The organism is Sphingobium wenxiniae, assembly GCF_007830065.1.
In the GTDB taxonomy this organism is placed as follows: Bacteria; Pseudomonadota; Alphaproteobacteria; order Sphingomonadales; family Sphingomonadaceae; genus Sphingobium; species Sphingobium wenxiniae.
Window position 1 is genome coordinate 1 of record NZ_VLKK01000007.1, and the last position, 52,549, is coordinate 52,549.

The window sequence follows — 52,549 nt, forward strand, 5'->3', positions numbered from 1 at the left end:
ATCACCCGCGCTGGATCGCGCGGATCGGCAATACAAGCCGCCAGGCGCTGGCAAATCCCCATCGCGCGCTCGGCCTGTGCAAGCAGTAGAACACCGCCATCCGAGGTAAGCCGGCCACCGTCGAACGCAGCTGTGATTTTCTTGCGGCCGACTGCTGGGAATCCAAATGAGCTTGCGATATCATCGTTCATGGCGGGTGTGGCCCGTGGCATTTTCTGCCCTGCGGCAGGTTCGGCTTAGACACCCAGTTCCTAATTCAGATCAGAGGCTTACGCCACTCCCGCCAACCCTTCAGGACACTTTTGGTGAATAAGGCGGGTTAATCGCTTTGAAGCGCGTGAGGGGACGGATTAATGCAGGGCAAATCATATTCTTTCAGTTGCCTTATTTGCGGCAACAAAGATAAATATACGCCGGTGCAAGAAACCATTCTTGGCGATCAGAAGGGAGAAATGATCGCAGTCGAATGTGGGGAATGCGCTCATACCCAACTGTTCCCGCCTCAATATGATGTCGCCTTTTATGAGAGCGACGGGCAGGTCAACAATGTTGTCAAGCATTATGGCACGCCACAGAAAACTCTGTTCGATCACAGCTTCATAGAGGCAAGGCGCAGGCGTGAGCGCTTCGGAGATCGCGGTATCCGGCTTTCCGAAAATATGAAGCTTCTGGACATTGGCGGCGGCTATGGCTTTTTCGGAGGGGAAATGGCGCGGTCATTTCCCAATGCCGAAATTACGGTCTTGGAACCCAGCCAGACACGCACGGAGATCGGGGCGGTGCAGATGGCGGAGAACGGGATCAGGCCGCCGCAATTCCAGGTGGGCGTTCTGGATCAGGACTTTGCGGATCGGAATCGCGGAGTCTTCGACATCGTGACCATGTGGCATGTTCTCGAACATGTCCCCGATCCGGTCGGCCTGCTGAATCTGGCCATGCAGATCGTCAAACCGGATGGGGCGCTCTGCGTTGAAGTCCCCAACCTGCATGACGATACGATAATGTTATCCGAGGCGTTCAGGAACCGGTCGTTCATGGAGGAGCATGTTTCCTACTTCTCGCCGGCCACGCTCAGATCGATCGCTCTGCGGGCAGATCGGGATGCCGCCGTGGAACTTTATGGATATCAGAGATACGGGATATTCAATTACTTCCATTGGATACACTTCAACAAGCCGCAGGGCGCTTCCCCGGATCTTTTCGAAGGGCAGGATCGCTTCTGGCTCGAGGCGCACTGGCGGACGGAAAAGGAACACCGCTTGACCAGCGATGCGCTGTTCATGGTGATGCGGCATCCCGCCTGAGTTGCAATGCGGCTTTGAAATGGTGGGCGATGACGGGCTCGAACCGCCGACATTCTCGGTGTAAACGAGACGCTCTACCAACTGAGCTAATCGCCCCCGTGGGGATTTCCCCGCGCTTCTAGGGCTTTTTGGCCATCGGTCAAGAGCATGTTCACGGAACAGAGCGGCAACGAACGGACAGGAACGGACCTGAGAGTCCCGAACTATTCCCGAACTTTTCCCGAAGCCTTTTTGACGACGATCGCCAAGGCGGCGCTGCGGTGATGTCGGGGCGGCCTAGATGATCCCTGTCGGCTGGCGGCGATATGACGTGGCGGGTATCGGAAAAAACGCAACATCCGCAACATTGACGGAAAACCGTCATTTTAAGCGCAACAAACGGCGCAACATCAACGCAATCAGGTTACATTTTGAAAACGCAACATTTGATATTCGAAAAGGCTAGGATTTCTGCGGGTGTTGCGTTTTTGAAGGCTGGGGGTGACATTTCATTATCCCTCAAATGCAACATGAATTATGACCGTAATTCAACGCGCTAGGCGCAATCCAAAAGGGCACATTTCGGATATTGCGCTTTCCCGGCCCCTCCCTCATGTTCTCGTCAGCTACGGAGGCATTTTTGCTCGATGCGGGAACCGCTGAGCCGTCGCCCATTCACAAGCGCTTTCGAACGATAAGAGTGGGTCTGTAGCTGCATCAAAATGCATCAGCGCAAGGAGCGCGCAGACTGCCCTCCGGCCTAGAAGCTGGGCGGCTTTGGCGGGGTGGTCGATGGTGCATCAAAACCGACATAAAAAGCGCGCGGGCGAGGCGGGGGGAAAAGCGCGCGGCGCGGGGTCGCCGCGCCGGGCCTCCCGCGCGGGCCGCGCTTTCGCGTGGGTCCAGGCACGGTGATGGCATTGAGGCGCGATAGGGGCGGCCGCGCGCTTCGCAAGGCGCGAAAGAATGTTGCTCGCTGCCTGCATGCCCGCCGACGCAGTCCGTCGATTTCGGATTGACCGACTCACCGAATGTTCATCATATGTTCTCCATATTGGAGGAACAGATGGAACGGATTGACGACATTCGCGACGCGGTCGCGAAGGCGCTGGAAGCGCGTGGCATGGATAACCGGCAATTCCTTCGCGACATTCGCGAAGGGCGGCGGGACGATGGCCCTTATATGATCGGCGCGCTGGCGTGGGATCAGCAGATCAAGGCGCCAGCTCAATGAGCCGGTCCCGTCACAAGGGCGCAAGCCCCCTTCCCCGCCAGTTGGACAGCTGGTCCGTCGACCATCCCGTTGCCCATGCCATCCGCACCGGCGACAGGTGGTTCGGCGCATGGCAGCGGCAGACCTGCATTCCAGAAGCTAAGCTGTCCCGGTTGACCGGCATCCCTGTCCGACGCTTCGCCGCAATCGAATATGGCGGCCCTTTGTCCCGCGCCGAACTGCGTGGAGTATCAGCGCGGCCGACCTGATCGCGTCGATGCCGAACCCGGAACTGGTAGTGGATTAATTTCTGTATATGCAAAAACCGCTTGCCATCTATAGTTTTCGCATATACACAAACTTACATGGAAATCGAGTTCGACCCCGCGAAGGACGCCAGCAACCGCGACAAGCATGGCATTTCCCTTTCGCGGGCCGTCGACCTCGAACAGGTCGTTGTTGTCGAGGATGACCGCTATGACGAACGGCGCTTTCGCCTTTATGGCCTGATCGACGGCCAATGGCATTGCGCCGCCGTCACCCTGCGCGGCAGCGCTGTCCGCGTCATCAGTCTTCGGCGCGCCCATGATAAGGAGGTAAAGCGACATGTCTAAGGAAAAGCCGGTCGTTTTTGACGAAGAAAACCCGGAATGGACCGAGGCGGATTTCGCCCGCGCCCGTCCGATCAGCGATTTTCCCGAACTGGCTGCGGCCTTTCCCAAATCGAAGGGTGGTCGGCCGCGCGGATCGAACAAGGAACAGGTTGCCATTCGACTGGACAAGGACGTTCTGGAACGCCTGCGCGCGGGCGGACCGGGATGGCAATCGCGGATCAATGAGGTGCTGCGGAAGGCGCTGGCATTGTGATGCAGGAAATCGCGCCTTTCGACGCGGCGGAACATCTGACCGAAGCGGAGGATCAGGCCGAACTGCTGGCCGATGCTGTCGCAACCGGCGATGCCCAGATCATCGCCAAGGCGATCGGCATGGTCGCTCGCGCGCATGGCATGGTCGAGCTGGCGAAGGAAACTGGCATCAACCCTCAGCAGCTTTATCGCGCCCTTGGGCCGGAAGGAACCCGACGCTGGCGACCATGCTGAAGGTGCTGCCAGCGCTGGGCCTGCGAATGCGGATAGAACAGCGACCTGAGCCGCCGCCCGCGCTTGCGCCATGCGGAAGGCTGCAATGAATGAGCGCCGCGATCAACGATCACTCTTGCCAACATCCAATGTCGCGCCTAACCGTGCAAAAAACAGGTCGCAAAACATGTATTCTGGGGGTGAGATACTGTGTTACTGCGACTTGTGGCAACCGCTGTCATTGAACGGCTGCATTACTTCAAAATCAGGACTCGCATCATTGGCGACACGCTGGAGCTTCTTCTGCCTTCGCGCGGCTTTTTGGGGCGACCGGACGAAACGAGCGAATATCTGGCGGGCCATAGCGATGGCGGCGCGCGGGAGTTGCTGAACCTGATACGGGCGGTTCCTGAACTGCAACAGGCGATCATCCTCCAATTGAAAGAAAATGTCCCTGTCTGGGGGGGGGCGAAAGAATATTTCAAAGCCGGGAATCAATCTCCCTTTGAGGGGCAAGAAATCAATATTGATAACGGACGAGCCAGCGCATGATGGCGCGCCGGTGTCGGAAGGCCAGGCCCAGACTTACAAGGTTTCCGGCGATGAACCATCCGGCGGCTGTCATCAGCTGTCCTTCATCTGTGCCGCCGCCGGAGCTGGCGCCTGGCTGAGGTCCAATAACCTCGCGCGGGCCAATCCGTTCCCCCACATGCCAGGTCGACGAATGAATGCGCGACGGAACCATGCCGCGCGTAACGTGTTGCTAGCGGATCGACATACAGGGGAGAAGGCGGGGTGACCCCTCTTGAACGCGCAGCACGTGTTTTCGCTACGGCATATCTGGTCAAAAGCCAAAGCTGGCTTGAGGCCGACCCCTATGTGGTTGGGTGGGTGAACGCGTATTGGAGGGATTTCCTGCCGCATGTGCGCGAAGTCCTGATAGCCGTCCGCGATCCCGGCCAGGAGCTGATCGCCAGGGTTCGGGGCGATGCGGTTTTCGCGCCGGAATCCGATGAGATCGAGGCCGCCCATGCCAGCATGATCGACGCCATGCTGGAAGAGGCGGCCTGAGCGTGATGCGGACAGCGGCCTGAGCCGCCGCCCGCGTTTCGCCTATGCGATGGCGAAATTGCTCACGATCAATTCGCCCGCTTGCTGGCTCCTGCCGCTGATCGAATAGGTCGTTGCAGTTTCCGCCATGCGAAAGCGCCCGAACGTCGCGCGCGCGCCGGGAGTGTCGTTGATCGACAGCAGGAACTTGCCCTTGATCGGCCCCAGCTGGGCGGCCAGCTGCTCGAAATCGCCGCGGCTAAAGACGTCCTGTCCATAGTCGCGCTCACAACCCCAATAAGGCGGATCGAGATAGAACAGCGCGCCGTCGCCGTCATAGCGCCGGATGAACTCGTCATAGCCCAGCTGCTCGATGACGACGCCCGCAAGCCGTTCATGAATATCCGCCAGCATCGGTTCCAGCTTCGTGACGTTGAAGCGGCTCCCCATCCCGCGCGATACACCGAAATTGCGGCCTTCCACCTTGCCGCCAAAAGCAAGTCGCTGAAGATAGAGGAAGCGCGCGGCCCTTTGCAGATCCGTCAGCCGCTCGGGCGGCAATGCCTTCAGCCGTTCGAATTCAGCCCTGCTCGCCACGCGAAAGCGCAGCATGTCGATGAAATAGGGATAATGCTCCTGAAGGACGCGGAAGAAGGTCGCCACGTCGCCCGAAACATCATTGATCGCTTCGGCGGCGGGTCGGCGGCTGCGGCGCAGGAAAATGCCGCCCATGCCCACGAAAGGTTCGGCATAGCTGTCGTGGGGCACGCGATCGATGATCGCGCAGATCCGGCGCGCCAGATTGCGCTTGCCGCCGATGTAACCGGCGGCGGGGGAAACGGGACGGACTGCGGTTAGGGTCATATTTACCATTTGCCTTCAAACGAACGCCCGCCCTGGACAGGGGCGGGACGGGCCAGGGTGGCCATTGGTCGTGGCGAGTGTAGGTCTCGTCGGTGATCCGCGTGACAGCGCGGCTCCCCCCCGCTTCCCGGCTTAGCGCCGGTCTGCGATGGATCAGGCGGGCGCTTTTGCCCGTTCCTTGAACCGGACGGCTTCGACGCCCAGCTTTTCGTTCACTTCCAGACAGACGGCCTGCAACGGCTCGATTTCCAGTTCGAAGAAGCTGTCGAGCGCCTTGGCCGGATCGCCGAAGCCGCCCGCATTGGCCGGGATGATTCCCAGAAGTTGGGGCGGCACGCGATGCGCGGCCAGCACATCGTCGCGCGTCGTGTTCTTGATCCCCAGAAATTCGTCCTTCGCGCCGACCTCGGCGATCGGAACGACCTTGATGCCGCCTTCCTTGCCTTCGGGCTGGTGCACGAACAGATTGCGGAAATTCCCCGGCCCCTTGGATTTCTTCATGGCTTCGCGGATCGCGTCGACATCGCCTTCCGTGAATTGACCCGTCGCATGGAGGATGAAGCCCGCATGGCTGCCGTTCAGATAATAGCGGCGGCGGAACAGGGTCGCGCTTTCATTGAGCAGCGCCGATTGCAGGGCGGACAGATATTCGGGCAGGCCATAAATCTCCTGATTGACGTCAGGGGCGGCCACATGGACGATGGTGTCGCGCGGATATTCGACTTCATTCTTGTATCCTGGCACCCACCAATAGCTGCCAGCCTCGATCCCGCGCCGCACATATTTCGCCAGTTCATGATTAAGGCGCAGCGGATCGCCAAGCCGGTTGCGCGTGATTTTCAGATAGAAATTGCCGAACACCAGATAGTCCTGCACCGCCGCCATGAAGTCGCGGCGCGACAGGTAGGGCGTGGGATCAAGGCTGGCCGCCAGCATGTTGCGCTTCAACATGATCGCGCTCGAATGGTGCGGGCTGACGCGATAGGCCCGCGCGAGGCCGTCCAATGACAGCGGCGGCTCATACCAGCGCTGATTGTGCCAGCATTCGATCATGTCGAGCAGCGTGGCCCGATCCAGCACGGGTTCCGGATCGCCAAAGGTGAAGGCGGAAACCTGCGCGCGGCGATCGTCAGCCAGATTGTCGTTCGCGCCGATCTTTTCCTGCGCCGCCATGGCGGTGGATGGGCGGCGGTTGCGTGCGCGCTTGGTCATAGAATCTCCATCGTGCCCTTGGGCTTTTCCTTGCCGTCCAGCGGCTCGTTCATGAGGATGTGCATCGTCGCCCATGCCAGATCGGCATGGCCGTCATTGCCGCCGCGACCGGCCTTGAACGTGATGTTCCGCCCGCTGGTGGTCAGGGTTTTCTTGATCGATACGAATGCGGAAACGATGTCGAGCATCCCCGCGTCAAAGGCGATGCGGCCCCGGCGGACGACATTTTGCGCCTTCATGATCATCTGGGCTTTGACGTCGAGCGAATATTCGATCTTCACCACGGAGCAGCCAGGGATCGCCCCCGGCTTGGCGAGCAGCTGATAGACGCCCGCACCGACGCCCTGCGCGTCGATACCCAGATAGGTGCAATTATAGCGGGACAGCACCCGCTTGATGAATTCGGCCTGTTCTTCGAAATCGAGGCCGCGCAGCTGGTGGCGCTCCAATATGCGGAACGGCCCGCCTTCGACCAGCGGCGGCGCGGCGATGACGAGCGCGGCATTGTCGCCGTCCTCGCTTTCCTGTGGATCGTAACCGGCCCAGACGGAACGCATCCCGTAAGGCCGCAGCGCCTCGATGTTGAAATCCGTCCATTCGACCAGGCTGTCACAGCCGCAGGCGATCATGTCGTTGAACTTGAAGGCCGACAGGCTGTCGTCCACGAATTCGCACAGGAACAGGTTGGCGAATTCGTCGGGCGCATATTCGTCCTGCAATTCCTCGATATCGAAGAGATCGCAGCCGCCTTCCTCCGCGTCGCGGATGGTGACGATGTGCCGCCACGTCCTGTCGTCGCACAGCAGGCCCAGCTTCAGCGCCGCATGGGAAACGTCGATTTTGAGCTGATCAGCCTTCTTTCGCCGCCTGTTCTTCCGTTCGCCGGTCCAATAGGGATAGGCTTGGTGGGCAACGCTGGAAGGCGTTGAAAAATATGTTTTCCGCCACTTCTTGTGGGTCGCCATGCCGGAGGCGACCTTGTTGAGCACTTCGAAGCCGTGGACCCAGAAGAATTCGTCGAAATAGAAATTGCCGTGATAGCTTTGGGCCGTCTTCGAATTGGTCCCAAGGAAGATCAGTTCCGCCGCCGCTTCCTCCGGCGGGCGGAGGTCGGACGTGATCAGCATCGGATCGCCGGTCAGCGCCACGCCGACCAGTTTGCCAAAGGCCACGATATAGGAGCGGAACTGATGCGCCTGCGCCTTTGAGGCCGACAGGAATATCTGGTTCCGGCCCGTTTCGATCGCGTCGATCAGGGCTTCAAACGCGAAATAATAGGTCGCGCCGATCTGGCGCGATTTCAGGATCATGCGGGTGCGCTGATCCTTCGCCTGCCACCAGCGATGCTGGTAATCATACAGGCCATCGAGGAAGATGCGCTTGAGTTCCGCCGCCTGGTCGGCGGTGAAATGGTTCTTCTTCGGCTTTTTGCGCGGTCCCGCGTTCCGGTTATTGACCTTCTCGTTTAGGTCGCCCGCATGGCCACCGGGAGCGTCATAGCGGCGGACGCGGGCAAGGCTTTCGATCTGCCGCGACAACGCATCCATTTCGACCAGATCGCCCGGAGTTTTCTTTTCCTTGGCGATCAGCGTCATCAGCCGGATTTCGAGGCTATCCTCGATCTTGCGGATCGACGGCGCGTCATCCCAGCGGTCGCGCTGTTTCCACGCTTCGATCGTCGCGCGCGGGATCGGACCGCCCTTGTCATTGACGACGCCGTGCAGCGCGAATTCCTCCGCGATCTGCGTGACGCCCCAGCCCCGCCAATAGAGGCTGCGCGCATGGCGGCGCGGATCGAACTGCCACATGACAGACGGTGCGCCGGGTTGCGGAGGGACAGGCGTGGACATCGCGGCGGACCATGCCGCGCCGATCCCGCCCGCTGCATCGCGCCGCTTGTGTAAGGTCGCGCTCTACACAAGGGCGGACTTGAGACGCCGCCGCCTTCGGTCCCTTTCTGCACCGTCATTCGCGCCCCGCGCGCCGTCACGCAGGAACAGGAACCGGACCGATCATGGCAAAGACCAAATATTTCCGCATCGCCGTCGAAGGCGCGACCGTTGACGGGCGCGTGATCCAGCGCGAATGGCTGGAACAGATGGCCGCCAGCTATGATCCGGCGACCTACACGGCCCGCATCAATTGCGAGCATATCCCCGGCCTCAGCCCGGATCGCCCGTTCAACGCCTATGGCTCCGTCCTGTCGCTCAAGACGGAGGAAGTCGAACTCATCATCAACGGCGAAAAGAAGAGGCTGCTCGGCCTCTATGCCGCACTCGACGCCAACGACAATCTGGTCGCCATCAACAAGGCCGGTCAGAAGCTGTTCACCAGCTGCGAAATCCATCCTGACTTCGCGGGCGAGGGGACCGCCTATCTGGTCGGCCTGGCCGTCACCGACAATCCGGCTTCTCTGGGCACCGAACCGCTGAAATTCGCCGCCATGGCGCGGCCCAATGTCTTCACCCCGGCCCATGAAACGGCGCTGGAAATCGAACCGGCGACCGATGGCGCGACAATCGCGGAAGCGACGAAGAGCGGCATCATCGCGGCCTTTGCCGCCCTGTTCAAACCGCAGGAAAAGCCGAAGGAAGAGCCGCCGCAGACGCCGCCCACGCCCGCCAATGACAACCGTTTCGACATCGCGCAGTTCGCGGTCGTCATGGGCGAACAGATCGCGGCGGCGGTGAAGCCCGGTCACGATCGCATGGAGGCTCTCTCAGGCCGCTTCGACGCGCTGGAAGCAAAGCTCAAGACCAGAGAACAGCACAGCGGGTTCAACCGCCAGCCCGCGACTGGCGGCAACGGCAGCATTCAGACGGACTGCTGACCGGCGTCGTTCCTAAAAATCCCCTTTCTTCTGCCAGGAGCATATCGATGCGTCGTGAAACCCGCCTTGCCTTCAAGGCCTATCTGAGCCAGCTGGCTCGTCTCAATGGCGTCGAAAAGGCCACAGAGAGCTTTTCGGTCGCGCCTGCGGTCCAGCAGAGGATGGTCGAACTCATCCAGGCATCGAGCGCCTTCCTGCAAAAGATCGCGTTCGAAACCGTCGTGAATCAGGAAGGCGACAAAGTGGGCGTGGGCGTAACCCGGCCGCTTGCGGGGCGCGTCAATACGCGTGGCGGAACGCGCCGCACGCCCACCGACCCGACCGACACCAGCGATGGCGGCCGCTATCGGTGCGAGCAGACCTTCTACGATCACGCAATCAGCTGGGAACGGCTCGATGCTTGGCGGCACAAGCCGGAATTCCAGCAACTGGTTCGCGACGTCATCATCAAACGGCAGGGGCTTGACCGTATTTCGATCGGTTTTCACGGCACGTCCGTCGCCGCCGCGACCGATCTGGTCGCCAATCCTCGCTTGCAGGACGTCAACAAGGGCTGGCTGCACAAAATCCGCACCTACGCGCCGGAGCGCGTGCTGGATGATGGTGCTCTGACGGCGGCCGGGAAGGCGATCTATGTCGCGGATGTCGCTGACGCGACCAAGCGCGACTATGTCAATCTGGATGCGCTGGTGAAGGATGCCAGCACGCTGCTCGATGACTGGCATCAGGACGCCGACGATCTGGTGGTGATGATCAGCCGCGACCTCGTCCACGACAAATATATGCCGATCATCAACAAGGCGGGCGATACGCCGACCGAACAGATCGCCCGCGATGCCATCCTGCGCGCCGCCAATCAGGTCGGTGGTTTTGCCGCCGAACGCGTCCCGGACTTCCCGGCCAACAGCCTTCTGATCACCAGTTACAAGAATCTGGCGGTCTATGAGCAGGAGGAATCGCGCCGCCGTTACCTCAAGGACGAACCGGAACTTACCCAGATCGCCAACTATGAAAGCGTCAATGAGGCCTTTGTGGTCGAGGATTACGGCAAGGCTGTTCTGGTCGAAAACATTGTGATGGGGCCGAAACCGGCCTGACCCGCAGCCATCCCGCTTCATCTGACAGGACACGCACATGAGCCTTGCTCGCCGACACCGGGACCGCATCCTTGCCGCCCAATCCGCTGCGTCCGCTCCCGATGGTGGAGCGGGCCACGTCCCCGCTGCCGACCTTCCCCCGGCAGCGGGGGCGACCAACGCCATGGCGGCCGATCGCGCCGCCGCTGAAATTGCCCTTCGCCTCACCCATGATCTGCGCCGCCTCAAGGAAATCAAATCGATCGACAAGAAGGTCGAAGCGAAGCGGCTGATGCTGCCAGAATATATCAGTTGGGTGAAAGGCCTGTTCGAAGCGGACAAGGGCGTCGGAACAGGCACCGCTGCGGAAGTCGCGCCGACCGTCATGGTCTGGCTTATCGACATCGGCGAATTCGACGACGCGCTCGATCTAGGCGAATTTCTGCTTCGGCACGATGTCGCGATGCCCTCGCGCTATAATCGCGATGTCGCGACCGTGCTGGTCGAGGAAATCGCGGACGCCGCGATCAAGGTGCAGAATGCGGGCGAAACATTCCCCCTCGCCATCCTTTTCCGCGTCGATGGCCTGACCGACACCGCCGACATGCATGATGAAGCCCGCGCCAAGCTGATGAAGGCCATGGGCGTCGAACTGCTGCGTCATGCGGAGGATGTCGAGGCGCAGGAAGCGCCCACGGCTTTGAACCATGCTCTGACGGCCCTGCGCGAAGCGCAGCGCCTCAACGATCGCGTGGGCGTCAAGGACAGGATCAAACGGGCCGAAAAGCTGCTGGCGGCCTGCGCCGCCGCCGCGCCCGCAACGGAACAGGGCGGCGATAGCGCCGCCTGACAGGCTCGCCCCCGGCGCTCGTGGGCGGATCGCGCGAGACGGGAGGCCTTCGGGCCGAAGGGCCGTCCTCTGACCCGATCCCCACCCACGTAAACCGGGGGCCGATATCGGAGGAATCATGTTCGCCATCGTCGCTTTCTTCATCCTCAAGGCCGCGCTGCTGCTGGTCGTCATGGCGGCGGGTGGCCTGTTCGCGGCCTATGGCGTGGCGCTCCGCATCTTCATGGGGATGGAAGCGCGCCGCTCGACCATTCGCCGCTATGGCTGGCTGTGCTGGGTGCTGGTCGCCATGGGCGCCATCATCTTTGCCTATGCCAGCGCGGCGCTGATCCGGCTGATCCTCGCATGAGCTTCGTCGCGCGCCCCACGCTCGCCGCCGAAGAAGCGCCGCCCGCAGCGGAAGCCGCTGTCATCAATGACGGCTTCTTTCCCGACATCGATCCCGTTGCGGTGCGCGATGCCGCGCGCATCCCCTCCAGCATCACGCCTGCGCGCCTGCGCGCCGCGATCCTTGGCGCGATCATGCGGGCGGAAATCGACCTGCGCGCCTTTGCCTCGGCCGCGATCGCCAGCGGGCATGAGACGCTGGACGCTGTTCCCGCGCCGGAACTGGACGGGCAGAGCGTGCAGGTCATCCGCTATCAGCGCGCCATCGAGCTATTCGCCAAGGCCGAACTGATCGACCGCCATCGCGATTTCGACCTGACCGCCGCTGGCGTCAACCAGGCCGACGAACTGGAACAGTCGATCGGCGACCTGCGCCGCGATGCCCAGCACGCCATCCGCGACATGCTGGACCGCACCCGCACAACCGTGGACCTGATCTGATGGCCGCCGCCATGCGCCTGATCGCGAAGCAGGGCGACACCATCGACCTGCTGCTGTTCCGCGACGCGGGGCTGGGACCGGCGCATGTCAGCCGCGTGCTGGAAGCCAATCCCGGCCTTTCCCGGCACGATCCCATCCTGCCGCTGGGGACGCTCATCACCGTTCCCGCCACCGATAACGCGGCCGCCGCGCGGACGCTGCCCCTCATCCAGCTTTGGGACTAGACATGGATATTCGCACCTTCCTGCAGAACGCCCCCGAAGTCGTCGGTTCGCTGTCGCCGTCGCTGATCGGATCGGCGGTCGCGCAGGCATGGAAACCCGGCCTGTCATGGCGGCACCGCTTCCTCCAATGGATCGTGGGATCAACCGTCAGCTTCTATGCGACCCGCGCGATCATCGCCTTCACCGGCTGGAATGATTTCGTCGCGCAGTCGATCGCGTTCGGGATTGCCCTTCTCGCCTTCGACGCCACGCCCCGCATCGCCCGCGCGGTCATCGACACGCTGACCAGCGTGCCGGGCCGCGTCGCCGACCGCTTCCTGCCCAACAAGGATTGATCGCCATGCAGCTTTCGCCCCATTTCAGCCTGGCCGAATTCACCGCGTCCGCGACCGCAACCGCCCAGCGGATCGACAACACGCCCGGTGCCCGCTCGATCGCCGCCATGCAGCTGCTCTGCGGCAAGGTGCTGGAACCGCTGCGCGCTCATTTCGGCAGGCCGATCCGCATCACCTCGGGCTTTCGGTCGATCAAACTCTGTCTGGCGGTGGGGTCATCGTCGACAAGCCAGCACGCGCAGGGCGAAGCGGCCGATCTGGAAATCAGCGGCATCGACAATGTCACCGTCGCGACATTCATCCGCGACCGCCTGCCGTTCGACCAGCTGATTCTTGAAAACTATGTTCGCGGCCAACCCAATAGCGGCTGGATTCACGTCAGCTATCGGGAAGGCCGGTTGCGAAAGGACGTGCTGACCTATTCCCGCCGAACCTATTTCAAGGGGCTGCTGCCATGACGCTGGGCCTGTCGCATGTCGCCATGGCGGGGGCGCTCGCCGCCTGCGCGGCGGGGATCGGCGGTTATTTCCATGGCGTGAGCATGGGCGTCTCGCAGGAGCAAGCGGCGCAGAAGCGCGCTGACGATGCGCGCGAGGCTGAACGCCAGAAGCTGCAGGGCCAGATCGATGCGTCGAACGAACGCTTTCAGGCGGGCGAATATGCCCGCCAGTCCGCTGTCAGGGAAATCTATCATGAAAGCCAGAAGGTCATTGAGCGTCCGGTCTATCGCAACGTCTGCGTTGATGCTGACGGCGTCGGCCTGCTCGACCGCGCCGCCGCCACCGCCAACCGCGACGATATCTGGGGGATTGCTGGCGACACCCGCCCGATTGCCGAGCGTCCAGCGGACTGACGCGGGGGATATGACCGGCGCGCAATGCCATGGCAGCCTGACCAGCCTCTATGATGTGGCGGGCCAGATCCGCGCGACCCTGATCGAATTGCAGGGGCAGGTCCGCCTGTCGAACGGGTCGCGCTGATGCACAAGCTCGCCAGCCTCCGCAAATGGCTGACGCTCTGCCTGCCCGACTATGGCAAGCATCCCGACCTGATGACCGTCTATGCGGAAGCGGTGCGCGTGTTGTCGCGGCAGTCGCGCAGCCTGTCCTTCCAATATGCCTATACCGCCAAGGTCGGGCTGTGGGATTTCGCGGGCGACCCGGATCATGTCATGGTCGCGGTGCTGGCGTGGATCGAAAAGGAACAGCCATCGCTGCTGAGCCAGAGCGACAATAGCCCGTTCAGCTTCGAACCGGACCTGCTCGACGGCGACAAGTCGGATCTGCTGTTGTCGATCGACCTCACTGAAAATGTGCTGGTGATGCCGCGCGCGGACGGCAGCGGCTATGATCTTTCCCATCCGCCGGAACCCGACCTGACCGATCATTTCAGCGGTGTCAGCGCGACATTCATTCAGGGCTTCGGCAATGTCGAGCGCCTGGCCGAAAGCGCCGATCCCGGCGCGGTGCTGACAGACGCCGTTCCGCCCAATGCCTGATCGCGCCGCATGACCGACGATCTGGCCGAAGTCGAACGGATCGCGGGCGCGCTGCTGCAAAGCCTGTCATCGGGCCAGCGCCGCACGCTGATGCGGCGCATGGCGCGGGAACTGGCGAAGGGCCAGCGCGAGCGGATCGCGGCGCAGCGGCAACCGGACGGATCGGCCTTCGCGCCCCGCAAGGAAAAGTCGCCGCCGGTCATGGGACGCGGCGCGGCCTGTTTCCTTTATCCATCGGGCGGCGGCGGCGCGCCGCGCCGGGTCATCATGAAAAGTTTCGCCTGGACGACCGGGCGCATGATGACCGGCTTCGATATCGAGGCGGGCGGCATCCGCTCGTTCGAATTCGACAAGGTCGTGAAATGGCTGCCCGTGCCGGAAGAATATCGCAATGCCGGGGCGGGCAAGCTGCGCCGCCGGGGTGGCGTGCGCCGCCGCGCGATGTTCCGCCGCCTCGCCAGCGGGCGGTTCCTGCGGACGGGCATCAACGATCAGGGCTTCTGGGTCGGCTTTTCCGGCAAGGTGTCGGAGATCGCCACCGTCCACCAGCGCGGCCTGCGCGACAAGCCATCCGTCCGCGCCGCCGCCATTCCTTATCCGCGCCGCGAACTGCTGGGCGACACCGCCGCCGATCGTGAACACATGCTCGACATGCTGTATCTGCATCTGGCGGACGATCTGGGCTGATAGGGCGCTTCTAAACAGGGGCATGATTTTGCAGGCTTGACGCACCAGCCATCGTCCGCCAAATTGATGGGAGCTTCGCAGCATTACCCGACCATGAGTCACGCGCGGTGCTACCTGATGGACAAAGCTGAGCGCTGCTCGCTTATGCCCGTTATTACCCAAAATTGTTGAATTGGCGCAGGATGTGTCCTGCATACTCAAGGAGTAAAAAAATGCGTGAAGGATGGTATGTGCTGCGTGAATCCGATGAGGATGAAGCCCCTGAATTCTGGAGTGGCGCCAACGAATGGGATTCGGATATTTCGCGCGCTGACCGCTTCGATAGCTATGATGCGGCATCCGAGGGAACCGAATGGTTTGGCGGCGAGAATGTCTCGATCGTGGAATTTGATCGCGACGGCGCTGAGGTTGAGCGTTCCAGGCCGCCCTTCAGCGAGAACTAACGACCTGCGCCCTTGTGTAGGGCCGCCCTCTACACAAGGGCGCGATGGCATGGCCCGCCCGCCCGTGCAGACCATCGCGCGCCATGGCCCTTACTTCCTCCGTCGCGCTCGACCTGTCGAAACTGCCGCCTCCCGCGTTCGTGGAAACGCTGGACTATGAAGCGATCCTGTCCGCGCTGATCGCGGCGGCGCGGGAGGAATGGCCCGATTTCACGCCGCGCGAAAGCGATCCGGCGACAAAAATACTGCAGGTCTTCGCCTATCGCGAAATGTTGTTGCGCCAGCGGCTCAACGATGTGGGCCGATCGATCATGCTGGCCTTCGGCCGCGATAGCGATCTGGATCATCTGGCCGCATTTTATGGCGTGGAGCGTCAGCTGATCCGCGCGGCGACCGATAGCGAACCTGCGATTTGGGAAGATGACGACTCGCTGCGCGCGCGCATCCAGCTTGCGCCCGAGCAGCTGCCCTATGCGGGCCTCACCGGCGCTGGCTATCGCTCGCGCGTCCGCCGGTTGACCCCGGCGATCAAGGACGTCGCCAGCATCAAGCGCGATGGCGGGCAGATCGACATCGTCCTGCTGGCGCGGGACGGCGACGGCACGGTTTCGCCTGACATCGTCCACCTTGTCACGCAGTCCTTTCAGGATGACGACGCGGTGCAGCTGACGGACATCGTCACGGTGCGCGCGGCGGATATCCTGCCTTATGACGTGGCGCTGACGCTGTGGGTCCGGCCCGGCCCCGACCAGTCGCTGCTGCGCGCGGCGGCGCAGCAGGCGGTGCGCGGATATGCGGCCCTGCGCCATCGCGTCGGCGCTGTCGTCTTTGCCCAGATGATCAGTTCGGCGGCGTCCGTGGGCGGCGTCGAGCATGTGACGATCGCGGGCGGCGACATCGATCCCGGTCCCTATGGCGCGCCCTGGCTGCGCGACCTGTCCATCGCGATCGAGACGGTCGGCGCATGACGGCCGCCCACGCCTTGCTGTTGCCATCGGGCAGCACGTTGCTGGAAAGGGCGCTGGCGCGCGGCGCGGCCGATCCCTTCACGCGCCTGCGGGCGGAAACGATCCCCGAATATGGGAATCCTGATCTGTGCCCCGCATGGATGCTGGGCCATCTGGCATGGCAGCTTTCGGTGGACATCTGGCAGGAAGGCTGGAGCGAAACCCGCAAGCGCGAGGTCTGCCGCAAGGCGTTCCAGCTGCACCGCCTGAAAACCACCGTCGCGGGCATCCGCGCTCATCTGGCGCTGGTCGACGCCGAGTTGCTGAGCGTCACGCGGCCCCCGGCCAAAAGCTGGCTGCACGGCGCGCTGACGGAAAAGGAGCTGGCGTCATGGCGCGCCCGCCTGCCCCAGATCAGGATTTATCCGTTCCGCACGCCGTCGATCGCGGATCGGCGCGCCTTCCTGACGCGCGGGCGCAGCTGGTGGGGCACGGACTGGCTGCGGGATTCGCGCGGCGTCCTGCTGCTGGGCGAGCGCGCGGCCTGGCATGATCAGGGCCATGAAATCCCGGTCCGCATCGAGCGGCTGACCGATGGCATCGTCTCCCGCATCTTCCTGCGGCGCACCATGCGGCGCGGGCGCTTTTATGGCGCATTCTGGTTGCAGGCCTCCGCCGCCGCCGATCAGGTCGTTACGCTGCGCCTGGACGATAGCGCCTCCGATTTCGCCGTGCCGCCGGGAATCGAGCCGATCGACGTCCGCCCGCAGCGCGTGGCGATCAACCGGATCGCGCCGCGCCCGCTGGCTTTCGCGCGCCGCTTCGGCGGTTTCCTGATGCAGTCCAACGGGCCGATGATGCAGTTCGATTGCATCTATCTTCATCAGGCCGATCGCGCCGCGACCATGCGGAAGGTGCGTAGCTGGTATGGCGTTTCGCGGCTGGGCATGTCGCCCTTCAGCGCGGAACTGAAAGTCCGCGTTCCCATGCGCCGTCCGCGCCAGCGCGCGGGCCGCTGGCTGGGGCAGGGCCATGTCATGGCGGCCGACCTTGCCCCGCTGCATCGCGCGCTGGAAGCCGTCCGCGTGTCCAAGGCGCTGCGCGACACGATCCTGATCGACACGGCCACGCGCGAGATCGCGCGCTTCGGCACCGGGCTGCGGTTCGGGGAATTCACCTTCGGAGAAAATAGGGAGATCGTCTAATGGAGCGTCGGGTCAATTTTCACGATCGCATGGACCTGAGCCATGCCGATCTGAACAATGTGCAGGCTTTCGCGCAGTCGTCCATGGATGACATCGTCGCGGACGGCCTGACCGCCGACCGCAAATATGCGGGCTTCGACGCGGTCGCCACCGGCGTGGCCGAACTGACGGTGCAACCGGGCCGCCTCTATGTCCAGGGCCGCGTCTACAAGCGCGACACGGTCTTCACCAAGGACTTCACCACGTCGCTGCCCATCGCCACGCGCAAGATCGTCAGCCTGGTCATCTATGGCGACGAAGCGCAGACGGACGTGCGGCCGCGCGAATTCCTGCTCGATGTCGAAACCGGATCGTCGGAATCGCGCACGGTCGCGATGGAAACCGCCCGCCTTTGCACGATCAACGTCGCATCGGGTCAGGAAAATGCGGACCCGCTGCCGCCCATCCTTGATGCCGGCGTGGTCGAAGTGGCGCGCATCGTCCTGATCCCGACCGGCATCCAGTCCGTCACCATGATGACGGCCAACCGGCTCGACAGCGTGCAGGCGGTCGCCGCCCGCACCGGCGCGCTCGAAACCTTCCGCGATCGCGTCGACCCGCAGGTCGCATCGCTGGCGTCGGATATCGCCGCGCTGACCAAGGGGCAGGCCACGGTGGTCGGCCTCGACATGTATGGCCGGATGCTGGGCCGCATCGCCGTCATGGAAAAGAAGCTGGACATTCCCGGCAACGCGCTCGATTCCGCCGCCGACTTCTTCCTTGATGCGTCGGGTTCGGACCTGGCCTTCGCGGGATCGTCGGTCAAGCTGCAGGAAGGGCTGCGCTTCGCCGATGACGCCGCCAATGTCGCGCCCCTGCAGGTGTTCGATCCGCTCAACCCGAAGGCCAAGATCGTGGGCGGGATGCTGTTCCCGGCCTACAGCCGCGCCAGGCGCATGAGCGTCGGCCCCGCCACCGGCGAAGTGCAACTCAGCGCCTACACCTACGCCACGCATGAGATGGTGCAGAAAACCGTCAGCCGCACCCGCATCCGCTATGGCGGAAGCTGGACAGTTTCGACCAGCGCGGCATGGTGGAAATCGGGCCTGTATAACGCCACCGCTTCGATTTTCGGACTGATCGGCGAAGCGCTGGTCCCGACGGCCTTTTCCCGCGCCGTCCTGTATCACCACCATGTGCGAGTGCCCTATTTCTGGGAAGACAGCTATGAGGAAACCTATTGGGAGGATGTCACCACCGCGCATAGCGTGAATGGAACGCAGGTGGCGGAAACCTTCCTTCAGGCCAATGACATGTGGCTGGACGCGGTGGGCCTGCGCTTCACCCGGCTCGCGGCGGACGGGGCGGTGACGATCGCGATCTGCGAGACGGATCGCGGCGCGCCGCTGCTGGACAAGGTCATTGCCCGCGCCACGGTCGAGCGCGCGGCGCTCAAGCTGGGGGAGGATACCGTCATTCCCTTGCAGCCGACCTTCCTGACCGGCGGCGTCCGCTATGCCATCGTCATCCTGACGGCGGCGGACCATTGGGTCGGCACGGTCCAGGGCAGCGTCTATCCGCAGGGCACGATGTTCTATGTGCTGGACGGGGCCTATCAGCAGGGCGACGGGACGAAGGATATCGCTTTCTCGCTCCACGCGGCGGAATTCGCGGCATCGCGCACCGTCATCGAACTGGCCCCGATCCAGCTGATCGGCGGCGTGGTCGATATCGACGTGCTCGCGCCCACGGTCGTTCCGGGCGCCGCGCAGCTGACCTATGAAGTGCAGATCGGTTCGATCTGGCATCCGCTGGCCAGCGCGCAGGAACTGGCGTTGGGGGCTGGCGGCGCGATCCCGCCGCTGTTGCCCTTCCGCGCGGTGTTCAGCGGGACCACGGACGTGATGCCCGCGGTCAGCCTGACCGGATCGCAGGTCGCCGTCTCGCGGCCCAGGACGGCCTTCACCCATTTTTCCGCCATTCGGAACCTGCCGTCATCGTCCGACAGCATCCATGTGACCGCGCGGCTGGAGGATTTCGACGGCGATCATCATGTGGCGACCTGCCATCTGCGGACCGGCGGCGGCTATGCGACGGAGACGGCCCCCTCCACGACGGTGGACAATGTGACCGAAGACGGCGCGATCGAACGGACGTGGACCTTCGCGCTGGGCGCGCCGGTGGCCAGCTACCGCATCAAGCTGTCGGGGACCACGGACAATGTCCTCAACGGCTTCCACATCGCCGCCCGCAAGGACTTCGCGCTCTAAGGAGGAATCACCATGACGAACAGGACAAGCAGGGCGCGCAGGACCGCGCCGCAGGGTGAACAGGGCCGCTTTGAGGTGACATTGTCGGCCGTGCCGCCGGGGCTGCTGGGACCGCAGTTCCGGCGCGGCGCGCGGATCACTGTCGACGCGCTGCTGTTGCAGCGGCTGGAAGAAGCGGGGGCGGCCGACAATGTCCAGCCTGCCGTCTGAACTCGACTTCGACAAGGATCGATCGGCAACGCCCGACCGCATGAACCGGGCGATGGATTATATCATCGCCCGCCTTCGCGCGCTGGAATCGAGCCAGCCGGAATTTTCCGCCGCCGTCGAAGAGCTGCGCCGCCTGATGCTCGACCGCATGGCCGAAGTGTTGATTCCGGCCTATCAGCAGGTCAACACCATCCGGCAGGAACTGGAAGCCATTCAGACGGAGTGGGTCGACGCCGGTTTCGGCGATGCGCTCGCCGCCGCCCTATTGGCGCAAGTATGGTCGAGGGCGCAGGCGGACGGACGTTTTGCCGCCATCGCCCATGACCATGGCATCGCGGACATTGACGGGCTGAGCGCCGAAATCCTTGCCATCACGAACGCCATAGGCAGCCTGACCGATGATCTTTCGGGCAAGGCGGCCGCCGCCAGCCCGACCCTGAGCGGCGCGATCTATGCCAACGGGTCGCAGCGCGCGAACGTCACGGCCATGGCCGCGCTGAATATCGATTGCGCGGCGGGCAATTATTTCACCAAGACGATCGCGGGCAATTCGACCTTCACCGTTTCAAATGTCCCGGCCTCGCGCTCCTATGGCTTCACGCTGGAACTGACTCACACATCCGGCACCGTGACATGGTTTTCCGGCGTCCAGTGGCCGAACGGCGCTGCCCCCAGCCTGACCACCGGCAAGGTGCATCTGTTCATCTTCCACACGGATGACGGCGGCGCGACATGGCGTGGCGCGGCGCTGGCCAATTATAGTTCGTGAGGCGCGGCCATGGATGAAATCACGCGCAGATTGATGATGGCGGCGGCCGCGAAGGGAAAGGCTGAATATATCAATTCATTCAGCGTCATAAACGGATCGATGTTATCTAGCTCAGCAACCTTCGCGATCCCCCCCGGCGCGCAGGTCGGCGATCTTATTCTGGTGTTTGTCGCGGCGACTGGCAGCAGTATTTCCATGACTCCGCCGGCGGGATGGACTGTCTTGACCGCATGGAGTGGCAGCGGACCATGCGGCTGTGTTTTTTACAGGGAGCGCCAGGCTGGAGATTCCAACGGATATATGAGTGTGCCTTTCAGCGTCTCGGCTTATGCGAATACTTTTAGCCAATGTTGGCGCAATGCGAAGATTGGCGCTTATGGCGCATTTGCCCGTGCATCAACTCCTGTCGTCGCGTCTGGAATCACGATGGGAAGTGATGGATTCCTCCTTCACTTTGTTGCCGCCTACGCCAGTCCAACATTTACGCCCGAAGGCTCGATGAGCATTCGCTATGCATCGTCAAGTCCAGCGCCGAGCATAGCGAATTTTTATGCCGAGTTATCGGCTGGACCGACCGGCTCCCGAACACCCGGCATGTCTTCTCAGAATGTGAACATTGGCGCCCTTGTCGGCATAGAGGCGAAGTGAAATGATCCTTGCGAAAATCACCGGCGGTGCGGTCGCCGCCTATCCCTATTCGTCCTGGCAGTTGCGTGCGGACCATCCCGACACCAGCTTTCCCGCCGAACTGGATGGCATCGACCTTGCCGATTTCGGCGCGGCGGCGGTCGAGCCAGGCGCGCCGCCCGCCTGCGACGCGGAACATCGGGTCGAGGAATCGCAGCCTGTGCTGTCGGGCGGCAGATGGGTCCAGACATGGCAGGTCGTGGCGCGGTCGGCGGAGGAACTGGCGGCGCATCAGGCCGCGTTGCTGGCGCAGGTGGACAGCGAAGCGGGCGCGTTCCGGCTGCATTTCATCACCGAAACGCCCGGACAGGCGCAGACCTATGACGCGAAGGCGACGGAAGCGGCCGCCTGGACCGCCGCCGCCGATCCACAGCCGCAGGACTTCCCCTTCCTGTCGGCCGAAGCTGCGGCCTGCGCCATGACGATCGGAGAAGTCGCGGCCATCATCACCGCGACGACCGCGCAATGGACGGCGTTGGCGGCCCGGATCGAGGGCGCGCGCATGGCGGCCAAGCGCGCGATTCAGGCCGCATCGACCTTCGCGGCGATGGACGCGGCGGCGGCGGTCGATTGGGAAGGGCTGCTTGTGTAAGGCGGCGCTCTACACAAGGCAGGCCGCGCCTGCGTCCTGATCCGGTTGCATGGTCCGGCCCATGTCGGACATCGAACAGCAGCTGGGCGATATTGCCCGCATCGGCACCGTCGCATCGGTCGATCATGCCGCGCGCACCTGCACCGTGGAAACCGGCGATATCGTCACCGGACCCCTGCCATGGATGGCGATGCGCGCTGGCCGCATGTCAATCTGGTCGCCGCCCAGCGTCGGCGAACAGGTTCTGCTGATCTGCCCCGAAGGCGATACGGAAGCGGGGATCATCCTTCCCGGCCTCTATTCCGACGACAATCCGCCGCCATCGTCCAGCCCGGATGAAGTGCGGATCGCGTTCGATGACGACGCCTTCCTTGCCTATGACATGGCGGCGCACGCGCTGACAGCGAAGTTGCCGTCGGGCGGCACGATCGATGTCGAGGCGGACGGCGGCGTCAGCATCAAGGGCGATGTGACGGTGGATGGCACGATTCGCGCCACCGGCCTGATCAAGTCGGATGACGATGTCTGGGCGGAAAATATCAGCCTGAAGCATCACGGCCACGGGGCACCCATTTCATGGCCGGAATGAACCGCCGCACCGGCGAGGTCATCGACGGGCTGGAGGATATCCGCCAGTCGATCCACGACATATTATCGACGGCGGTCGGTTCGCGCCTCGCGCGGCGCAACTATGGATCGCTGCTGCCCGAACTGATCGATCGCCCGTTGATTCCCGCCAATATCCTGCGCCTTTATGCCGCCACCGCGCTGGCGATTTCGCGCTGGGAAGATCGCGTCCGCCTGCGCCGCGTGTCGATGGCCGACGCGGTGGCGCAGGGCGCGGGCGTCCTGACGGTCGAGGGCGACCGCACCGACTTGCCCGCACCCCAATCCTTTCGTTTCGACCTGCCCCTGTCCCGTTAGCCCCTGTCCCTTTAGTCAAGGAGTCCCGTCATGGCGTTCAAGCATGGCATCACCATCACCGAAGTCACCAGCGGCGCGCGATCGCTCGCCGCCGTATCGACCGCCATCATCGGCCTGGTCGCCATCGCCGAAGATGCGGACGCCGCGACCTTTCCTCTCAACCGGCCCGCGCTGGTCACGGATGTCGAGGCTGCAATCGGCAAGGCGGGCGTGGACGGCACGCTGGCCAAATCGCTGCGCGCCATCGCCGATCAGGCGCGGCCGATCATCGTGGTGGTGCGCGTGGCGGAAGGCGAGGACGCGGCGGAAACCGCCAGCAATGTCATCGGCACCACGACGCCGGAAGGCATGAAGACCGGGATGCAGGCGCTGCTGGCGGCCAAGGCGCAGCTGGGTGTGCAGCCGAAGATCCTCGGAACCCCCGGCCTTGAAACGCAGGCCGTCACCACGGCGCTGGCGGTGGTGGCGAAGAAGCTGCGCGGTTTCGTCTATGCCCGCGCCATCGGCGACACGGTGGCGGCCGCCACCGCCTATCGCGCCAATTTCGCGGCACGCGAACTGATGCTGCTCATGCCCGATTTCCTCGCATGGGATACGGAGGAAGACGCGGCCGTCACCAGCTTTGCCGCCGCGCGCGCCATGGGCCTGCGCGCCCAGATCGATGAAACGGTGGGGCCGCACAAGACGCTGTCGAACATGGCGGTCGAAGGCGTCGTGGGTCTGACGAAGGATATCCATTGGGATATCGAGGATCAGGCGACCGAGGCGGGGCTGCTGAATGCATCGGAAGTGACGGCGCTGATCAGGTCGGACAATGGGTTCCGTTTCTGGGGCAACCGCACCGCGTCGGACGAGCCGCTGTTCGCCTTCGAAAGCACGGTGCGCGTGGCCCAGCTGATCGCCGACACCGTGGCGGGCGGCATGATGTGGGCGATCGACAAGCCGCTCACCCCCGGCCTCGCCAAGGACATCGTGGAAACGATCAACGGCTTCTTCCGCGAACTGAAGTCGGCGGGCGTCATCCTGGGCGCGAACGCCTGGTATGATGCGGCGAACAACAGCATCGCGAGCCTTCAGGCCGGAAAGCTGCGTATCGATTATGATTTCACGGTGCCGCCGCCGCTCGAAGACCTCGGCTTCTACCAGCGCATCACGGATCATTATTTCGCGGATTTCGCCAAGCAGCTGGCCGCCGCCTGATCGCTTCCTTTCACCCTCTTTCCGTAAAGGAGAACCGCCATGGGCATGCCCCGCGTCCTGATGAACATGCTGCTTTTCAACGAAGGCCTCGCCAATGTCGGCGAGGCCAAGACCATCACGCTGCCGGTCCTGTCCCGCAAGATCGAGGAATGGGGCGGCGGAGGCCTGGGCGGCGCGCTGCCGATGGACATGGGGCCGGACGGCCTCATGGAGTTGACCCACACCTATGGCGGCCCGATGCGCCAGATTTTCAGCCAATATGGCATCACCAGGATCAACGGCGTCTATCTGCGTTTTTCCGGCGCCTATCAGCAGCCTGACAGCGATAGCGTCGATAATGTGGAGGTCATCGTGCGCGGCCTGCACAAGGAAATCGACATGGGCGACCAGGAGCGCGGGGAACCGGGCGAATTCAAGGTCACGTCCGTCCTCTCTTATTACAAGCTGGACTGGAACGGCGAAACGCTGATCGAAATCGACCGGCTCAACATGATCGAGATCGTCGACGGCGTCGACCGCCTCGCCGCCCAGCGCGCCGCGCTCGGCATGTTCTGATCCAATGCCGCCCGCTTTTCCGGCGGGCGGCCCATTTTCCATATTTGAACGGGGAAACCGCCCATGACTGACCAGCCTATTCTTTCCGAAGTCATCGACCTCGACACGCCCGTGCAGCGCGGGGAAACGCGCATTGCTTTCGTCCAGATGCGTAAACCCGGCGCGGGCGAACTGCGCGGCCTGTCGCTGGTCGATCTGGGGCAGCTGAAGGTGGATGCGCTGATCAAGATCATTCCCCGCATTTCCATCCCCACCATCAACGAAGCGGAGGCGGCCAATCTGGACCCTGCCGACCTGCTCGCCTGTGGCGCGGCGATCGGCGGTTTTTTGTTGCAGAAGTCGCAGCGTGCGGTTGTCCTCGATTCGTAGAAGACGCGATGGCGGACGTGGCGGTCATCTTCCATTGGCCGCCCGCCGCCATGGACGCCATGTCGTTGTCCGAACTGATGGGCTGGCGCGAACAGGCCGCCCGACGATCCCGCCCGCCTGACCCGCCCAAGAAAAAACGCTGATGGCTGACCGCAATCTTCGCCTGCAATTGATCCTTGAGGGGCTTGACCGCGTGACAGCGCCCCTCAAGTCCATCACCAATGCGTCATCGGCCGCGCGCCGTGATCTGGCCGAAACGCAAAAGCAGTTGAAGGCGCTGGATGCGCTTCAGCAGCAGGTCAGCAAATATAAGGCGACGGAAAGCCGCTATGCCGCTGATACGGCGAAGATGGAGGAAAACCGGCAGAAGCTCGCCGCGCTTCGCAACGAACTGGAAGCGACCGAAAAACCGACGAAAAAGCTGCGGTCGGAATTTGAGCGCGCCCAGAAGGAGACGGCGCAGCTATCCGCCCGCCTCGATGCCGGCGGCGCGGAATTGCAGCAGCTGTCGGCAAAGCTGGGCGCGGCGGGAATCGACGTCGCGGATCTGGCGCGGCATGAGGATCGGTTGGCGTCCCAGACCCATGAAGCCAACCAGGCGCTGAAAAAGCAGACGGCCCAGCTGGATAAAATGGGCAAGGCCAAAGCCAATTCGCAGAAGATGAGCGACATCAGCGCGAAGGCGACCGGCGTCGGCCTCGGCATGATCGGGGCGGGCACCGCTGCCGGTGTGCCTGTCGTCATGGCGACCAAGCAGGCGATGACGCTGGAAAGCGCCATGGCCGACGTGTCGAAAGTGACCAACATGGTCCCGGCGCAGATCGCGCAGATGTCGAATGACTTCATCGACATGAGCGAGAAAATCCCGATGGCCGCCAACGAACTGGCGACCATCGCGGCCGCCGCCGGTGCCGCAGGCGTCGGCATGGACAAGTTCGGCAAACCGATGCGCGACCAGCGGCGGCAGCTGCTGGAATTCACCAATGACGCCGCCGAGATGGGCGTGGCCTTCGACATGACGGCGGACATTGCGGGCGAAACCATGGCCAAATGGCGCACGGCCTTCGAACTGCCGCAGGCGGGCGTCCGCGCGCTGGGCGACCGCGTCAATGCGCTGACCAACACCTTCGGCGGCAAGGCGGCCAATGTGACCGACATCATCACGCGCATCGGCCCGCTGGGCAAGGTCGCGGGCCTTGCCGCGCCCCAGATCGCGGCGCTGGGGTCCACGCTCGATTCCATCGGCGTGCCCAGCGAGATCGCCGCCACCGGCATCAAGAACACCATGCTGGCGCTCACCAAGGGCAGCGCGGCGACGAAGGCGCAGCAGGCATCGTTTCAGGCGCTGGGACTGGAAGCGACGGACGTCGCCAAGCGGATGCAGAAGGATGCCGCGGGCACGATCGTCGATGTCATGGAGCGGATCGGGAAACTCGATCCCGACAAGCAGGCGGGGCTGATGACCAAATTGTTCGGATCGGAAAGCGTGGCGGCGATCTCACCGATGCTGACCAATCTCGACGGGTTGAAGCAGCGCCTTTCCCTGGTCGGCAATGAAAGCGCGGTCGCCGGGTCCATGCACGGCGAATTCCTCAATCGCATCGCCACGACAGAGGGGGCGACGGGCCTTGCCACCAATGCGCTATCGGGCCTCAACATCACCATGGGCAATGCGCTGTTGCCCACCGTGGTCAAGGTGTCCGAGGAGGTCCGCACCGCCGCCAGCGGCCTGCGTAAATGGGCGCAGGAACATCCCGGCATCGCCAAGGCGATCATGATCTTCGTCGGCGCTGGATCGGCGCTGTTGATTTTGCTCGGCGGCATGGCGCTGGCCTTTGCCGCATTGACGGCCGCCGCCGCGCCGCTGGGCATTGCGCTTGGTCCATTGCTGCTGATCGTCGCGGCCATCGCCGCCGTGGCGGCCGCCGCCTATATGATCTATGACAATTGGGGCGCGATATCGGCGTGGTTCGGCAATCTTTGGTCCGGTATCAAATCGGTTGTCAGCAGCGCGTTCGATTTCATCGTCAACGCTTTCCTGAACTTCACGCCACTGGGGCTGCTGATCCGCGCCTTCATGCCTGCGATCAACTGGCTTCGCTCGCTCAACTTCGGAGAGATCGGCCGCAATCTCATTCAGGGCCTCATCAATGGTATCACCGGGATGCTGGGGGCGCTGAAAAACACCATCGTCAACGCCGCCAGTTCCGTCGCCAACTGGTTCAAGTCGAAGCTGGGCATCAAATCGCCCTCCCGCGTATTCATGGGGCTGGGCGGCTTCGTCATGGAGGGACTGGATCAAGGGCTTGCCGCGAACACGTCCGGTCCATTGTCGCGCATCACCGATCTGTCGGGCCAGATGACCCGCGCGCTTGCGGTGGGCGCTGGCGGCGCGGCCATGGCCGCCGCCGCGCCTGCGGCGGCGCAGGGACAGGCGGGCGCGGTGGGAGCAGCTGCGCCCGCGCCAGTGACCTATGCGATCAGCATCACCGTGAAGGGGGCGGGCGACGGCGAGGATATAGCCGAACAGGTTCGCAAGGCGATCGAGGATATCGAGCGGCGCAAGCGCGGTCGCGGCTTTGGCGATTTTTGAGGAAGGGCCACGATGTATCTTCTAGCGCTGGGCATGTTCATCTTCGAGATCGGCACGCTCGCCCATGACGATCTGCAGCGCAAGACGGACTGGAAGCATGCGCGTTCCGACCGCGTCGGCGCGATGGCGGCGACGCAATATGTCGGGCCGGGGGACCAGACCGTCAGCCTTGCCGGATCGGTCTATGCCGAAATCACCGACGGGCGCGTCTCGCTGGCGGAACTGGAGGAAATGGCCGCGCAGGGCGATGCATGGCCGTTGGTCGACGGCACGGGCCGCGTCTACGGCGACTTCGTCATCACCGCGATCGATGAACGCCATGCCCATCTGATGGCGGATGGGCGCGCGCGCCGGATCGACTTCGGCATCGATCTGCTGCGCGTGGACGATCCTGCCGCCGCCGGTGGCGCGGCGTTCGCATGACCGGCATCAACAATTTCGCGGACTGGCGCGTCACGCTGGATGGCAAGGATTTGACCGACCGGCTGCGCCCGCGCCTCATTTCGCTGTCCCTGTCGGAAAAACGCGGCGACGAAGCCGACGAACTGGATATTGCGCTGCATGACAGCGACGGCCTTCTGGCGATCCCGAAGGAAGGTGCGCTGCTGCGCGTGTCGCTGGGCTGGCGTCAGGGCCGGGACGTCACCATCGGCCTGGTCGACAAGGGCAGTTTCAAGGTGGACGATGTCACCCATAGCGGCCCGCCCGATGTCATCAGGATTCGGGCGCGGTCGGCCGACTTCACCAGCGAGATACGCAACCGGCGCGAACAGAGCTGGCATGAAACCACGCTGGGAACCGTGCTGTCGGACGTCGCGGGGCGCAATGGGCTGACGCCGCGCATCGCGTCCGATCTGGCCGCCGTCGCCGTCCCGTCGATCAGCCAGAGCAGGGAAAGCGACATTGCCTTTCTTCGCCGCCTCGGCCGCGAGAATGACGCGGTGGCGACAGTCAAGGATGGCCACCTTATTTTCGCGCGGAAGGGTGCGGGCGCGGCAGCCAGCGGCAAGGCGTTGCCCTCGCTCACGCTCACCCGCCGGAATGGCGACGGCCATTCATGGCAGCGGCAGAAGCGCGACGGGCAGGAGGGCGTGACGGCCAGTTGGCATGACAAGGGCGCGGCGAAGCGAAAAAGCACGACCGTGGGCAAGAAGGACGGCGCGAAGAAGCTGCGGAAAATCTATGCGGACGAGGATTCGGCCAGGCGCGCCGCCAGCGCCGAAAATGACCGGCTGAAACGCGCCCCAGCCACGCTGGACCTGAAACTGGCGCTCGGCCGCCCCGACGCCTATCCCGAAGCCCGCGTCACCGTGGCGGGATTCAAGGACGAGATTGACGGGGCGACATGGCTCATCACCGAAGTGACGCACAGCCTGGACAAGGGCGGCGGATATGTCACCGCCCTGAAGATGGAGATTGCGCCCTAGCCACCAGCCTTCGTGCAGAACAGCGGACTCGTCGGCCTGTTTTGGCGGCAATAGGTGTTGATACCTTCACGAGCCGGAACCCGCACTTCGATATCGTCGGCGAACTCCAGCAGTCCTTCCGGCGCGATCTTGCCATACTCGACCAATTTCAATTCCGCTGTCTTCATGCGGAATTCCAGCACCTTTCCGCGCGTCTCCTTCCCATGACCATCGATCAGCGGCGCGGTAAACCAGAAATTGACGGTTTCGATGGACGCGGGCAAATCGCTGGCTTCATTTTTGATAGCCTGCCCGGCGGCCTTCAAAACCAGCGCGGCATGTTTGGTCAGATCACCGTCACTCCACATCTGATCGAGATTGACCTTGATGCTGGCATGGCGCGTCGCCAGATATGCCTGCACTTCGGCGATCTGGGGATCGGCCGCTCTGACCGTCCCCGCTTCCGGTGCGGGCCGCCTTCCCGCCGAAGCGTTCGCCAGATCGGGTGATGGAGCGGGGATGACGATGGCGGTCATCACAAACAAGGCAAATGCAACACCGATGCCTGCCAGCGCCCTCCTGCGCGTCGGCATACCCAGTCTGGGCAGGGGCTTGAACATCGCGATTACGGACGCACCAAATGCCGCGAGCGATCCCAGCAATGCGACGCCCGCTATTAAATCACGCATAATTCACCCCTCTCTATGGCCACGACGCAAATAGCCCAACCGGAGGCGGCAATGTCCATCGATTCGTTTGCGTAATGTTCATAATTTTGCGTCAACGCAAACGGAACGAATAGAGAACAACGGAGATTAGGATATTGCAAAACTTCAGAAAATCGCCCGGCTGCGCCTTTGCCTGTGCGCGATGCTCGATCCGCTGCGCGACTATCGCAGCTGTGCGGGACGAGCTTTTCCACGAGATCGCGGCACTTTCCGAGCAACAGGAGCGCCGGAATTGTCCAACGCGGGCGCGGCGAATCCTATCGCTGCGAAGCCAGATGGCAGCCGCTCAGCAAGAATTTGCGCGGCTTCTTCCCGTGTCGCTTCAGCGGGCACCAGCGCCAGCAGGCTTTGGAACATTTCAGCCAAATCTGCTGCACTAGGTAGGATAACTGGAAGAGATATCGTTTGGGACGTCCTGCGCGGGGCGTCAGCGACTTCCTCATCATGTTGATTGCCGCGAAGCCATTCAATGTCGACGCCAAGCGCTGTGGCAATATCCGGCAGAAACCTCGACCGAAGCGTTCTCCCCAATAGGATTTGGCTGATCGCGCCTTGCGTGCAACCGACCGCTGCAGCCAACGCCTGTTGGTCTAACTGGCGGTCGGCCATCGCTTTGCGGAGTCGGGATGCCAAAGTGTTCATTGAAACTGACATAGCCAAAAAATATTAGCTGCCTCATATAGATTGCTATTGCATGGATAATAGATAGCTATTATTCCGGCCTCATGTTCGACGCAAACCACAACCCCGGATGGCAAATCGAAGCGCACGAAGCGTTCGCGGAAGCCTTGCGTATCGCGGGAGGGCAGGGACCGCTCGCCAAGATATGTCCCTGCACACAGGGTAATATTTCGCAGCTTGTGCGCCGTGGCTCGCTGCTCCCCAGCCGCTTCGTCCTGAATGTTGAGGCGGGCACTGGCGTGTCGCGCCACCGCCTTCGTCCTGACATCTATCCCGATCCTTCCCCGATCAGTTTCGGCGGCTCGTGCAATGCGCCGGCCACGCCCTTTCTAGACCCGTCATCCCTGCCTGTCCGGTTCAATCCGCAGGCCAGTTTGAACCGAAAGGACCATGCCTGAGATGGCCAGCCCTCTTGAAATCATCGCGCGGCGCGAAGCCGAACTGGACGACCTCTCACGGGCGCGCAGCCTGTCATCGGCAGAGGTAGCGGAGGCTGAACGCCTCAAGGCCCGCAAGCGCGTCGTTTTGCTGCGGCTCCCCCGTCAGATCGCAGCGACCGAACGCAAGCTGGAGCGCCTGCGCAGCATTTATGCCGACGCGCAGGTGGCAGCATGAAGAGCGCCCATCACCCTCGGCAGCTGCGCCCATATCAGCGCGAATGGCTGGAACAGGTCGACGCCAACGACAGTCGGATTCCCCAGCCCTATCGCTGGCATCATCATGTCATCTTCATCGCCTCCACGCTCATGCTGCTCTGGCTCGCGCTTGGAGCGCTGCCGGGATGAGGGTCCAGGCCATGTCCAGCGCCCTGCGGGCGACATTCACCTTGCGGGAGGCGCGGGCATTGCAACGGCTTGTCCAGGCCGGTGCCGCTGCCTTGAACCATTTGGCTCCCGACCAGTCGGACGAAATCATCGCCATGCTCGACATCGGCATCCACGATGTCGCGACGAAACAGGCCGACGCCCGCGCCCGCAAGAAGGTGAAGGAACAGCGGCCCGTCTTCCCGCCGATGATCAATATCGATATCGACGGCTACGCGATCAGCGCCGAATTGGGCGATTGGGTCGATATCAGCACCGATCCCGATTATTCCGTATGGGGCGCAGTGACGCCGGAGCGCGAAGCGGGCCAGCATGAAATCCGCCGCAATGCGTGGCGCGTCCACGTCCTCAATCCCGACCGCTACGGACCGCTTCATCTGGCCTATGGCTGCACCGCAGCCGACAGCCGCGACGAGGTCGAGGAACTGGCGACCAAATTGGTTGACGGCATCCGCCGCGAAAGGCGGGCGGCATGAACCGCGAAAGACGCAAGGAAATTCTTGGCATCATCGCCTCTCTTGAAGACCTCGCGATGCAGATCGGGACGATCGTGGAAATGATCGACGGCGCAAAAAGCGACGAGGAAGAATATCGGGACAACATTCCCGAAAATCTACAGAGGAGCGAACGCTATTATCGCGCGGAGGCCTCTGCGGAAGCCCTGTCCAGTGCCTATGATGAAATAGAAGCCTTCGACTTCGAGGCTGTAATTTCGTCGTTGCGTGAGGCGATGGAATGACCAAGGTCCGCGCATCCCTATCCTTTGCCGCTGCCGTCTATGAAATCGGCTCGCACATAGGCTGGCGCGCTGCGGCCCACCTGACGCGCCGTGGCGAACGGGCGGTCCGGCACTGGAGCGACGGCGACAGGAAAGCCTCTCCCTCGCTGGAGCAGGCTTTCGCCCTCGACCGCGCCTATGTCGATGCGGGCGGCAAATATCCGCCGATCCTCACCAGCTACGCGCGCCGCTTCGATATTGAATTGGTGCCCGTCGCACCGTGCCGGTCGGAACTGACCGACGATATCGCAGAGGCAGCCCGCGAAAGCGGCGAGGCCGTCAGCGCCAGCATCCTATTGGTCCACGACCGCGTGACATTGGCCATCGTGGACCGAGCCATTGAGGAAACGGAACAGGGCATGGGTTCATTCACCCGCCTGATCCGGCGGCTCAAATCGTTTCGGTCGGCAATGGTGCCGGTCCGATCTTGCGGGTGAGGGCAAATGCAAAGGTCGAAAACAGGGGTCGTTAAACGTGGCACGTCAATCAACTGCCCCCATTGCGGGCAACCTTCGCTGGTCAGGAAGAGCAGCCAGATTTCGCCGCTGGTGCGGGAATCGAGCCATATCTGCACGAATGACGAATGCTGTCATGTGTTCATCGCGCAATTGGCGATCATTCGCACGATCGCGCCCAGCATCAATCCGAAGCCGGACATCATCATCCCGTTCGGCAATCCGAACCTGCGCTGGAATCGCCGGAAATCGGACGACGATCCTCCACCCGTTCCCGCCAATGACGACCAGGGCGGCCACGTCAGCCCGCACAGGCAGGCCTGACGGCTAAACTGCCGCGCCGATCCGATCGGCATCCGCTCGACCCGGCACACCCGCCGCCGGGAACGCTATCTCTTTGCCCTCGAAAGTCCCCGTTTTCCCATGCAGATGCGCGACGATACACGCCGTGAATTGCTCTCACTCCTGAAGCGCGACTTCAAATGGAAGAGAGAGAAGGGCGATTGGCTGCAGGGCGGCAAATGTCCTGACTGCGAACGCCACGAAGTGTTCGCGCGCGCCGATAATCCATGGGTGGTCAAGTGCGGCCGCCTCGATCGCTGCGGATGGGAGAGGTCCGTCCGCGACCTCTATCCCGAAATATTCGACAGCTGGTCGAACCGATACGAGAAAACGGAAAAGAACCCGACCGCCGCCGCCGACGCCTATCTCAGTCAGGCGCGCCGCCTCGACCTCATGGGGATGCGCGGGGCCTATACGCAGGAATCCTTCTTCGACCCGGCCCGCAAGATCGGGTCCGCCACCGTCCGCTTTCCGCTCCCCGGCGGGTCTTGGTGGGAACGCATCATCGATCAGCCTGGTCGTTTCGACAAGAAAGCGAACTTCGCGGCGGGGAAAAGCTATCGCGGACAGGCATGGCATCGGCCCGACGTTACCATGGACGATTTCGCCGCGGCTAAGTCGATCTGGTTCGCCGAAGGCATTTTCAATGCTTGGGCGCTGGAACAGGCGGGCCAGCGCGCCGCGTCAACCATGTCATGCAGCAATTATCCCGGCGAGTTTCTGAAGGCGCTGCGCCTGCACATCGCGGGATCTGATAAACCGACAACCTTCCCCAAGATCATCTTTGCCTTTGACGCCGGTGCAGCGGGCACCCGCAAAACCCGCGAATTCGTCAAGCTGGCGCAGGACGAGGGATGGGAAGCATCCGCCGCGCAGCCGATGGCCGAAGATGAAGACGGCAACAAGCTGGACTGGAATGATCTTCTCGGCCTCGATCGGCTGACCGACAAGCACCGGGCCGATTATCTCTGGCATGGCGACGTGCTGCTGGCGCCAACGGCGCAGGACAAAGCCTTTCTGCTGTGGGACCGTTACCGCTGGAACAGCTTCCATTTCGTATTTCGCGCCCGCACCTATTGGTGCGCGATCGACGCCAGCACCGTGCAGGAGAAGATCGAGGAATATCGCCAGCAGCAGACGCGCAAGCTGGCCGACATCGACCGGGACGAGGAACAGCGCATCCGCATGGAGGCGTCCCGCGAAGCCCTCATGGTCGAGGAAATCGCCAACTGCGCCTTTCGCGTCCTGTATCGGCAACGGGACGAGGCGACCGACGAAACGAAATATTTCCTCGCGATCGACTTCCCCAGCGACAGGAAGGCGTCGATCAAGGGCGACTTTACCGCCGCCCAGCTGCGTAAAGCCTCCAATTTCGAAGATCGCCTGTTCGCCTTCGGTGGCGTGTGGACCGGCAACGGCCATCAGCTGACCCGCATCCTGCAAAAGCAGACGCCGGATTTGCCGGACGTCCGCCCGCTCGGCTTCACCGGATATTGCCGCGATGCGAAAGCCTATGTGTTCGGCGATATCGCCGTGGCGGAAGGGCGTGTCTATCGCCCCAATGACGATGATTTCTTCCAGATCGGCAAGCAGGCGCTCAAGCTGGGCACGTCCGAACGGCTGCTCGACATCGACTATGACGCCGACAGCCTGGACACCAGTTGGCTTGAGGATTTGTGGGCGGCCTATGGTGCAAAGGGCATCGTCTGCCTGACCTTCTATTTCGGCTCCCTCTTTGCGGAACAGGTCCGCATAGAGATGAAATCCTTTCCCTTCCTCGAAATGCACGGCCTTCCCGGCACCGGCAAAACCACGCTGGTCGAATTCCTGTGGAAGCTGCTCGGCCGCGAAAATTACGAAGGCTTCGACCCCGCCAAGGCGACCCCGGCGGCCATGGCGCGCAACCTGGGCAAGGTCGGCAATCTGCCCGTCGTCCTGATCGAGGGCGACCGCCGCGAGGAAGCCAGCCACGCCCGCAAGTTCGAATGGGAGGAACTGAAGACGGCCTATAATGGCCGCACGGTTCGCGCGCGCGGTGTGAAGAACAGCGGCATGGAGACATTCGAACCGCCGTTCCGGGGCGCGATCGTCATCGAGCAGAATGAGCCGGTGAACGCGAGCCGCGCGATTCTTGAACGCATCATGTCGCTCGGCTTCGATATGTCCAACTGGTCGCCCGCGACGAAGGTCGCGGCGCAGAACCTCGAACAATGGCCGATCGAGAAGATATCCGGTTTCATCATCCATGCCGCGCGGCGCGAAAGCGCCATCATGGCGCGTTTCCGTCAGGCGTTCGCACAATATGAAGCCGAACTGCTTTCGCTGCCGGAAGTCCGCACCAACCGCCTCGCCAAGACGCATGGCCAGCTGCTCGCCTTCCTCGACGCGCTCCGCGAGATAGTCCCGCTTACCGAAGCGCAGCAGGCCGACGCCGCCCGCATGATCGTGCAGATGGCGAAGGAACGTCAACAGGCGGTCAACAGCGAAGACCCGATCGTCGCGCTGTTCTGGGAACGCTTCGACTATTTCGAAGAAAACGAGCTTTCCACCCAGACCGATAACCGCATCAACCATCACCGCCGCGCCGCAGACGGGATGATCGCGGTGCGTCTGAACGAGATGGAGGCCCGCTGCGCTGAACGTCGCCTCAGCCTGCCCACCCATGCCGAACTGATCCGCGCGCTCAAAACCTCGAAGGCGCGCCGATTTATCGAAGTCACGACCGTCAACTCCCGCAACGAAAATGCCCCCGCCGTCCGCTGTTGGGTCTTTCACGACTCATCGCGCGCGGTGGTCGGCCGATCCTGAGCATGAAAGGACGAACCATGCGAGACGTTCCCTCCCTCCTGTCCATGTTGGCCACGCCCGAACCGCCTAAGCCCGTCATGATGCCTTGGGATTATGTCCGGCTGCGCCGTAAGTCTGCTCGCCTGTCGATCGCCGAAGTCGCGCGGCCCTATTGGCACCGGCCAGAGCATCAGGCCGATGTCGAACGCAATGTCGCGGGGTTGGAGCATCCCGGTGTCCGTGGGCAATGGAATGTGAACCTGTCCCGCGCCATGCCCTTTTCGGCGGACGTCTACCGCCAGCTGGCCGACCTCCCGCCCGAACAGCATCCCCGGCTTTGCACCGGCTGCGGTTGGGATGAATTCACCAGCCAATATGACACCAACGGCGACGACGTGACATGGTCACGCGAGAATGAGGCCCTGTGCACCCGCTGCGAGCAGATCGCGGCCAGGGAGGCGCGCTGATCATGCGCCGCCGCAATCGCTCCGCCATTCATCCCATGACCTGCGCCTGCGCCCACTGTGCGCCGCACAGGCCGCGCCTCGCGCGCCTTCTCTCCGCCTGCCTCCAATTTTTTAACCGCTGAAAGGAATTTCCATGTCCCACGATAATGCAGCAGCCGAAGACCTGCGTAACGGCATCGAGCGCATCGAGCGTCTCGAAGAAGAAAAGCAGGGGATCAGCGACAACATCAAGGAGGTCTACGCCGAATACAAGTCCAAGGGCTTCGACACGAAGACGATGCGCTCCATCGTTCGCTTGCGGAAGGTGGAACGTCACGCCCGCTTGGAAGCTGATGCCTTGCTCGAAACCTATAAAAACGCGCTGGGGATCGATTGATGGTCGCCGCCCGCAAGCCCGCCCAGCGCACCTGCGATGCGCCGGGATGCACGGTCCCGGTCCGTCGCGGCATCCTCATGTGTCGCCCGCACTGGTTCCAGCTTCCCCAGCCGCTTCGTCAGGCGATCAGCCAGACATGGCGCGCCGGCCAGGTCAGGGCATGGTCGGCCAACTGCCTAGAAGCCCGCCGGTTCCTCGCGGAAAATACGCCCAGCGCCGTCGCTGACCGCATCACCGGGGATCGGTCATGACCAAAGCCCTGATCCGCGCTCTGTTCATCATCGCCGCCCTGCTGGCGATCCCCTTCATCATCGCATGGGCGCTCGCCAACGCCCAGGGAGAACGCCGGTGAATCACAAACTCTCCCTCAATGACCACAAGGCGCTGTCCTACCTCGCAGAAGAAGGGCCACATCTGACCTGCCGGGTCGCTTACGCCTGCGGCATGACGTTCATCCGCCGCCGAACCCCGGCTGCGGCCTATACCATGCTCCGGCGACTGGAACGCTGGGGCTATGTCGAAAAGCCAGCAACGACACCCGGCGGCTACGCCTTGTGGAGGATCACTGACGCGGGCCGAAATGCGGTGCAGCCGTGATGATTCCTCGCATCCTTGTCGCTTGCGAATTTTCGGGCACGATCCGGGACGCCTTTTTGGCGCGAGGCTATGATGCATGGTCATGTGACCTGCTGCCGGATGAAAAGCGCAGCAACCGTCATATCACCGGCGATGCCCGCGATTATCTGGATGACGGCTGGGATTTGCTGATCGTCGCTCACCCGCCCTGCACTCGACTGTGCAACAGCGGTATGCGCTGGCTGACGACGCCGCCACCGGGCCGCACCATTGCGGATATGTGGGCCGAACTGGACGAGGGCGCGGCACTGTTCTCCGACTTCTGGAACGCGCCAATCGAGCGCATCGCCGTCGAGAACCCGATCATGCACCGGCACGCAAAGCAGCGCATCATTAATTATCGGGAGTTCAGCCAGTCGGTGCAGCCTTGGCAATTCGGCCATCCCGAATTCAAACGCACCTGTCTATGGCTCAAGAACCTTCCGGCGCTGGTCGACACTGACCGGCTAGTCCCGCCAGCCAGAGGGACTGACGAGCATAAGCGCTGGTCGCGGGTCCATCGGATGCCCGGAAATGCAAAACAGGCAAAAGAGCGCCCGCGGTTCTTCCCCGGCATTGCCGCCGCGATGGCCGATCAATGGGGCACCGCAGCACTTCAAGAGATGAGGATTGCGGCATGAGTGGCGAACTCACCTCGCGCCCGAAGGGCAGCACCCGCCATCCTTGGGATTGGTATGTGGAGGAAAAATGGGTGACTCACCGCCTGATCGACATGCTCGATCTGGAAAGCGGCATCACCTATCTCGATCCTTTCTGTGGCCAGCTTCATATCCCGGAGGCGCTGGCCGAACGCGGCTTCAGCGCCTTTGGGACCGACCTGTTCGACCGTCGCATCGATCATCGTCAGTTTCTCGGCCGCCATGACTTTCTTGGCGACCAGCTCCATTTGCTGGAAGCATCGGATCGCCTGTCTATCGTTATGAACCCGCCCTTTTCCTTTCAGGATGGACGCTTGGTGCGTGGCCTGGCCGAAAAATGCATTCGCCGCGCCATGACGATCGCCACCCACAAGGTGTGCGCCCTGTTGCCGGTCAAATGGCTGTCCAGCGAAGGCCGCTATCGTCTGTTTAGTCACCTGACGCCCGCGAGCATCTGGATATTGTCCGAACGGCCTTCCATGCCCCCCGGCGACGTCATCGCCCAGCTGGGCGACGATGCATTCGAAAATGGCAAGATCGACTATATGTGGATCGTGTGGGACATGCAGCGCGCGCCCATGCTCGATGCCGGGGGCCGACCCTTCGCCCCGACCTACTGGATACCGCCGCGTAAAAAAGAGTTGGTCGCCAAGAGGCTCGCGGCGTGAAACCGCCGATCCTCCTGACACCCGAAGAGGCGGCGCAACGCTTGCATGTGAGCGACAAGACCTTGCGTCGCCTGCGCCAGCAGGGCCATATTCGTTACGTCGCCATAACGCAGCGCAAGATTCGTTACCGCCCTGAGGATTGCGACGCCTATGTGGCGAGCCGCGTCCGCGAGGATCATCAATGTCCGTCTACAAGCCGAAAAAATCAGCGGTCTACCTCTACGACTTCCAACATCGTGGTCGCAGATTTCACGGCTCGACGGGCCAGAAAACGAAACGCGCGGCCGAAACGGTAGAAAGCCAGAAGCGCGTCGAGGCAGTTCTAAATCTCAAACCGAAGCCGGTCATCTCGCTCGATAAGATCGCCGGGATCTACGAAGAAAAGCTGCGCCGTCAGGGCCGTTGGGACAGGTCCACCGAAGGGTGGCTTGATTCCCTCATCAATGCGCTCGGCCCCAATGCTTTCATCAGCGATATCAGCCAAGTCGCGATCGGCGACTATTTCCGACACCGCGCTGCCCTCGTCTCCGGCGCCAGCGTCAATCGGGAAATCGATGTCGCGCGCGCCCTGTGGCGCTTTGCCGATCGCGCCAAATACGACATCGGTGAAATGCCGGATTGGGGCAGTATGCGCTATGCGGAGCGTGACAACGACCCGCGCGAACTTCAGTTCGCAGAAGAAGACAAGCTGCTGGATGCGATCAGGGAGGATTATCACCCCTTCGTCAAATTCGCGCTGCTCTCAGGCTGGCGCGTCAGCGAAGTCCGCACCTTGCTTTGGTCCGATCTGGATTTCCCATCAAAGATCGCATGGCGGACAGTGAAGGGCGGCAACCGCGTGAAGCGCCCGTTGACCACTGAGATGATCGCGCTGATCGCGACTCAGCAACAGGTGTGCGCGCAGGTATTCACCTACGTGGCCGCCTCGAGCCGCCAGAAGCGCCGGAAAGGGCAACGCTACCCCATTTCCAAGGATGGATGGCGCAAGGTCTGGAAAGCCGCCCTGGACGAGGCTGGGATCGAGGATTTCCGGTTCCACGATCTGCGCCACACGCGCGGCACGCGTATCCTGCGGCGCACCGGGAATCTGGCCGCCGCGCAAAAGGCGCTGGGCCACAAGCATATCCGCACGACGCTGCGCTATGCCCATGCTTTTGACGACGATGTCCGCAATGCCCTGGAAGCGTCGGAGTCCCGAACTATTCCCGAAGTCCCGAACACAGGTCAGAAGAAAACAGCGTGATTTCAACGCCGTAACTCATCCACGTAGTTTCTGTGTAAACGAGACGCTCTACCAACTGAGCTAATCGCCCCCGTGGGGGTGTGCGCGGGTTACAGGCGTTAAGGCTGGTTGGTCAAGAGAACTTTCGCGCGCCGAACGGGAAACATCCCGCGCGCCTCGGAACGGAGAGTTCCGAACGCGCCCTTGGCGCAAACAATGCTCTATCGCTTGTCGTCGGCCACCATCGCGGTCCCAATGGATTGCCTGATCTTGTCCAGATTTTTCAGGGCTTTCATATGCTCGGCGCGTTCCACTGCGCTATCCCAATCCTCGAACAGTTTGAAGGAGGAAAAGTAAGCGCTGAAGATTTCCGCATAAGGTTTGAGCCGGTAACCGCCTAGCTCATCCAAGGCCGTGATATATCGGCCCTTTGCATTGGTGGACAGAAAGCAAACCCAATCCCTGCGGACAAAGGAAGGTTCTACCGAAAAAGTGGAGTCTGCCTTGAAAGCCGCCGATCCATCATCGATATCGAAGATCACCCTGCCATTCTTGTGACGAATGACCTTTCTGGAACGTTCGTGGACAATGCGGTATCCGCCGTCGACTGCTTCCACCTTTGTAATATGTCCATCGACCACGATGAAGCGTCCGTCTACCACCCCGTCATATGCCTTGCGAACGGCATTTGGCTTTACCCTCTCAAGCGAGACCTTCTCTAGGGCCGCTACCACGCCGCCCGGGGAAGCGTTGAAAACCTTCACGTTCCTGCGTGCGGCTAATTGCGCGCTTTTTTCATGAAGATGGAACAGCCTTGAAGGAAGAGCTGCCTGATAGTTCGCTTCATGTCCTGTGATATGAGTAGAAGGGAAGCTTGCCACGGCCCCATCGAGGCCGAGGACATATATCTCCTTCATCCCAAGATAGCAGGCAAATGGAATAACCAGGTCCGTTATGACAGAACCGGAAAAATTTACAGTCGCAAAGCGATTATCAAAATCAGAAATTTTAAGAACGCTTGTTTGTAAGCCGGTATTGTAATCGATATAATCTACATCAGCGTAATGGTTTATATCGTTCATCTGTTCGCCACGGCGTTCGGATATCTGCTTTACCGTAATGACTTTGACATCTGATTTGGACCAGTTCTCATAATCGAAACGCCGATTGTCAACGACACAAATTACGTCGGGCTTGAAGTCCGTCCGAAGAATGAAGTTCGTACCGATAACAAATTCATCTCCTAAGCCTGCAGGATCGATTTTTTCCAAACTCGGCCCCATGCCGAGCACGAAGCAGCGTTTCGTGGACTTGATTTTATTCGCCAATGCCGGATCGAAGTTGAAGCGCTTTATTCTTTTTTCAATCGGGTCATCATAGGAAGGGAACATCTAAACCTGTCTCCGATGGGCGAGGTTGGGCATATAGATGGGCCAATGCCCTTTTGAAAGCGGCCTGTTGCGCGTCCATGCGTGAAAGGACTAACAGCGGCAAGACAGGAATGGTCGTCCGGAGGTGGTTTTGGGATATATAGGTTTTCTACCGGCCCGAGCGGGCAGCGAGCGGGTGAAGAATAAGAATACCCGTCCCTTCGCCGGTCTGGACGGCGGTCTGTTGGAATTGAAACTCCGGCAATTGCACAAGGTTGGCAGGTTGGATGAGATCATCGTCTCTTCCAACGATCCCATAGTGCTCGATTATGCCCGGCAGTTCGCAGCGGAAGTGGACGACCGGGTCGTCGCGCTTGAGCGTCCCGACCAATATGGGGTCAGCGCCACCTCGATGGAGCGGTTCATCGCTGACTATATCGCTCATTTGCGCGATAACGGAACCATATTCTGGACCCACGTCACCCATCCTTTCGCGACGAGTCGGATTTACGAAGAGGCAATCGACGCCTATGAGCAGGCATTGACGGAGGGGTATGACAGCCTTGTCAGCGCGACCCGGATACAGAAATTTCTGTGGCGCGACGGAAGGCCGTTCAACTATGACAACTCGGCTGAAAAGTGGCCGCGCAGCCAGGATCTTCCCCCTGTATGGGAGATCAATCATGCGATCTACATTATGCCGTTCGAGGTGATGCGCTCAGCCGGAGATCGCATAACGGACAAATCCTGCTTCTTCCCCATGGAAGAAGGGGCCTCGATGGACATTGATTGGGAAGATCAATTCCACCTGATGGATGAAATCGCGCAGGCCCGGATCGCGCGCGGACTCTCATTGATTTAAGACCGCGCAGCCGCTTCATACGGGGTCAATCAAGGAACCGCTTCTTCCTTCATAGCTTAGAAATCTTCGGCTGGCGCTGAACCATTCGGTCAAGGCGGCGGCGGCATTGTCAGCCAAGGCGATGAAAATGCGGCGGCCGTCGTGGGGATCGGCCTGCCGTTGCAGCAGCCCTTTTTCCGTGAGCGTGCGAATCCAGCGGAGTGCGGTGGTGGGCGGCACGGCCGATGCGATGCACAGGCTGGACACCGATACGCGTTCCTGCTCCAGCCGCGCGGCGAACAGATCGAGCAGCATGTCCCATGCCGGATCGGCGAACAGGTCCCCCGGCAGGAACTCGTCGCGCAGGCGGCGGGCGCGAAGCAGGTCGCGCACCTGCTGGGCCGTGACGTGTTCCTTGCCGTCAAGACCCGCCGATTCTCCGCCCAGGGGCGCGAGCACGGGCATTCCGACATAGTCGCTCGGCCGATCGGAAATGCGGGGGCCCAGCTCGAAGGACGGCGCAGCCTGGGGCCGCCTCTGGGTCAGCGATTCCAATGTGCGGGCGATGCGGCTGACTTCATCGCTCAGCTTTTGCAGGCGGATGCCGTCGCTATCGCTGCTGATGTCGTGGACGCACTGGACCGCCTCCGCGCTTTCTCCGGCGGTGAGGAGGGCGGCGGCCAGATCGGTTTCGTCAGGCTGGCACAACAACTGGGTGCGATCATTGCGGGTGCAGGCATAGGCAAGGTCGACGGTATCGAGGCCCGCGACGAGGATGACGGGAATCTCCCGCTGGATGGCAAAGGTTTCCACCTGAACCAGCAGCCGTTCCAAGATCGGACTGGGCTTGTCGCAAAACAGCAGGATGATGTCGCAGCCGAGCTGGATGTCGAGCCGGTACGGCCCATCCTCCAGCCCGATCACCTCCAGCAGGCGCAACCCCGCGGAATCGGCGACGGCCGCGATGCCATCCGTTCCCGCCATATCGGTCAAAACCAGCAGGCCCGGACGGTCATCCCTTTTCCCGAAAGACAAGGGTAGGATCCCCTCTTCTTTGCCGTAGGGAAAATCGATGGTCATGTGACTGCTCCCGTGCTTGTTATGTTCTCATTCTATCGCAATGTCTGGCTAAGGTAGCCCCATCTTTTCTCCAATGTGGAGGGAAAGGCGATCATGCGCCCGACAGGGTCTGCATGGGCCGATCACGCAACCCGCATTTGCCGAATTCTCCGCTGTGCGCGGTTCGGTATTTCCCTCCAGATCGGATGCTTTTTCCTATTCGCTCTAGGAAGCGGTGCGGCGGGCAACGTCGATATAAAGTTCGCGCAGCCGCATCGCGACCGGGCCGGGTAGCCCCGAACCGATGGTCCGGCCGTCGATCCGCACGACCGAATGGCAAAGCGTCGATGCGCTGGTGATAAAGGCTTCGCGCGCACCTAGCGCCTCTTCTACGGTGAAGGGGCGTCGGACGACCCTGAGGCCGCTTTCCTCCGCAAGCGCGGTGAGCGCCGCGCCGGTGCAGCCTGCCAGTACGGCTTGGGAGTAGGGGCGCGTGACGATGCCTTCATCGGTCAGGATGAAGGCGGTGGAAGAAGCGCCTTCGGTGACGAAGCCGTCCTCCACCATCCATGCCTCCTGCGCGCCGGCGGCCTTGGCGGCCTGCTTCGCCATCGCCTGCGCGAGGAGCATGACGCTTTTGATATCGCGCCGTTTCCAGCGCAGGTCGGGCATGGTCGCGACCGAGATGCCGGTGCGGACGGCGGGGACGTCGAGGAAGGGCTTGTCCTGCACGAACATGACCAGCGTAGGCTGGATCGTGGCGGAGGGCAGGAAATCGCGGGCTGCGTCCGCGCCGCGCGTAAGCTGGAGATAGACCAGACCCTCGCCAAGGCTGTTGCGGGCGACGAGATCCTTCTGCACCGCCTCGATTTCCGCCGGGGAGATCGGAAGGGAAATGCCGATTTCCCCAGCCGAACGTTCCAGCCGGGCCAGATGCGCGGCGCTGTCGACGAGATGGCCGTCTATCACGGCGGCGACTTCATAGATGCCGTCGGCAAACAGGAAACCGCGATCGAGCACGGAAACTTGAGCTTGCTCCAAGGCAAGGAGCTGGCCGTTCAGATAGGCGACGGACATGGAAGGCGATGGTCCTTTCGGGGTTTTTCAGGATAGGGCGATGTTGCCGTTTCGCCGTTGCGGGTCAAGGGCCTGTCCCATGCTTGGCGTCGCATATGTCGCAGGATAAACCCCTTTTGTTGCGATGGCTGCTTTCGGCCATTTGCGGTCATCAAGTCGGAGCGTTTGCCGAGGATATAGTCGCTTCAAAGATAAGGGCGGATCGCGGCGAGGAAGGCGTCGCCATAGGCGTCGAGCTTGCGCTGGCCGATGCCGCTGATGCGGCCGAGTTCGGCAAGGGTCGTGGGGCGCTGTTCCGCCATTTCGCGCAAGGTGGAATCGTGGAAGACGACATAGGGCGGTACCCCCGCCTCCTGCGCCAGTTTGCGGCGGCAGGCGCGCAGGGCGTCGAACAGCGGATCGCCCACGGGGTTGGCTTCGCTGCCGGTGCGGGCGTTGCGCTTGCGCCGTTCGCGGCGCGGAGGGAGAACGATGCGGACCTCTTCCTCGCCGCGCAATATGGGGCGGGCGTTGGGGCCGAGCATCAGGCCGCCATGCTCGGTGATTTCGAGCGCGTCGCGGACCAACAAGGCGCGGGAGACGGGGCGGAGGAGCGCCGTCTCATCCGCGTCGACGATGCCGTAGACGGAGATCTTGTCATGGCCGCGCTCGCGGATGCGGTCGGTGGTCGCGCCGGTCAGGACCGATTCGATATGGCCCGCACCGAAGCTCTGGCCGGTGCGATAGACGGCGGAGAGGAATTTCTGCGCGGTCTGCGTGGCGTCGATGCTGGCGGGCGGGCTCATGCAATTGTCGCAATTGCCACAGGTCGCGGGCGGGCTTTCGCCGAAATGGCGGAGCAATATGGCGCGGCGGCAGGTGCCGGTTTCGACCAGCGCGCCGAGCGCCGCGATGCGGGCGCGCTCGCCTTGCTGACGGGTGGGATCGAGTTCGGCGATGCGCTGGCGGGCGCGGGCGAAATCCTCCGCGCCCCAATAGAGATGCGCCTGCGCTGGTTCGCCGTCGCGGCCTGCGCGGCCCGATTCCTGATAATAGCCCTCGATCGATTTGGGCAGGCCCGCATGGGCGACGAAGCGCACGTCGGGCTTGTCGATGCCCATGCCGAAGGCGATGGTGGCAACCATCACCATGTCCTCGCTGGCGATGAAGGCGGCCTGGTTGGCGGCGCGGACCTGCGGGTCGAGGCCAGCGTGATAGACGCGGACGGGGCGGCCGGTCCTGGCGAGGCCGTCGGCCAGCTTCTCCGTCGCGGCGCGGGTGGGCGCATAGACGATGCCGGGGCCGGGATTGGCGGCGGCGAGGTCGGCAAGCTGGCGCGGCAGGCCGTCGCGGGGGTGGACGGCGTAGCGGATATTGGGCCGGTCGAAACCCGCGATGATCATGCCTTCGCGCGGGATGCCGAGTTGGACGAGGATGTCTTCCCGCGTGTGCGCGTCGGCGGTGGCGGTGAGCGCGAGGCGGGGGACGTGCGCGAACTCGTCCAGCAGCGGGCGCAGCAGGCGGTAGTCGGGGCGGAAATCATGGCCCCATTCGGAGACGCAATGCGCTTCGTCTATGGCGAAGAGCGCGATCCTTGCGGAGCGCAGGAGGGTGCGGAAGCCCTCACCGCTCGCGCGTTCGGGGGCGACGTAAAGGAGGTCGAGGTCTCCGCTGCGCAGGCGGTCCTGCGTTTCGCGCCAGTCGGCATCGACGCTAGTGAGGCTGGCCGCGCGGATGCCGACCGCCTGCGCCGCGCGAAGCTGGTCGTGCATGAGGGCGATCAGCGGCGAGATGACGACGCAGCATCCCTCCAGCGCCACGGACGGCAATTGATAGCAGAGCGACTTGCCCGCACCGGTCGGCATGATGGCGAGGGTCGCCTGCCCCTCCATGACGCGGCCCACCACCTGTTCCTGCACCCCGCGAAAGCCGGGGAAACCAAATATGTCGTGCAGCAACGTAGGAATATCGGGGCGCATGGGGCCTGCCTTAACGCACGGGATCGAGCAGGCAACCCCAGCCCGGCCGGTAGCGCGCCGTGCGCGAGGCGATGAGCGGCACGCTGGCGCTGACGGCGCGCGCATCGGGATGGTCGCTGAGCGAGACCATGGCCATGCCGGGTTCCTTGTCGCCTTGACAATTCGGCATGTCGCGCCCCTCGACATAACGGCAGGAGCAGGCGACCCGCGCGCCATAAGCCGCACCCAGCGCCCCGCGCGCGTTCAGGGCCCGCCAGTTCCACGCCAGCAGCGCGAGCAGCAGCACGACCAGCGCGGTCAGCCCATAAAACCATGTGCGGCGTGCGGACATGCTCCCCTTTCCGAAAACGCGTGCTAAGGCGCGGCTTATGAAGCTCCATCGGATCAGCGTAAAGCGCCTTGGCGCGGGGGTGGCTCTTTTGTCCGTTCTGGGCGCGACGGGGGCCTGGGCCGTGCATGCACAAAATGCCGCCGTGTCGGTCTATAGCGTGGCGAGCGACGGCGATGTGGGTGAGGATGCGATCCGCGCTGCGATCGATCCGCTGTTCGAGGATGGCGCTATGGGCGACACCCGCGTGCTGGTGGTGATGCACCGGGGGCGGATCGTCGCGGAACGCTATGCGCCGGGATTCGGGGCGGAGACGAAGCTCCTGTCCTGGTCCATCGCCAAGAGCGTGACGGCGGTGCTGGTGGGCCTGATGGTGTCGGACGGGCGGCTGGGCCTCGATTCGCCGGTGCCGGTCGAGGCATGGGGCCAGCCGGGCGATCCGCGCGGACGGATCACGCTGCGGCAGCTGCTGACGATGACCTCCGGCCTCGACCATGTGGAGGAGACGAAGCCGGTCGAGCGGGGCGACACCGCCCGGATGCTCTTCACTGACGGGGCGCAGGATATGGCCGCCTATGCCGAGGCGAAGCCGCTCGCCCATGCGCCGGGCTCGACCTTCTCCTACAGCACGGGCAGCACGACGATATTGGCGGAACTGATGGCGCGGATGCTGACGAACAGCCGCGACCCCGACGCGCGGCGGCGGGCGATGCAGACGTTCATCGACGGCAGGCTGAAGACGCCCGCGCGGCTTGAGAGCCTGACGATGGAATATGACGCGGCGGGGACCATGATCGGCGGCAGCTTCCTGCACATGACGGGGCGGGATTATGCGCGCTTTGGGGAATTGCTCCGCAACCGGGGGCGCTCGCCCAACGGGCACCAGATCGTGCCGGAGAAATGGATCGACTTCATGCGGCGGCCTTCGCCGCGCAACCCGGCCTATGGGGCACATCTGTGGCGCAACCGGGCGAGCGGGGAAAGCGCGCTGATGCCAGGGATCGCGCCTGACAGCTTGTTCGGCTGCGTCGGGCATAACGGGCAATATATCCTCGTGTCGCCGGGGCAGAAACTGACCGTGGTGCGGATCGGTATGTCGCCGCGCAAGGAACAGCGCGAGGCGTTGAAGGAGGGGCTGGCGAGGCTGATGGCGCTGTTTCCGGGTTAAGGGAAAAAGCGACCCTCTATCATCGTGCGGCATGCGCCGGTCAGGATCACCCGGTCGCCCTCCAGCGCGCAGCCAATGCGGCCGCCGCGCGCCGACGCCTGATAAGCGCTGATCCGCTTGCGGCCCAGCCGCTCCGCCCAGAAGGGGGTGAGCAGGCCATGCGCCGATCCGGTCACGGGGTCTTCATCCACGCCGCCACCGGGGACAAAGACGCGGCTGACGATGTCGCTGTCCCCATCCGGTCCCGCGCCCGCTGCCGTGGCGATTAGCATGATGTCGCCCAGCGCCTTGAGCCGCGCGAAATCGGGGGAGAGCGCCCGGACGGCGGCGGCATCGGGGAAGAGGAACAGGCTGTAACCTTCCTCGCGCCAGTGGCTTTCGAGCGGCGCGCCGCCAAGGCCCGCCGCGAGATCGGGGAGCGGGCGCGGTTCCATGGTCCACGCCGGCAGCGACAGCGCATAACCCTCCTCCGCCCGCGACACGGTGAGTATGCCGGCATGGCGCGTGCGGAAGCGGACGCTGTCCCGCTCCATCAGCACATGGCCGCTCGCCAGCGTGGCATGGCCGCATAGCTTCACCTCGACCGCCGGGGTGAACCAGCGCAGCGCATAATCGGCATCCGGATCGTCGGGCGTGGGCACGGTGAAGGCGGTTTCGGACAGGTTGTTTTCCGCGGCGATAGCTTGCAGCACATCGTCGGCAAGCCATTGGCCGAGCGGCATCACCGCGGCGGGATTGCCGGTGAAGGGCGCATCGGCAAAGGCATCGACCTGAACGAAGGGCAGGCTGGTCATGGGGTTTCTCCTTGCCGTGCCCGTTTGCCCGGTTGGCGCGACAGGGGACAGGGCCGCCCGTCAGGGATTGGCGTTTCCCAGGGTACGTGGAGAAAACCTGATGCGAGATGGGCGGAGAGCGGACTATCCGCCATTCCCACATCCGTTCGTCCTGAGTAGCCCCTGAGCTTGTCGAAAGGGCGTATCGAAGGACATAGGGCACGCTTGACCCTTCGATACGGGTCCTCGACTTCGCTCAGCCCCTACCCAGGAAGAACGGATGTTGATGTTTCGGCAAATGCCCGCAATTGGCCGTTTTCGGATGGCCCGAATTTACCTAATTCAGCAGCACAAGCGTGGTGCACACCGCCAGTCCCACGACGATATTCAGCGGCACACCGATTCGCACGAAATCGGCGAAGCGATAATCGCCCGCCGCGTGGACCAGCGCATTGGTCTGATAGCCGATAGGCGTCGCGAAACAGGCCGACGCGCCGATCATCAGAGCGATCACCAGCGGCAACGGATCGACTCCCAGTTGGCGGGCAAGCGCGATGGTGATGGGGGTCATCAGTGCGGCGACCGCATTGTTGCTGAGCAATTCGGACAGGATCAGCGCGAAGAAATAGATGACGAAGACCAGCGACCATGTGGGCGCGACTTCCAGCAGCGGGGTGATCCACCCCACCATCAGCGCGACGCTGCCCGCCTGTTCCAAGGCAAGACCCACCGCCAGCATCGCGAAGATCAGCACCAGCACGTCGCCGTCGATGGCGCTCCATGCCTCCTCCGCGTCGATGCAGCGGGTGACGAGGATGACGCCCACCGCGAGGAAGGCGGCAAGGCCGATGCTGATGACATTCAGCGCGGCGAAGGTCACGACGGCGGCCATGGACAGGATGGCGATCCACGCCTTGTTGCGGCGGAAGGCACGGGTGCGGCTGATGTCCACGCCCATCAGATGCGGGTTGTCGCGCAGCGAACGCACCGCGTCGTCGCTGCCCGCGATCAGCAGGCGGTCGGCCCCCCGGACGCGCGCATCGCCCAGATCGGGGCCAGCCAGATGACGTGAGCGATGCATGCCGATGATGCGGACGCGCAGCGCGTGGAGGAAGGGTATGTCCATCAGCCGTTCGCCCGTGGAGGGATGGCTGGGCGCGACCATCGCTTCGATCACCGTGCCTTCATGGGAGGAGGTTTCGGAATCCGCCGCGATGCCGAGTTCGAAACGGCCCGATTCGCGCAGGGTCATGATGGCGGCGCCGTCGGCGCGGACGATCAGCCGGTCTCCGGCATGAAGCTCCTCCTCCTTCAGGTCGCCGCGTCGGATTTCTCCCGCACGCTTAAGGCCCAGCAGGACCACCGAGCGGCTGAACAGGCTGAGCGAGCCGATCTCGCGGCCCACAAGGTCGCTGTCATGCGGGACCACTAGTTCGGTGAGGTAATCCTGCACCGTTCCGCCATTCTCACCGCCGATGGACGGTTCGTCGCTGGGCAGCAGGAAGGACAGGCAGGCGAGCGTCGCGATGCCCGCCACTGTGCCCGCTATGCCATAAGGCGAAATGGCGAAGATGCCGATCGGCTCCATTCCTTGCTCCGCCGCGATCCCGGCGACGATCAGGTTGGTGGACGTGCCGATCAGCGTGATGCAGCCGCCCATCACCGCGACGGCGTTCATCGGGATCAGCAGCTTCTTGACCGGGATACTGGTCGCCTGAGCCAGCTTGAAGACGATGGGGATCAGCAGCACGACCACCGGCGTGTTGTTGAGGAAGCAGGAGATGATGACGATGCCCACCGTCACTTCGGCAAGGGCGAGGCGCGGATGCCGCTGCGCGCGGGTCATGATAAGGTCGGCGACGCGGTTGATCGTGCCGGTGCGGATCAGCGCGCCCGACAGCACCAGCATCGCCGCGACGGTCAGCGGCGCGGGATTGGCGAAGACGGAGAAAAGGCCCTTTTCGTCGATCAGCCCCAAGGCCGCATAGGCGCAGGCGCCGAGCACGGCGACGACGCTGGCCGGATAGCGTTCGCGCAGGAAGGCGACGAACATGCAGGCGAGGAGGACGAGGCCGATCTCCGCGCGATAGACGCCCAACAGCGCCGTCACCATGTGCATATGTCGGTCGATTCCCCTGCTCGCGTTGTCGCGTGGCCCGATCTTTAAGGGCATCCAACGCAATGGGCCAGCCATGGTTGCATGGCTGGCCCGTGTTCGCGGCGTGAAGGGGACGCTTTGACCGTCAGTCCGCGCGAAGGCGGTGACGCTCCCCAGGCTTACGCTCTGCCGCTTCGCCCTCCCGCGGGCGATCCGTAAGGGAAGTGTAGCGCAGATCGGGCGAGTCGTCTCGCTTTCGATACGGCCTTATCGAAGGAAATAGGCGTCTTGCCGCTGGCGCGACGGGCTCAGCGCTCCCCGCACTGGGCCCGGTCGAGCAGCTTCTGGTCGGCCAGCACCAGCGCCATCATCGCTTCGACCACCGGAACGCCGCGAATGCCGACGCATGGGTCGTGGCGGCCCTTGGTCACGATGTTTGACGCCGCGCCTTCGCGGGTCACGGTTTCAACCGGGATCAGGATGGAGCTGGTCGGCTTGAAGGCGACGCGCAGCCTGATCGGCTGGCCCGTGGAGATGCCGCCCGCAATGCCGCCCGCATGGTTGGCGAGGAAGTGGGGACCATCCTCCCCCGGAAGCATGGGATCGGCATTCTGCTCGCCGCGCAGGCGCGCGGCGGCGAAACCGTCGCCGATCTCCACGCCCTTGACCGCGTTGATACTCATCATCGCGGCGGCGAGTTCGCTGTCGAGCTTGGCATAGAGGGGCGCGCCCCAGCCCGCCGGAACGCCCGACGCGATGCATTCCACCACCGCGCCGAGGGAGGAGCCGTCCTTCCGGGCTTCGTCGACCAGCTTTTCCCAGCGCTTCGCGGCCTCCGGGTCAGGGCAGAAGAAGGGGTTGTTGCCGATCTCCGCCGCGTCGAAGCGGGCAGGATCGATGGCGTCTCCGCCGATCTCGCTCACATAGGCGAAAATGTCGACATCGGGAATGACGAGCCGCGCGACCGCGCCCGCCGCCACCCGGCTCGCGGTTTCGCGGGCGGAGGAGCGGCCGCCGCCGCGATAGTCGCGAAAGCCGTATTTGGCGTCATAGGGATAATCGGCATGGCCGGGGCGATAGGCTTTTGCGACTTCCGAATAATCCTTCGAGCGCTGGTCGGTGTTTTCGATCATGAGGCTGATCGGGGTGCCGGTAGTGCGCCCCTCGAACACGCCCGACAGGATACGGATATCATCCGGCTCGCGGCGCTGGGTGGTGAATTTGGACGTGCCGGGCTTGCGCTTGTCGAGGAAGGGCTGGATGTCCGCTTCGCTCAGAAGCAGGCCGGGAGGACAGCCGTCAACGACCGCGCCGATGGCGGGTCCGTGGCTTTCGCCCCATGTGGTGAAGCGGAAAACGCGGCCGAAGGTGTTGAAGCTCATTATGCCCGCTTTCCCTGGGAGAGGAAGGGACCCGCCGCATAGCGGTGGGAGGGTGAGGGGTAGTTGCGCGCCACGGCCATGATCTCTTCCAGCACTCCCTCGATATTCGTCATCACTTCAACATTACCAAAGCGGATCACATGAAAGCCCTCGCTTTCCAGAAAGGCAGTGCGATAGGCATCTTCCGCTTCGGTAAACGCATGGGTGTCGCCGTCAACCTCTATGTCGAGTCCGGCTTCGGGGCGACGAAATCGACGATATAGGGGCCGATCCCCGTCTGGCGACGGAATTTCATGCCGCCAAGCTGCCGGTTTCGCAGGCGGGAACAGAGGCGTTTTCCGGTTCGGCCTGATTGCGCCTCAGGTTTCGGGCTTTTTCGAGTTGGTGCATCTTTGCCCCCTCACCCTCCCACCGTTGCGCGGCGGGTCCCTCCCTCTCCCCCGCAGGGAGAGGGGTTATTCTCACTTGTCCAGCGCGATATCGGGCGCGTCTTCGGCCTTCATGCCGATGACGTTGTAGCCTGCGTCGACATGATGGACTTCGCCGGTCACGCCCGATGCGAGATCGGAGAGGAGGTAGAGGCCAGCACCGCCCACATCCTCGATCGTGACGTTGCGGCGGAGCGGGCTGTTCAGTTCGTTCCACTTCATGATGTAGCGGAAATCGCCGATGCCGCTCGCCGCCAGCGTCTTGATGGGTCCTGCGGAGATCGCGT

The 52,549-nt window shown here is 62.8% G+C and carries 70 protein-coding genes, 1 tRNA gene and 1 pseudogene (1 of these 72 cut by a window edge); 54 read left to right on the plus strand and 18 right to left on the minus strand.

Annotation, left to right across the window (positions count from 1 at the left end):
• Positions 1-212 (minus strand): transposase (locus IQ35_RS10455; RefSeq protein WP_199739946.1); only part of this gene is annotated, 212 nt, incomplete at its 3' end.
• 141 nt (positions 213-353) lie between these two features.
• Here IQ35_RS10455 and IQ35_RS10460 point away from each other — a divergent pair.
• On the plus strand, positions 354-1,304 hold the full coding sequence (locus tag IQ35_RS10460) for a class I SAM-dependent methyltransferase (RefSeq protein ID WP_145073277.1): 951 nt from the start codon (positions 354-356) through the stop codon (positions 1,302-1,304).
• Positions 1,305-1,324: 20 nt separating this feature from the next.
• Here IQ35_RS10460 and IQ35_RS10465 read toward each other — a convergent pair.
• Positions 1,325-1,400 (minus strand) — tRNA-Val (locus tag IQ35_RS10465).
• A gap of 949 nt (positions 1,401-2,349) precedes the next feature.
• Here IQ35_RS10465 and IQ35_RS21215 point away from each other — a divergent pair.
• The 7 genes from IQ35_RS21215 (at position 2,350) to IQ35_RS10495 (ending at position 4,646) form a co-directional block, all read left to right on the plus strand.
• The gene (locus IQ35_RS21215; RefSeq protein ID WP_184204905.1) at positions 2,350-2,517 is read left to right on the plus strand and encodes a hypothetical protein; all 168 of its coding nucleotides are present in this window, start codon (positions 2,350-2,352) and stop codon (positions 2,515-2,517) included.
• On the plus strand, positions 2,514-2,765 hold the full coding sequence (locus tag IQ35_RS10470; protein WP_145073280.1) for a hypothetical protein: 252 nt from the start codon (positions 2,514-2,516) through the stop codon (positions 2,763-2,765). The genes IQ35_RS21215 and IQ35_RS10470 overlap by 4 nt, the downstream gene beginning before the upstream one ends.
• 96 nt (positions 2,766-2,861) lie before the next feature.
• Entirely contained in the window at positions 2,862-3,110 is a 249-nt protein-coding gene (locus IQ35_RS10475; RefSeq protein ID WP_145073282.1) for a BrnT family toxin, read from the plus strand.
• Complete coding sequence (locus IQ35_RS10480) at positions 3,103-3,363, plus strand: BrnA antitoxin family protein (RefSeq protein WP_145073285.1); 261 nt, start codon at positions 3,103-3,105, stop codon at positions 3,361-3,363. The genes IQ35_RS10475 and IQ35_RS10480 overlap by 8 nt, the downstream gene beginning before the upstream one ends.
• Positions 3,363-3,596, plus strand: a complete 234-nt coding sequence (locus tag IQ35_RS10485; RefSeq protein WP_242003331.1) for an addiction module antidote protein — start codon at positions 3,363-3,365, stop codon at positions 3,594-3,596. The genes IQ35_RS10480 and IQ35_RS10485 overlap by 1 nt, the downstream gene beginning before the upstream one ends.
• A gap of 204 nt (positions 3,597-3,800) precedes the next feature.
• A complete protein-coding gene (locus IQ35_RS10490; protein WP_145073288.1) occupies positions 3,801-4,127 on the plus strand; it encodes a hypothetical protein in 327 nt (108 codons plus the stop codon).
• 243 nt (positions 4,128-4,370) lie between these two features.
• Complete coding sequence (locus IQ35_RS10495) at positions 4,371-4,646, plus strand: hypothetical protein (protein ID WP_145073291.1); 276 nt, start codon at positions 4,371-4,373, stop codon at positions 4,644-4,646.
• A gap of 42 nt (positions 4,647-4,688) precedes the next feature.
• Here IQ35_RS10495 and IQ35_RS10500 read toward each other — a convergent pair whose 3' ends face one another.
• The 3 genes from IQ35_RS10500 to IQ35_RS10510 form a co-directional block, all read right to left on the minus strand.
• Positions 4,689-5,489, minus strand: a complete 801-nt coding sequence (locus IQ35_RS10500; protein WP_199739947.1) for a DNA adenine methylase — start codon at positions 5,487-5,489, stop codon at positions 4,689-4,691.
• Between the two features lie 153 nt (positions 5,490-5,642).
• Entirely contained in the window at positions 5,643-6,701 is a 1,059-nt protein-coding gene (locus IQ35_RS10505; protein ID WP_145073297.1) for a phage portal protein, read from the minus strand.
• Positions 6,698-8,551 (minus strand): terminase large subunit domain-containing protein, encoded by a 1,854-nt coding sequence (locus tag IQ35_RS10510; protein ID WP_145073300.1) that lies wholly within the window; start codon positions 8,549-8,551, stop codon positions 6,698-6,700. The genes IQ35_RS10505 and IQ35_RS10510 overlap by 4 nt, the downstream gene beginning before the upstream one ends.
• Positions 8,552-8,715: 164 nt before the next feature.
• Between IQ35_RS10510 and IQ35_RS10515 the strand changes: the two genes are divergently transcribed.
• The 28 genes from IQ35_RS10515 (at position 8,716) to IQ35_RS10655 (ending at position 29,199) form a co-directional block, all read left to right on the plus strand.
• A complete protein-coding gene (locus IQ35_RS10515) occupies positions 8,716-9,531 on the plus strand; it encodes a GPO family capsid scaffolding protein (protein WP_145073303.1) in 816 nt (271 codons plus the stop codon).
• A 47-nt stretch (positions 9,532-9,578) separates the two neighbouring features.
• A complete protein-coding gene (locus tag IQ35_RS10520) occupies positions 9,579-10,628 on the plus strand; it encodes a phage major capsid protein, P2 family (protein WP_145073307.1) in 1,050 nt (349 codons plus the stop codon).
• 37 nt (positions 10,629-10,665) lie between these two features.
• On the plus strand, positions 10,666-11,457 hold the full coding sequence (gpM, locus tag IQ35_RS10525; protein ID WP_145073310.1) for a phage terminase small subunit: 792 nt from the start codon (positions 10,666-10,668) through the stop codon (positions 11,455-11,457).
• A gap of 118 nt (positions 11,458-11,575) precedes the next feature.
• Positions 11,576-11,806 carry a hypothetical protein gene (locus IQ35_RS10530; protein WP_145073313.1) on the plus strand — a complete coding sequence of 77 codons (231 nt, stop codon included), beginning with the start codon at positions 11,576-11,578 and terminating at the stop codon, positions 11,804-11,806.
• The gene (locus IQ35_RS10535; RefSeq protein ID WP_145073316.1) at positions 11,803-12,285 is read left to right on the plus strand and encodes a head completion/stabilization protein; all 483 of its coding nucleotides are present in this window, start codon (positions 11,803-11,805) and stop codon (positions 12,283-12,285) included. The genes IQ35_RS10530 and IQ35_RS10535 overlap by 4 nt, the downstream gene beginning before the upstream one ends.
• Positions 12,285-12,509 (plus strand): tail protein X, encoded by a 225-nt coding sequence (locus tag IQ35_RS10540; RefSeq protein ID WP_199739948.1) that lies wholly within the window; start codon positions 12,285-12,287, stop codon positions 12,507-12,509. Before IQ35_RS10535 ends, IQ35_RS10540 begins: the two co-directional genes overlap by 1 nt.
• Positions 12,510-12,511: 2 nt before the next feature.
• Positions 12,512-12,844 (plus strand): hypothetical protein, encoded by a 333-nt coding sequence (locus tag IQ35_RS10545; protein ID WP_145073319.1) that lies wholly within the window; start codon positions 12,512-12,514, stop codon positions 12,842-12,844.
• A gap of 5 nt (positions 12,845-12,849) precedes the next feature.
• A complete protein-coding gene (locus IQ35_RS10550; RefSeq protein WP_145073322.1) occupies positions 12,850-13,302 on the plus strand; it encodes a D-Ala-D-Ala carboxypeptidase family metallohydrolase in 453 nt (150 codons plus the stop codon).
• Complete coding sequence (locus IQ35_RS10555) at positions 13,299-13,697, plus strand: hypothetical protein (protein ID WP_242003323.1); 399 nt, start codon at positions 13,299-13,301, stop codon at positions 13,695-13,697. The genes IQ35_RS10550 and IQ35_RS10555 overlap by 4 nt, the downstream gene beginning before the upstream one ends.
• 126 nt (positions 13,698-13,823) lie before the next feature.
• The gene (locus tag IQ35_RS10565) at positions 13,824-14,342 is read left to right on the plus strand and encodes a phage tail protein (RefSeq protein ID WP_145073325.1); all 519 of its coding nucleotides are present in this window, start codon (positions 13,824-13,826) and stop codon (positions 14,340-14,342) included.
• Between the two features lie 9 nt (positions 14,343-14,351).
• The gene (locus IQ35_RS10570) at positions 14,352-15,029 is read left to right on the plus strand and encodes a phage virion morphogenesis protein (protein WP_145073328.1); all 678 of its coding nucleotides are present in this window, start codon (positions 14,352-14,354) and stop codon (positions 15,027-15,029) included.
• A 230-nt stretch (positions 15,030-15,259) separates the two neighbouring features.
• The gene (locus IQ35_RS10575; RefSeq protein WP_145073331.1) at positions 15,260-15,472 is read left to right on the plus strand and encodes a hypothetical protein; all 213 of its coding nucleotides are present in this window, start codon (positions 15,260-15,262) and stop codon (positions 15,470-15,472) included.
• A gap of 83 nt (positions 15,473-15,555) precedes the next feature.
• A complete protein-coding gene (locus IQ35_RS10580; protein ID WP_158636650.1) occupies positions 15,556-16,440 on the plus strand; it encodes a baseplate assembly protein in 885 nt (294 codons plus the stop codon).
• Positions 16,437-17,624 carry a phage tail protein I gene (locus tag IQ35_RS10585; RefSeq protein WP_145073337.1) on the plus strand — a complete coding sequence of 396 codons (1,188 nt, stop codon included), beginning with the start codon at positions 16,437-16,439 and terminating at the stop codon, positions 17,622-17,624. The genes IQ35_RS10580 and IQ35_RS10585 overlap by 4 nt, the downstream gene beginning before the upstream one ends.
• On the plus strand, positions 17,624-19,873 hold the full coding sequence (locus IQ35_RS10590; RefSeq protein WP_145073340.1) for a hypothetical protein: 2,250 nt from the start codon (positions 17,624-17,626) through the stop codon (positions 19,871-19,873). Before IQ35_RS10585 ends, IQ35_RS10590 begins: the two co-directional genes overlap by 1 nt.
• A 12-nt stretch (positions 19,874-19,885) precedes the next feature.
• Entirely contained in the window at positions 19,886-20,083 is a 198-nt protein-coding gene (locus tag IQ35_RS10595) for a hypothetical protein (RefSeq protein WP_145073343.1), read from the plus strand.
• Positions 20,064-20,852: a hypothetical protein gene (locus IQ35_RS10600; RefSeq protein ID WP_145073346.1), complete on the plus strand. Its 789-nt coding sequence runs from the start codon at positions 20,064-20,066 to the stop codon at positions 20,850-20,852. Before IQ35_RS10595 ends, IQ35_RS10600 begins: the two co-directional genes overlap by 20 nt.
• A 9-nt stretch (positions 20,853-20,861) precedes the next feature.
• Entirely contained in the window at positions 20,862-21,500 is a 639-nt protein-coding gene (locus IQ35_RS10605; protein WP_145073349.1) for a hypothetical protein, read from the plus strand.
• A 1-nt stretch (position 21,501) separates the two neighbouring features.
• Positions 21,502-22,131, plus strand: coding sequence for a hypothetical protein (locus IQ35_RS10610; protein ID WP_145073352.1), 630 nt, complete (start codon positions 21,502-21,504; stop codon positions 22,129-22,131).
• Between the two features lie 61 nt (positions 22,132-22,192).
• Positions 22,193-22,720, plus strand: coding sequence for a phage baseplate assembly protein V (locus tag IQ35_RS10615; protein WP_242003324.1), 528 nt, complete (start codon positions 22,193-22,195; stop codon positions 22,718-22,720).
• A complete protein-coding gene (locus tag IQ35_RS10620; RefSeq protein WP_145073358.1) occupies positions 22,708-23,055 on the plus strand; it encodes a GPW/gp25 family protein in 348 nt (115 codons plus the stop codon). Before IQ35_RS10615 ends, IQ35_RS10620 begins: the two co-directional genes overlap by 13 nt.
• Positions 23,056-23,085: 30 nt before the next feature.
• Entirely contained in the window at positions 23,086-24,255 is a 1,170-nt protein-coding gene (locus tag IQ35_RS10625) for a phage tail sheath subtilisin-like domain-containing protein (protein ID WP_145073361.1), read from the plus strand.
• Between the two features lie 39 nt (positions 24,256-24,294).
• Complete coding sequence (locus tag IQ35_RS10630; protein WP_145073364.1) at positions 24,295-24,810, plus strand: phage major tail tube protein; 516 nt, start codon at positions 24,295-24,297, stop codon at positions 24,808-24,810.
• A gap of 63 nt (positions 24,811-24,873) precedes the next feature.
• Positions 24,874-25,179, plus strand: coding sequence for a phage tail assembly protein (locus IQ35_RS10635; RefSeq protein WP_145073367.1), 306 nt, complete (start codon positions 24,874-24,876; stop codon positions 25,177-25,179).
• An 8-nt stretch (positions 25,180-25,187) separates the two neighbouring features.
• Positions 25,188-25,322: a GpE family phage tail protein gene (locus IQ35_RS10640; protein ID WP_145073370.1), complete on the plus strand. Its 135-nt coding sequence runs from the start codon at positions 25,188-25,190 to the stop codon at positions 25,320-25,322.
• On the plus strand, positions 25,322-27,772 hold the full coding sequence (locus IQ35_RS10645) for a phage tail tape measure protein (RefSeq protein WP_145073374.1): 2,451 nt from the start codon (positions 25,322-25,324) through the stop codon (positions 27,770-27,772). The genes IQ35_RS10640 and IQ35_RS10645 overlap by 1 nt, the downstream gene beginning before the upstream one ends.
• 12 nt (positions 27,773-27,784) lie before the next feature.
• Complete coding sequence (locus IQ35_RS10650; RefSeq protein WP_145073376.1) at positions 27,785-28,195, plus strand: phage tail protein; 411 nt, start codon at positions 27,785-27,787, stop codon at positions 28,193-28,195.
• A complete protein-coding gene (locus tag IQ35_RS10655) occupies positions 28,192-29,199 on the plus strand; it encodes a contractile injection system protein, VgrG/Pvc8 family (RefSeq protein ID WP_145073380.1) in 1,008 nt (335 codons plus the stop codon). The genes IQ35_RS10650 and IQ35_RS10655 overlap by 4 nt, the downstream gene beginning before the upstream one ends.
• On the opposite strand, the gene IQ35_RS10660 is transcribed toward IQ35_RS10655, so the two are convergent.
• Positions 29,196-29,867, minus strand: a complete 672-nt coding sequence (locus tag IQ35_RS10660) for a hypothetical protein (protein ID WP_145073383.1) — start codon at positions 29,865-29,867, stop codon at positions 29,196-29,198. The genes IQ35_RS10655 and IQ35_RS10660 overlap by 4 nt on opposite strands.
• A 201-nt stretch (positions 29,868-30,068) precedes the next feature.
• Entirely contained in the window at positions 30,069-30,560 is a 492-nt protein-coding gene (locus IQ35_RS10665) for a helix-turn-helix domain-containing protein (RefSeq protein WP_338420272.1), read from the minus strand.
• A gap of 71 nt (positions 30,561-30,631) precedes the next feature.
• On the opposite strand from IQ35_RS10665, the gene IQ35_RS21900 reads away from it, so the two are divergent.
• The 16 genes from IQ35_RS21900 (at position 30,632) to IQ35_RS10740 (ending at position 39,801) form a co-directional block, all read left to right on the plus strand.
• Positions 30,632-30,985 (plus strand): transcriptional regulator, encoded by a 354-nt coding sequence (locus IQ35_RS21900; RefSeq protein ID WP_145073389.1) that lies wholly within the window; start codon positions 30,632-30,634, stop codon positions 30,983-30,985.
• A gap of 1 nt (position 30,986) precedes the next feature.
• Entirely contained in the window at positions 30,987-31,202 is a 216-nt protein-coding gene (locus IQ35_RS10675) for a hypothetical protein (RefSeq protein WP_145073392.1), read from the plus strand.
• Complete coding sequence (locus IQ35_RS21065; RefSeq protein WP_158636653.1) at positions 31,199-31,372, plus strand: hypothetical protein; 174 nt, start codon at positions 31,199-31,201, stop codon at positions 31,370-31,372. The genes IQ35_RS10675 and IQ35_RS21065 overlap by 4 nt, the downstream gene beginning before the upstream one ends.
• 11 nt (positions 31,373-31,383) lie before the next feature.
• Positions 31,384-31,887, plus strand: coding sequence for a hypothetical protein (locus tag IQ35_RS10680; RefSeq protein ID WP_145073395.1), 504 nt, complete (start codon positions 31,384-31,386; stop codon positions 31,885-31,887).
• Positions 31,884-32,150: a hypothetical protein gene (locus IQ35_RS10685; RefSeq protein ID WP_145073398.1), complete on the plus strand. Its 267-nt coding sequence runs from the start codon at positions 31,884-31,886 to the stop codon at positions 32,148-32,150. The genes IQ35_RS10680 and IQ35_RS10685 overlap by 4 nt, the downstream gene beginning before the upstream one ends.
• Positions 32,147-32,626, plus strand: a complete 480-nt coding sequence (locus IQ35_RS10690; RefSeq protein ID WP_145073400.1) for a hypothetical protein — start codon at positions 32,147-32,149, stop codon at positions 32,624-32,626. The genes IQ35_RS10685 and IQ35_RS10690 overlap by 4 nt, the downstream gene beginning before the upstream one ends.
• Positions 32,627-32,632: 6 nt before the next feature.
• Complete coding sequence (locus tag IQ35_RS21730) at positions 32,633-32,968, plus strand: Ogr/Delta-like zinc finger protein (protein WP_145073403.1); 336 nt, start codon at positions 32,633-32,635, stop codon at positions 32,966-32,968.
• A gap of 105 nt (positions 32,969-33,073) precedes the next feature.
• A complete protein-coding gene (locus IQ35_RS10700) occupies positions 33,074-35,794 on the plus strand; it encodes a toprim domain-containing protein (protein ID WP_158636655.1) in 2,721 nt (906 codons plus the stop codon).
• A gap of 17 nt (positions 35,795-35,811) precedes the next feature.
• On the plus strand, positions 35,812-36,240 hold the full coding sequence (locus IQ35_RS10705; RefSeq protein WP_145073409.1) for a hypothetical protein: 429 nt from the start codon (positions 35,812-35,814) through the stop codon (positions 36,238-36,240).
• A 133-nt stretch (positions 36,241-36,373) separates the two neighbouring features.
• Positions 36,374-36,616 carry a DUF2312 domain-containing protein gene (locus IQ35_RS10710; RefSeq protein WP_145073412.1) on the plus strand — a complete coding sequence of 81 codons (243 nt, stop codon included), beginning with the start codon at positions 36,374-36,376 and terminating at the stop codon, positions 36,614-36,616.
• Positions 36,616-36,867 (plus strand): hypothetical protein, encoded by a 252-nt coding sequence (locus IQ35_RS10715; RefSeq protein ID WP_158636657.1) that lies wholly within the window; start codon positions 36,616-36,618, stop codon positions 36,865-36,867. Before IQ35_RS10710 ends, IQ35_RS10715 begins: the two co-directional genes overlap by 1 nt.
• Positions 36,868-36,964: 97 nt before the next feature.
• On the plus strand, positions 36,965-37,213 hold the full coding sequence (locus tag IQ35_RS10720; RefSeq protein WP_145073419.1) for a hypothetical protein: 249 nt from the start codon (positions 36,965-36,967) through the stop codon (positions 37,211-37,213).
• Complete coding sequence (locus IQ35_RS10725) at positions 37,213-37,872, plus strand: hypothetical protein (RefSeq protein ID WP_145073685.1); 660 nt, start codon at positions 37,213-37,215, stop codon at positions 37,870-37,872. The genes IQ35_RS10720 and IQ35_RS10725 overlap by 1 nt, the downstream gene beginning before the upstream one ends.
• Entirely contained in the window at positions 37,869-38,558 is a 690-nt protein-coding gene (locus IQ35_RS10730; protein ID WP_145073422.1) for a hypothetical protein, read from the plus strand. The genes IQ35_RS10725 and IQ35_RS10730 overlap by 4 nt, the downstream gene beginning before the upstream one ends.
• Positions 38,555-38,854, plus strand: coding sequence for a helix-turn-helix domain-containing protein (locus tag IQ35_RS21905; RefSeq protein ID WP_145073425.1), 300 nt, complete (start codon positions 38,555-38,557; stop codon positions 38,852-38,854). The genes IQ35_RS10730 and IQ35_RS21905 overlap by 4 nt, the downstream gene beginning before the upstream one ends.
• Entirely contained in the window at positions 38,740-39,801 is a 1,062-nt protein-coding gene (locus IQ35_RS10740) for a tyrosine-type recombinase/integrase (protein ID WP_145073428.1), read from the plus strand. The genes IQ35_RS21905 and IQ35_RS10740 overlap by 115 nt, the downstream gene beginning before the upstream one ends.
• Positions 39,802-40,001: 200 nt before the next feature.
• Here the strand turns inward: IQ35_RS10740 and IQ35_RS10745 are convergent, their stop codons facing one another.
• Positions 40,002-41,171 carry a 6-hydroxymethylpterin diphosphokinase MptE-like protein gene (locus IQ35_RS10745; RefSeq protein ID WP_145073432.1) on the minus strand — a complete coding sequence of 390 codons (1,170 nt, stop codon included), beginning with the start codon at positions 41,169-41,171 and terminating at the stop codon, positions 40,002-40,004.
• A 124-nt stretch (positions 41,172-41,295) separates the two neighbouring features.
• Between IQ35_RS10745 and IQ35_RS10750 the strand changes: the two genes are divergently transcribed.
• The gene (locus IQ35_RS10750) at positions 41,296-42,012 is read left to right on the plus strand and encodes an acylneuraminate cytidylyltransferase family protein (RefSeq protein WP_021245072.1); all 717 of its coding nucleotides are present in this window, start codon (positions 41,296-41,298) and stop codon (positions 42,010-42,012) included.
• A gap of 15 nt (positions 42,013-42,027) precedes the next feature.
• Here the strand turns inward: IQ35_RS10750 and IQ35_RS10755 are convergent, their stop codons facing one another.
• From IQ35_RS10755 to IQ35_RS10770, 4 genes are all read right to left on the minus strand, one after another.
• The gene (locus IQ35_RS10755) at positions 42,028-43,071 is read right to left on the minus strand and encodes a winged helix DNA-binding protein (RefSeq protein ID WP_145073435.1); all 1,044 of its coding nucleotides are present in this window, start codon (positions 43,069-43,071) and stop codon (positions 42,028-42,030) included.
• Positions 43,072-43,275: 204 nt separating this feature from the next.
• Positions 43,276-44,127, minus strand: a complete 852-nt coding sequence (locus tag IQ35_RS10760; RefSeq protein WP_145073438.1) for a D-amino-acid transaminase — start codon at positions 44,125-44,127, stop codon at positions 43,276-43,278.
• A 185-nt stretch (positions 44,128-44,312) separates the two neighbouring features.
• Entirely contained in the window at positions 44,313-46,085 is a 1,773-nt protein-coding gene (gene recQ, locus IQ35_RS10765; RefSeq protein ID WP_145073441.1) for a DNA helicase RecQ, read from the minus strand.
• 10 nt (positions 46,086-46,095) lie between these two features.
• Complete coding sequence (locus IQ35_RS10770; RefSeq protein WP_145073444.1) at positions 46,096-46,416, minus strand: hypothetical protein; 321 nt, start codon at positions 46,414-46,416, stop codon at positions 46,096-46,098.
• Positions 46,417-46,453: 37 nt separating this feature from the next.
• Here IQ35_RS10770 and IQ35_RS10775 point away from each other — a divergent pair, with 37 nt between their 5' ends.
• On the plus strand, positions 46,454-47,581 hold the full coding sequence (locus tag IQ35_RS10775) for a serine hydrolase domain-containing protein (RefSeq protein ID WP_145073447.1): 1,128 nt from the start codon (positions 46,454-46,456) through the stop codon (positions 47,579-47,581).
• On the opposite strand, the gene IQ35_RS10780 is transcribed toward IQ35_RS10775, so the two are convergent.
• The 6 genes and pseudogenes from IQ35_RS10780 to fabI all read right to left on the minus strand — a co-directional run.
• A complete protein-coding gene (locus tag IQ35_RS10780; protein ID WP_145073450.1) occupies positions 47,578-48,375 on the minus strand; it encodes a PhzF family phenazine biosynthesis protein in 798 nt (265 codons plus the stop codon). The genes IQ35_RS10775 and IQ35_RS10780 overlap by 4 nt on opposite strands.
• Positions 48,376-48,691: 316 nt before the next feature.
• A complete protein-coding gene (locus IQ35_RS10785; protein ID WP_145073453.1) occupies positions 48,692-50,473 on the minus strand; it encodes an SLC13 family permease in 1,782 nt (593 codons plus the stop codon).
• Positions 50,474-50,760: 287 nt separating this feature from the next.
• Complete coding sequence (aroC, locus tag IQ35_RS10790) at positions 50,761-51,834, minus strand: chorismate synthase (RefSeq protein WP_021245063.1); 1,074 nt, start codon at positions 51,832-51,834, stop codon at positions 50,761-50,763.
• Positions 51,835-51,965: 131 nt separating this feature from the next.
• Positions 51,966-52,058, minus strand: a pseudogene (locus tag IQ35_RS21735) (DUF559 domain-containing protein); the annotation flags it as partial.
• The gene (locus IQ35_RS21740) at positions 52,055-52,129 is read right to left on the minus strand and encodes a DUF559 domain-containing protein (RefSeq protein WP_199739951.1); all 75 of its coding nucleotides are present in this window, start codon (positions 52,127-52,129) and stop codon (positions 52,055-52,057) included. The pseudogene IQ35_RS21735 and the gene IQ35_RS21740, both read right to left, overlap by 4 nt.
• A gap of 166 nt (positions 52,130-52,295) precedes the next feature.
• A protein-coding gene (gene fabI / locus IQ35_RS10800; protein WP_021245060.1) for an enoyl-ACP reductase FabI crosses the window boundary here: on the minus strand, positions 52,296-52,549 show its 3' portion. 553 nt of this gene lie beyond the right edge of the window; the window shows 254 of its 807 coding nt (coding positions 554-807); its start codon lies beyond the right edge, outside the window — the gene reads right to left on this strand; the stop codon is at positions 52,296-52,298.

What these genes read in the sequence shown, in the direction of transcription:
- aroC (WP_021245063.1), bottom strand. Translation starts at nt 51,834, where the DNA reads ATGAGCTTCAACACCTTCGGCCGCGTTTTCCGCTTCACCACATGGGGC.
- IQ35_RS10585 (WP_145073337.1), top strand. Translation starts at nt 16,437, where the DNA reads ATGACGGCCGCCCACGCCTTGCTGTTGCCATCGGGCAGCACGTTGCTG.
- IQ35_RS10590 (WP_145073340.1), top strand. Translation starts at nt 17,624, where the DNA reads ATGGAGCGTCGGGTCAATTTTCACGATCGCATGGACCTGAGCCATGCC.
- IQ35_RS10700 (WP_158636655.1), top strand. Translation starts at nt 33,074, where the DNA reads ATGCGCGACGATACACGCCGTGAATTGCTCTCACTCCTGAAGCGCGAC.
- IQ35_RS10535 (WP_145073316.1), top strand. Translation starts at nt 11,803, where the DNA reads ATGAGCTTCGTCGCGCGCCCCACGCTCGCCGCCGAAGAAGCGCCGCCC.
- IQ35_RS10745 (WP_145073432.1), bottom strand. Translation starts at nt 41,171, where the DNA reads ATGTTCCCTTCCTATGATGACCCGATTGAAAAAAGAATAAAGCGCTTC.
- IQ35_RS10555 (WP_242003323.1), top strand. Translation starts at nt 13,299, where the DNA reads ATGACGCTGGGCCTGTCGCATGTCGCCATGGCGGGGGCGCTCGCCGCC.
- IQ35_RS10710 (WP_145073412.1), top strand. Translation starts at nt 36,374, where the DNA reads ATGTCCCACGATAATGCAGCAGCCGAAGACCTGCGTAACGGCATCGAG.
- IQ35_RS10480 (WP_145073285.1), top strand. Translation starts at nt 3,103, where the DNA reads ATGTCTAAGGAAAAGCCGGTCGTTTTTGACGAAGAAAACCCGGAATGG.
- IQ35_RS10610 (WP_145073352.1), top strand. Translation starts at nt 21,502, where the DNA reads ATGATCCTTGCGAAAATCACCGGCGGTGCGGTCGCCGCCTATCCCTAT.
- IQ35_RS21730 (WP_145073403.1), top strand. Translation starts at nt 32,633, where the DNA reads ATGCAAAGGTCGAAAACAGGGGTCGTTAAACGTGGCACGTCAATCAAC.
- IQ35_RS10475 (WP_145073282.1), top strand. Translation starts at nt 2,862, where the DNA reads ATGGAAATCGAGTTCGACCCCGCGAAGGACGCCAGCAACCGCGACAAG.
- IQ35_RS10760 (WP_145073438.1), bottom strand. Translation starts at nt 44,127, where the DNA reads ATGTCCGTCGCCTATCTGAACGGCCAGCTCCTTGCCTTGGAGCAAGCT.
- IQ35_RS10730 (WP_145073422.1), top strand. Translation starts at nt 37,869, where the DNA reads ATGAGTGGCGAACTCACCTCGCGCCCGAAGGGCAGCACCCGCCATCCT.
- IQ35_RS10600 (WP_145073346.1), top strand. Translation starts at nt 20,064, where the DNA reads ATGTCCAGCCTGCCGTCTGAACTCGACTTCGACAAGGATCGATCGGCA.
- IQ35_RS10545 (WP_145073319.1), top strand. Translation starts at nt 12,512, where the DNA reads ATGGATATTCGCACCTTCCTGCAGAACGCCCCCGAAGTCGTCGGTTCG.
- IQ35_RS10655 (WP_145073380.1), top strand. Translation starts at nt 28,192, where the DNA reads ATGACCGGCATCAACAATTTCGCGGACTGGCGCGTCACGCTGGATGGC.
- IQ35_RS10550 (WP_145073322.1), top strand. Translation starts at nt 12,850, where the DNA reads ATGCAGCTTTCGCCCCATTTCAGCCTGGCCGAATTCACCGCGTCCGCG.
- IQ35_RS10565 (WP_145073325.1), top strand. Translation starts at nt 13,824, where the DNA reads ATGCACAAGCTCGCCAGCCTCCGCAAATGGCTGACGCTCTGCCTGCCC.
- IQ35_RS10675 (WP_145073392.1), top strand. Translation starts at nt 30,987, where the DNA reads ATGGCCAGCCCTCTTGAAATCATCGCGCGGCGCGAAGCCGAACTGGAC.
- IQ35_RS10665 (WP_338420272.1), bottom strand. Translation starts at nt 30,560, where the DNA reads ATGTCAGTTTCAATGAACACTTTGGCATCCCGACTCCGCAAAGCGATG.
- IQ35_RS10625 (WP_145073361.1), top strand. Translation starts at nt 23,086, where the DNA reads ATGGCGTTCAAGCATGGCATCACCATCACCGAAGTCACCAGCGGCGCG.
- IQ35_RS10605 (WP_145073349.1), top strand. Translation starts at nt 20,862, where the DNA reads ATGGATGAAATCACGCGCAGATTGATGATGGCGGCGGCCGCGAAGGGA.
- IQ35_RS10690 (WP_145073400.1), top strand. Translation starts at nt 32,147, where the DNA reads ATGACCAAGGTCCGCGCATCCCTATCCTTTGCCGCTGCCGTCTATGAA.
- IQ35_RS10500 (WP_199739947.1), bottom strand. Translation starts at nt 5,489, where the DNA reads ATGACCCTAACCGCAGTCCGTCCCGTTTCCCCCGCCGCCGGTTACATC.
- IQ35_RS10505 (WP_145073297.1), bottom strand. Translation starts at nt 6,701, where the DNA reads ATGACCAAGCGCGCACGCAACCGCCGCCCATCCACCGCCATGGCGGCG.
- IQ35_RS10530 (WP_145073313.1), top strand. Translation starts at nt 11,576, where the DNA reads ATGTTCGCCATCGTCGCTTTCTTCATCCTCAAGGCCGCGCTGCTGCTG.
- IQ35_RS10520 (WP_145073307.1), top strand. Translation starts at nt 9,579, where the DNA reads ATGCGTCGTGAAACCCGCCTTGCCTTCAAGGCCTATCTGAGCCAGCTG.
- IQ35_RS10620 (WP_145073358.1), top strand. Translation starts at nt 22,708, where the DNA reads ATGGCCGGAATGAACCGCCGCACCGGCGAGGTCATCGACGGGCTGGAG.
- IQ35_RS10510 (WP_145073300.1), bottom strand. Translation starts at nt 8,551, where the DNA reads ATGTCCACGCCTGTCCCTCCGCAACCCGGCGCACCGTCTGTCATGTGG.
- IQ35_RS10660 (WP_145073383.1), bottom strand. Translation starts at nt 29,867, where the DNA reads ATGCGTGATTTAATAGCGGGCGTCGCATTGCTGGGATCGCTCGCGGCA.
- IQ35_RS10485 (WP_242003331.1), top strand. Translation starts at nt 3,363, where the DNA reads ATGCAGGAAATCGCGCCTTTCGACGCGGCGGAACATCTGACCGAAGCG.
- IQ35_RS10780 (WP_145073450.1), bottom strand. Translation starts at nt 48,375, where the DNA reads ATGACCAGCCTGCCCTTCGTTCAGGTCGATGCCTTTGCCGATGCGCCC.
- IQ35_RS10515 (WP_145073303.1), top strand. Translation starts at nt 8,716, where the DNA reads ATGGCAAAGACCAAATATTTCCGCATCGCCGTCGAAGGCGCGACCGTT.
- IQ35_RS10540 (WP_199739948.1), top strand. Translation starts at nt 12,285, where the DNA reads ATGGCCGCCGCCATGCGCCTGATCGCGAAGCAGGGCGACACCATCGAC.
- IQ35_RS10680 (WP_145073395.1), top strand. Translation starts at nt 31,384, where the DNA reads ATGTCCAGCGCCCTGCGGGCGACATTCACCTTGCGGGAGGCGCGGGCA.
- IQ35_RS10785 (WP_145073453.1), bottom strand. Translation starts at nt 50,473, where the DNA reads ATGCACATGGTGACGGCGCTGTTGGGCGTCTATCGCGCGGAGATCGGC.
- IQ35_RS10770 (WP_145073444.1), bottom strand. Translation starts at nt 46,416, where the DNA reads ATGTCCGCACGCCGCACATGGTTTTATGGGCTGACCGCGCTGGTCGTG.
- IQ35_RS10635 (WP_145073367.1), top strand. Translation starts at nt 24,874, where the DNA reads ATGACTGACCAGCCTATTCTTTCCGAAGTCATCGACCTCGACACGCCC.
- IQ35_RS10630 (WP_145073364.1), top strand. Translation starts at nt 24,295, where the DNA reads ATGGGCATGCCCCGCGTCCTGATGAACATGCTGCTTTTCAACGAAGGC.
- IQ35_RS10460 (WP_145073277.1), top strand. Translation starts at nt 354, where the DNA reads ATGCAGGGCAAATCATATTCTTTCAGTTGCCTTATTTGCGGCAACAAA.
- IQ35_RS10685 (WP_145073398.1), top strand. Translation starts at nt 31,884, where the DNA reads ATGAACCGCGAAAGACGCAAGGAAATTCTTGGCATCATCGCCTCTCTT.
- IQ35_RS10725 (WP_145073685.1), top strand. Translation starts at nt 37,213, where the DNA reads ATGATTCCTCGCATCCTTGTCGCTTGCGAATTTTCGGGCACGATCCGG.
- IQ35_RS10645 (WP_145073374.1), top strand. Translation starts at nt 25,322, where the DNA reads ATGGCTGACCGCAATCTTCGCCTGCAATTGATCCTTGAGGGGCTTGAC.
- IQ35_RS10755 (WP_145073435.1), bottom strand. Translation starts at nt 43,071, where the DNA reads ATGACCATCGATTTTCCCTACGGCAAAGAAGAGGGGATCCTACCCTTG.
- IQ35_RS21215 (WP_184204905.1), top strand. Translation starts at nt 2,350, where the DNA reads ATGGAACGGATTGACGACATTCGCGACGCGGTCGCGAAGGCGCTGGAA.
- IQ35_RS10740 (WP_145073428.1), top strand. Translation starts at nt 38,740, where the DNA reads ATGTCCGTCTACAAGCCGAAAAAATCAGCGGTCTACCTCTACGACTTC.
- IQ35_RS21900 (WP_145073389.1), top strand. Translation starts at nt 30,632, where the DNA reads ATGTTCGACGCAAACCACAACCCCGGATGGCAAATCGAAGCGCACGAA.
- IQ35_RS10705 (WP_145073409.1), top strand. Translation starts at nt 35,812, where the DNA reads ATGCGAGACGTTCCCTCCCTCCTGTCCATGTTGGCCACGCCCGAACCG.
- gpM (WP_145073310.1), top strand. Translation starts at nt 10,666, where the DNA reads ATGAGCCTTGCTCGCCGACACCGGGACCGCATCCTTGCCGCCCAATCC.
- IQ35_RS10580 (WP_158636650.1), top strand. Translation starts at nt 15,556, where the DNA reads ATGGCCCTTACTTCCTCCGTCGCGCTCGACCTGTCGAAACTGCCGCCT.
- IQ35_RS10775 (WP_145073447.1), top strand. Translation starts at nt 46,454, where the DNA reads ATGAAGCTCCATCGGATCAGCGTAAAGCGCCTTGGCGCGGGGGTGGCT.
- IQ35_RS10615 (WP_242003324.1), top strand. Translation starts at nt 22,193, where the DNA reads ATGTCGGACATCGAACAGCAGCTGGGCGATATTGCCCGCATCGGCACC.
- recQ (WP_145073441.1), bottom strand. Translation starts at nt 46,085, where the DNA reads ATGCGCCCCGATATTCCTACGTTGCTGCACGACATATTTGGTTTCCCC.
- IQ35_RS10595 (WP_145073343.1), top strand. Translation starts at nt 19,886, where the DNA reads ATGACGAACAGGACAAGCAGGGCGCGCAGGACCGCGCCGCAGGGTGAA.
- IQ35_RS21065 (WP_158636653.1), top strand. Translation starts at nt 31,199, where the DNA reads ATGAAGAGCGCCCATCACCCTCGGCAGCTGCGCCCATATCAGCGCGAA.
- IQ35_RS10715 (WP_158636657.1), top strand. Translation starts at nt 36,616, where the DNA reads ATGGTCGCCGCCCGCAAGCCCGCCCAGCGCACCTGCGATGCGCCGGGA.
- IQ35_RS10640 (WP_145073370.1), top strand. Translation starts at nt 25,188, where the DNA reads ATGGCGGACGTGGCGGTCATCTTCCATTGGCCGCCCGCCGCCATGGAC.
- IQ35_RS10650 (WP_145073376.1), top strand. Translation starts at nt 27,785, where the DNA reads ATGTATCTTCTAGCGCTGGGCATGTTCATCTTCGAGATCGGCACGCTC.
- IQ35_RS10470 (WP_145073280.1), top strand. Translation starts at nt 2,514, where the DNA reads ATGAGCCGGTCCCGTCACAAGGGCGCAAGCCCCCTTCCCCGCCAGTTG.
- IQ35_RS10570 (WP_145073328.1), top strand. Translation starts at nt 14,352, where the DNA reads ATGACCGACGATCTGGCCGAAGTCGAACGGATCGCGGGCGCGCTGCTG.